The sequence below is a fragment of the Simplicispira hankyongi genome (assembly GCF_003570885.1).
In the GTDB taxonomy this organism is placed as follows: domain Bacteria; phylum Pseudomonadota; class Gammaproteobacteria; order Burkholderiales; family Burkholderiaceae_C; genus Simplicispira; species Simplicispira hankyongi.
The window spans coordinates 908706-965429 of the sequence record NZ_QXJC01000003.1; the positions used below are offsets into that span (position 1 = coordinate 908706).

General features: G+C 66.5%; 52 protein-coding genes (2 of these 52 running past the window's edge). 26 read left to right on the plus strand and 26 right to left on the minus strand.

Annotated features, from left to right (window positions below; genetic code table 11):
- Window positions 1-71, minus strand: the start of a protein-coding gene (locus D3F03_RS10895) for an ABC transporter ATP-binding protein (protein ID WP_119109363.1). The gene continues 1006 nt to the left of window position 1, outside the view; the window shows 71 of its 1077 coding nt (coding positions 1-71); its start codon is at window positions 69-71; its stop codon lies beyond the left edge, outside the window.
- Between the two features lies 1 nt (window position 72).
- On the minus strand, window positions 73-1152 hold the full coding sequence (locus D3F03_RS10900; RefSeq protein ID WP_119109364.1) for an ABC transporter ATP-binding protein: 1080 nt from the start codon (window positions 1150-1152) through the stop codon (window positions 73-75).
- 172 nt (window positions 1153-1324) lie between these two features.
- On the opposite strand from D3F03_RS10900, the gene D3F03_RS10905 reads away from it, so the two are divergent.
- The 3 genes from D3F03_RS10905 to proC all read left to right on the plus strand — a co-directional run bounded on the left by D3F03_RS10905 (window position 1325) and on the right by proC (window position 4582).
- Entirely contained in the window at window positions 1325-2092 is a 768-nt protein-coding gene (locus D3F03_RS10905) for a DeoR/GlpR family DNA-binding transcription regulator (protein ID WP_119109365.1), read from the plus strand.
- 35 nt (window positions 2093-2127) lie between these two features.
- Complete coding sequence (gene glpK, locus D3F03_RS10910; protein ID WP_119109366.1) at window positions 2128-3624, plus strand: glycerol kinase GlpK; 1497 nt, start codon at window positions 2128-2130, stop codon at window positions 3622-3624.
- Window positions 3625-3718: 94 nt separating this feature from the next.
- Complete coding sequence (gene proC, locus D3F03_RS10915; RefSeq protein WP_119109367.1) at window positions 3719-4582, plus strand: pyrroline-5-carboxylate reductase; 864 nt, start codon at window positions 3719-3721, stop codon at window positions 4580-4582.
- A gap of 58 nt (window positions 4583-4640) precedes the next feature.
- Here proC and ubiA read toward each other — a convergent pair whose 3' ends face one another.
- Complete coding sequence (ubiA, locus tag D3F03_RS10920) at window positions 4641-5516, minus strand: 4-hydroxybenzoate octaprenyltransferase (protein ID WP_119109514.1); 876 nt, start codon at window positions 5514-5516, stop codon at window positions 4641-4643.
- Window positions 5517-5673: 157 nt separating this feature from the next.
- Here ubiA and D3F03_RS10925 point away from each other — a divergent pair, with 157 nt between their 5' ends.
- The 4 genes from D3F03_RS10925 to D3F03_RS10940 are packed head-to-tail and all read left to right on the plus strand — an operon-like array spanning window position 5674 to window position 11321.
- Window positions 5674-9102: a response regulator gene (locus D3F03_RS10925; RefSeq protein ID WP_119109368.1), complete on the plus strand. Its 3429-nt coding sequence runs from the start codon at window positions 5674-5676 to the stop codon at window positions 9100-9102.
- Window positions 9103-9115: 13 nt separating this feature from the next.
- Window positions 9116-9955 carry a CheR family methyltransferase gene (locus D3F03_RS10930; protein ID WP_119109369.1) on the plus strand — a complete coding sequence of 280 codons (840 nt, stop codon included), beginning with the start codon at window positions 9116-9118 and terminating at the stop codon, window positions 9953-9955.
- Window positions 9952-10179 (plus strand): hypothetical protein, encoded by a 228-nt coding sequence (locus tag D3F03_RS10935; protein WP_119109370.1) that lies wholly within the window; start codon window positions 9952-9954, stop codon window positions 10177-10179. Before D3F03_RS10930 ends, D3F03_RS10935 begins: the two co-directional genes overlap by 4 nt.
- Window positions 10176-11321, plus strand: a complete 1146-nt coding sequence (locus D3F03_RS10940; protein ID WP_199665443.1) for a hybrid sensor histidine kinase/response regulator — start codon at window positions 10176-10178, stop codon at window positions 11319-11321. The genes D3F03_RS10935 and D3F03_RS10940 overlap by 4 nt, the downstream gene beginning before the upstream one ends.
- A 5-nt stretch (window positions 11322-11326) precedes the next feature.
- Here D3F03_RS10940 and D3F03_RS10945 read toward each other — a convergent pair whose 3' ends face one another.
- The 4 genes from D3F03_RS10945 to recG form a co-directional block, all read right to left on the minus strand.
- Window positions 11327-11689, minus strand: coding sequence for a response regulator (locus D3F03_RS10945; protein ID WP_119109371.1), 363 nt, complete (start codon window positions 11687-11689; stop codon window positions 11327-11329).
- A 98-nt stretch (window positions 11690-11787) separates the two neighbouring features.
- A complete protein-coding gene (locus tag D3F03_RS10950) occupies window positions 11788-12306 on the minus strand; it encodes a Dps family protein (RefSeq protein WP_119109372.1) in 519 nt (172 codons plus the stop codon).
- Window positions 12307-12361: 55 nt separating this feature from the next.
- Window positions 12362-13327 carry a LysR substrate-binding domain-containing protein gene (locus D3F03_RS10955; protein WP_119109373.1) on the minus strand — a complete coding sequence of 322 codons (966 nt, stop codon included), beginning with the start codon at window positions 13325-13327 and terminating at the stop codon, window positions 12362-12364.
- A gap of 98 nt (window positions 13328-13425) precedes the next feature.
- Window positions 13426-15522, minus strand: a complete 2097-nt coding sequence (recG, locus tag D3F03_RS10960; RefSeq protein WP_119109374.1) for an ATP-dependent DNA helicase RecG — start codon at window positions 15520-15522, stop codon at window positions 13426-13428.
- A gap of 134 nt (window positions 15523-15656) precedes the next feature.
- Here recG and D3F03_RS10965 point away from each other — a divergent pair, with 134 nt between their 5' ends.
- Together D3F03_RS10965 and D3F03_RS10970 are read left to right on the plus strand one after the other, a co-directional pair.
- Window positions 15657-16952, plus strand: coding sequence for an HD-GYP domain-containing protein (locus tag D3F03_RS10965; protein ID WP_119109375.1), 1296 nt, complete (start codon window positions 15657-15659; stop codon window positions 16950-16952).
- Window positions 16949-17899, plus strand: a complete 951-nt coding sequence (locus D3F03_RS10970; protein ID WP_119109516.1) for a 1-phosphofructokinase family hexose kinase — start codon at window positions 16949-16951, stop codon at window positions 17897-17899. Before D3F03_RS10965 ends, D3F03_RS10970 begins: the two co-directional genes overlap by 4 nt.
- Before the next feature lie 28 nt (window positions 17900-17927).
- Here the strand turns inward: D3F03_RS10970 and D3F03_RS10975 are convergent, their stop codons facing one another.
- On the minus strand, window positions 17928-19076 hold the full coding sequence (locus tag D3F03_RS10975; RefSeq protein ID WP_119109376.1) for a GGDEF domain-containing protein: 1149 nt from the start codon (window positions 19074-19076) through the stop codon (window positions 17928-17930).
- A gap of 185 nt (window positions 19077-19261) precedes the next feature.
- Here D3F03_RS10975 and queA point away from each other — a divergent pair, with 185 nt between their 5' ends.
- Entirely contained in the window at window positions 19262-20407 is a 1146-nt protein-coding gene (gene queA / locus D3F03_RS10980; RefSeq protein ID WP_119109377.1) for a tRNA preQ1(34) S-adenosylmethionine ribosyltransferase-isomerase QueA, read from the plus strand.
- 52 nt (window positions 20408-20459) lie between these two features.
- Here queA and trpB read toward each other — a convergent pair whose 3' ends face one another.
- From trpB to D3F03_RS11000, 4 genes are all read right to left on the minus strand, one after another.
- On the minus strand, window positions 20460-21659 hold the full coding sequence (gene trpB, locus D3F03_RS10985) for a tryptophan synthase subunit beta (RefSeq protein WP_119109378.1): 1200 nt from the start codon (window positions 21657-21659) through the stop codon (window positions 20460-20462).
- Window positions 21660-21857: 198 nt separating this feature from the next.
- Window positions 21858-22565: a hypothetical protein gene (locus D3F03_RS10990; RefSeq protein WP_158606156.1), complete on the minus strand. Its 708-nt coding sequence runs from the start codon at window positions 22563-22565 to the stop codon at window positions 21858-21860.
- Entirely contained in the window at window positions 22546-22800 is a 255-nt protein-coding gene (locus D3F03_RS10995) for a helix-turn-helix domain-containing protein (protein WP_119109380.1), read from the minus strand. Before D3F03_RS10995 ends, D3F03_RS10990 begins: the two co-directional genes overlap by 20 nt.
- Window positions 22801-22820: 20 nt before the next feature.
- Window positions 22821-23420, minus strand: a complete 600-nt coding sequence (locus tag D3F03_RS11000; protein ID WP_245960574.1) for a DUF2975 domain-containing protein — start codon at window positions 23418-23420, stop codon at window positions 22821-22823.
- 74 nt (window positions 23421-23494) lie between these two features.
- Here D3F03_RS11000 and D3F03_RS11005 point away from each other — a divergent pair, with 74 nt between their 5' ends.
- Window positions 23495-24172 (plus strand): hypothetical protein, encoded by a 678-nt coding sequence (locus tag D3F03_RS11005; protein WP_147414718.1) that lies wholly within the window; start codon window positions 23495-23497, stop codon window positions 24170-24172.
- A 23-nt stretch (window positions 24173-24195) separates the two neighbouring features.
- Here the strand turns inward: D3F03_RS11005 and D3F03_RS11010 are convergent, their stop codons facing one another.
- The 8 genes from D3F03_RS11010 to trpE form a co-directional block, all read right to left on the minus strand.
- Window positions 24196-24909, minus strand: a complete 714-nt coding sequence (locus tag D3F03_RS11010; RefSeq protein WP_119109382.1) for a uracil-DNA glycosylase — start codon at window positions 24907-24909, stop codon at window positions 24196-24198.
- Between the two features lie 87 nt (window positions 24910-24996).
- Window positions 24997-25797 (minus strand): indole-3-glycerol phosphate synthase TrpC, encoded by an 801-nt coding sequence (gene trpC, locus D3F03_RS11015; RefSeq protein WP_119109383.1) that lies wholly within the window; start codon window positions 25795-25797, stop codon window positions 24997-24999.
- 2 nt (window positions 25798-25799) lie between these two features.
- On the minus strand, window positions 25800-26837 hold the full coding sequence (gene trpD, locus D3F03_RS11020) for an anthranilate phosphoribosyltransferase (protein ID WP_119109384.1): 1038 nt from the start codon (window positions 26835-26837) through the stop codon (window positions 25800-25802).
- Window positions 26838-26864: 27 nt separating this feature from the next.
- On the minus strand, window positions 26865-27971 hold the full coding sequence (gene ltaE, locus D3F03_RS11025) for a low-specificity L-threonine aldolase (protein WP_119109385.1): 1107 nt from the start codon (window positions 27969-27971) through the stop codon (window positions 26865-26867).
- A gap of 46 nt (window positions 27972-28017) precedes the next feature.
- Window positions 28018-28671 (minus strand): LysE family translocator, encoded by a 654-nt coding sequence (locus tag D3F03_RS11030; protein WP_119109386.1) that lies wholly within the window; start codon window positions 28669-28671, stop codon window positions 28018-28020.
- A 63-nt stretch (window positions 28672-28734) separates the two neighbouring features.
- Window positions 28735-29337: an anthranilate synthase component II gene (locus tag D3F03_RS11035; RefSeq protein WP_119109387.1), complete on the minus strand. Its 603-nt coding sequence runs from the start codon at window positions 29335-29337 to the stop codon at window positions 28735-28737.
- Window positions 29334-29669, minus strand: coding sequence for a chorismate mutase (locus tag D3F03_RS11040; RefSeq protein ID WP_119109388.1), 336 nt, complete (start codon window positions 29667-29669; stop codon window positions 29334-29336). The genes D3F03_RS11035 and D3F03_RS11040 overlap by 4 nt, the downstream gene beginning before the upstream one ends.
- Window positions 29666-31165 (minus strand): anthranilate synthase component I, encoded by a 1500-nt coding sequence (gene trpE, locus D3F03_RS11045; RefSeq protein ID WP_119109389.1) that lies wholly within the window; start codon window positions 31163-31165, stop codon window positions 29666-29668. Before trpE ends, D3F03_RS11040 begins: the two co-directional genes overlap by 4 nt.
- A gap of 342 nt (window positions 31166-31507) precedes the next feature.
- Here trpE and D3F03_RS11050 point away from each other — a divergent pair, with 342 nt between their 5' ends.
- A complete protein-coding gene (locus D3F03_RS11050) occupies window positions 31508-32095 on the plus strand; it encodes a chalcone isomerase family protein (protein WP_119109390.1) in 588 nt (195 codons plus the stop codon).
- Between the two features lie 47 nt (window positions 32096-32142).
- Here the strand turns inward: D3F03_RS11050 and gph are convergent, their stop codons facing one another.
- The gene (gene gph, locus D3F03_RS11055; protein WP_119109391.1) at window positions 32143-32853 is read right to left on the minus strand and encodes a phosphoglycolate phosphatase; all 711 of its coding nucleotides are present in this window, start codon (window positions 32851-32853) and stop codon (window positions 32143-32145) included.
- A 143-nt stretch (window positions 32854-32996) separates the two neighbouring features.
- On the opposite strand from gph, the gene D3F03_RS11060 reads away from it, so the two are divergent.
- The gene (locus D3F03_RS11060; RefSeq protein WP_119109392.1) at window positions 32997-33395 is read left to right on the plus strand and encodes a hypothetical protein; all 399 of its coding nucleotides are present in this window, start codon (window positions 32997-32999) and stop codon (window positions 33393-33395) included.
- A 334-nt stretch (window positions 33396-33729) separates the two neighbouring features.
- On the opposite strand, the gene D3F03_RS11065 is transcribed toward D3F03_RS11060, so the two are convergent.
- Entirely contained in the window at window positions 33730-42126 is an 8397-nt protein-coding gene (locus D3F03_RS11065) for a glycoside hydrolase family 94 protein (protein WP_119109393.1), read from the minus strand.
- A 414-nt stretch (window positions 42127-42540) separates the two neighbouring features.
- The gene (gene rpe / locus D3F03_RS11070) at window positions 42541-43227 is read right to left on the minus strand and encodes a ribulose-phosphate 3-epimerase (RefSeq protein WP_119109394.1); all 687 of its coding nucleotides are present in this window, start codon (window positions 43225-43227) and stop codon (window positions 42541-42543) included.
- Window positions 43228-43258: 31 nt separating this feature from the next.
- Here rpe and apaG point away from each other — a divergent pair, with 31 nt between their 5' ends.
- The 9 genes from apaG to D3F03_RS11115 all read left to right on the plus strand — a co-directional run bounded on the left by apaG (window position 43259) and on the right by D3F03_RS11115 (window position 51310).
- Window positions 43259-43648: a Co2+/Mg2+ efflux protein ApaG gene (apaG, locus tag D3F03_RS11075; RefSeq protein ID WP_119109518.1), complete on the plus strand. Its 390-nt coding sequence runs from the start codon at window positions 43259-43261 to the stop codon at window positions 43646-43648.
- 3 nt (window positions 43649-43651) lie between these two features.
- A complete protein-coding gene (locus tag D3F03_RS11080; RefSeq protein WP_119109395.1) occupies window positions 43652-44968 on the plus strand; it encodes a cation:proton antiporter in 1317 nt (438 codons plus the stop codon).
- 138 nt (window positions 44969-45106) lie between these two features.
- Entirely contained in the window at window positions 45107-46363 is a 1257-nt protein-coding gene (locus D3F03_RS11085; protein WP_119109396.1) for a cation:proton antiporter domain-containing protein, read from the plus strand.
- A complete protein-coding gene (locus tag D3F03_RS11090) occupies window positions 46353-47477 on the plus strand; it encodes a YbdK family carboxylate-amine ligase (protein ID WP_119109397.1) in 1125 nt (374 codons plus the stop codon). Before D3F03_RS11085 ends, D3F03_RS11090 begins: the two co-directional genes overlap by 11 nt.
- A 91-nt stretch (window positions 47478-47568) precedes the next feature.
- Entirely contained in the window at window positions 47569-48543 is a 975-nt protein-coding gene (gene thiL / locus D3F03_RS11095; protein WP_119109398.1) for a thiamine-phosphate kinase, read from the plus strand.
- 31 nt (window positions 48544-48574) lie between these two features.
- A complete protein-coding gene (locus D3F03_RS11100) occupies window positions 48575-49267 on the plus strand; it encodes a helix-turn-helix transcriptional regulator (protein WP_119109399.1) in 693 nt (230 codons plus the stop codon).
- A 97-nt stretch (window positions 49268-49364) separates the two neighbouring features.
- A complete protein-coding gene (locus tag D3F03_RS11105) occupies window positions 49365-49997 on the plus strand; it encodes a glutathione S-transferase family protein (protein WP_119109400.1) in 633 nt (210 codons plus the stop codon).
- Window positions 49998-50168: 171 nt separating this feature from the next.
- Window positions 50169-50771 carry a phosphatidylglycerophosphatase A family protein gene (locus tag D3F03_RS11110; RefSeq protein WP_119109520.1) on the plus strand — a complete coding sequence of 201 codons (603 nt, stop codon included), beginning with the start codon at window positions 50169-50171 and terminating at the stop codon, window positions 50769-50771.
- A 101-nt stretch (window positions 50772-50872) separates the two neighbouring features.
- Complete coding sequence (locus tag D3F03_RS11115) at window positions 50873-51310, plus strand: CinA family protein (RefSeq protein ID WP_245960592.1); 438 nt, start codon at window positions 50873-50875, stop codon at window positions 51308-51310.
- A 57-nt stretch (window positions 51311-51367) separates the two neighbouring features.
- Here D3F03_RS11115 and D3F03_RS11120 read toward each other — a convergent pair whose 3' ends face one another.
- The gene (locus D3F03_RS11120; RefSeq protein ID WP_119109401.1) at window positions 51368-52207 is read right to left on the minus strand and encodes a UPF0149 family protein; all 840 of its coding nucleotides are present in this window, start codon (window positions 52205-52207) and stop codon (window positions 51368-51370) included.
- Between the two features lie 105 nt (window positions 52208-52312).
- Between D3F03_RS11120 and D3F03_RS11125 the strand changes: the two genes are divergently transcribed.
- From D3F03_RS11125 to D3F03_RS11140, 4 genes are all read left to right on the plus strand, one after another.
- Window positions 52313-53110: a BUD32 family EKC/KEOPS complex subunit gene (locus D3F03_RS11125; protein ID WP_245960575.1), complete on the plus strand. Its 798-nt coding sequence runs from the start codon at window positions 52313-52315 to the stop codon at window positions 53108-53110.
- Between the two features lie 62 nt (window positions 53111-53172).
- Window positions 53173-53436 carry a nitrilase-related carbon-nitrogen hydrolase gene (locus D3F03_RS11130; protein WP_119109403.1) on the plus strand — a complete coding sequence of 88 codons (264 nt, stop codon included), beginning with the start codon at window positions 53173-53175 and terminating at the stop codon, window positions 53434-53436.
- The gene (locus D3F03_RS11135) at window positions 53433-54101 is read left to right on the plus strand and encodes a nitroreductase (protein WP_119109404.1); all 669 of its coding nucleotides are present in this window, start codon (window positions 53433-53435) and stop codon (window positions 54099-54101) included. Before D3F03_RS11130 ends, D3F03_RS11135 begins: the two co-directional genes overlap by 4 nt.
- Before the next feature lie 157 nt (window positions 54102-54258).
- Entirely contained in the window at window positions 54259-56112 is a 1854-nt protein-coding gene (locus D3F03_RS11140; protein ID WP_119109405.1) for an ABC transporter ATP-binding protein/permease, read from the plus strand.
- Window positions 56113-56136: 24 nt separating this feature from the next.
- Here the strand turns inward: D3F03_RS11140 and D3F03_RS11145 are convergent, their stop codons facing one another.
- Window positions 56137-56643: a PIN domain-containing protein gene (locus D3F03_RS11145; RefSeq protein WP_245960576.1), complete on the minus strand. Its 507-nt coding sequence runs from the start codon at window positions 56641-56643 to the stop codon at window positions 56137-56139.
- On the minus strand, window positions 56615-56724 hold the 3' portion of the coding sequence (locus D3F03_RS11150) for a THUMP domain-containing class I SAM-dependent RNA methyltransferase (protein WP_119109407.1). 1210 nt of this gene lie beyond the right edge of the window; the window shows 110 of its 1320 coding nt (coding positions 1211-1320); the start codon falls outside the window, past its right edge; its stop codon occupies window positions 56615-56617. The genes D3F03_RS11145 and D3F03_RS11150 overlap by 29 nt, the downstream gene beginning before the upstream one ends.

Sequence of the window (56724 nt, forward strand, 5' to 3'; positions counted from 1 at the left end):
AGCGCGTAGTCGCCATCCGCCGTCGGGTTGGGCTTGTACGAATGCGCCAGGTCCAGCGTGATACGTGCCATCTCAAACTCCTCTCTGCCGACGCGGCGCGCAGAGCAAGGCTTCGTCCGCACCGAACACGTACAGTTGGTCGGCCTGCACATGCAGCGTGACCGGCGCACCCAAATCAAAGTAGTGCACGCCGGGCACCTGCGCCACCAGATTGCCCATGGGCGAAGAGGCGTGTACATAGGTGTCGGAGCCGGAGATTTCCGCCAGCTCCACCGTCCCGCGCATGGTCAGATCACCCGGACGCTCTTGCAGCCTCAAGGAGCTGGCGCGCACCCCGACCGTGTAGTGCGACTGCGCACCAAGCACCGCTGAGTCCATAGTGGCCAATTCAGGGCCGGACTCAATCGCCAGACCCGATGCAGAACGCCGCGCCGCCAGCAGGTTCATGGGCGGGTCGCTGAAGGCACGGGCCACACTCAGCGACGCCGGTGCATGAAACACCTGTGCGGTGGGGCCGTATTGCAGCAATCGGCCCTCGCCCAGCACGGCCGTATAGCCTCCCAGCAGCAAGGCCTCGGCGGGTTCGGTGGTGGCGTACACCACGGTGGAATCGCCTGCGGCGAACAGCTGCGTCAATTCCTCGCGCAGCTCCTCGCGCAGCTTGTAGTCCAGGTTGACCAGGGGTTCATCAAGCAGCATCAGCGGCGCGCCCTTGGCCAGCGCTCTGGCCAGCGCCACGCGCTGCTGCTGGCCGCCCGAGAGTTCGGCGGGCAGGCGGTCCAGGAACATCTCGATGTGCAGGCGGCTGGCCAGGTCGTGCACGCGCCCCTCGATATGGGGCTCGCGCCGCAGCTTGAGCGGCGAGGCTATGTTCTGTGCCACCGTCATCGAGGGGTAGTTGATGAACTGCTGGTACACCATGGCGACATTGCGCTCGCGCACCGGGGTGCCAGTGACATCGACACCATCCACCAGCACCCGGCCGGCGGTCGGGGTGTCGAGCCCGGCCATGATGCGCATCAGGCTCGTCTTGCCGGCCTGCGTAGCCCCGAGGAGCACGGTCACCGCGCCGCTGTGCAGGGCCAGGTCCATGGGGTACAGCCATGTCTGCGGCCCCACCTTCTTTTCAATGGCTTGCAGCGCCAACTCCATTACAGCTCCCAGAAACGCAAGACACTTGCGCAGCGCCACGGCGTTGCGGCCACAGACAAAGAAAACGCGCTTGTTGAATTTCGCATAGGTTCATTTTTATTCCTTTTGATTCGTTTTCATCTCAAGGTTTACCCTGAAACGTTTCCTTTTTGTTCGCTTTACAGTCACTCTCGTGAACACCAACCCAAGACAACTGCAACTGCTCAAGGAAGTCCGTGCGCGCCAGTCGGCCACGGTGGAGCAACTGGCCGACACCCTCGGCGTCACTTTGCAAACCGTGCGGCGCGACGTGCAGCGCCTCGCGGACGAAGGCTTGCTGACGCGCTTTCACGGCGGCGTGCGCGTGCCCAGCTCCACGGTGGAGAACATTGCGCACCAGCAACGTGAAACCCTGCATGCCGCAGAGAAGTCGCGGATTGCGCGGCACGTCGCGCGCGAAATCCCGAGCAACTGCTCACTGATCCTGAACATCGGCACCACCACGGAAGCGGTAGCCCGCGCCCTGCTGCACCACAAGGGGTTGCGCGTGATCACCAACAATCTCAATGTCGCCGCCACCCTGAGCAGCAACCCCGATTGCGAAGTCATCGTGGCCGGTGGCGTGGTGCGCTCGCGCGACCGCGGCATCGTCGGCGAGACGGCGGTCGATTTCATGCGCCAGTTCAAGGTGGACATTGCCGTGATTGGCATCTCGGGCATCGAAGCCGATGGCTCGCTGCGCGACTTCGACTACCGCGAAGTGAAGGTCGCGCAAACCATCATCGCGCAGTCGCGCCAGGTATGGCTGGCGGCCGACCACAGCAAGTTCAACCGCCCGGCCATGGTGCAGCTCGCCACGCTGGCGCAGATCGACCGCCTGTTCACCGACGCGCCGCCGCCAGAGCCCTTCCCCGCATTGCTGGAAGATGCGAGCGTTGCCTGCGACATTGCGTCCTCCTGAAGGCGCGCCTTCTTCCGACCCGTTTCTGCCTGCCCATGACCTACCTGCTCGCCCTCGACCAAGGCACTTCCAGCTCCCGCAGCATCGTTTTTGACGACCACGGCCACGTGGTGGCACAGGCGCAGCGCGAGCTGGCGCAGATCTACCCGCGCCCCGGCTGGGTGGAGCACGACCCGCGCGAAATCTGGCGCACCCAACTCGAAACGGTGCGCGAAGCGCTGCACACAGCCGGCATCGGCGCCGCCGAAGTGCGCGCCCTCGGCATCACCAACCAGCGCGAGACCACGGTCTTGTGGAACCGCTTGACGGGCGAGCCGGTGCACCACGCCATCGTCTGGCAGGACCGGCGCGCCGAACCCGCCTGCGCCGCCCTGCGCGAGCAAGGCCACGCCCCAGCCATTGCCGCAAAAACCGGGCTGTTGATCGACGCCTATTTCTCCGGCACCAAGCTGCAATGGCTGCTCGACAACGTGCCCGGCGCGCGCGCCCAGGCCGAGCGCGGCGAACTCGCCTTTGGCACCGTCGACAGCTGGCTGATCTGGCAGCTCACCGAGGGCGCGGTGCACGCAACCGACGTAACCAACGCGTCGCGCACCATGCTGTTCAACGTGCACAGCAACCAGTGGGACGAGGAACTGCTGGCGCTGCTGCGCATTCCCGCCTCGCTGATGCCACGCGTGCAGCCTTCTTCCAGCCACTTTGGCGAGGTCGTGCCCAGCCTGCTCGGCCACAGCATGAAGATCGGCGGCGTGGCGGGCGACCAGCAAAGCGCCCTTTTCGGCCAAGCCTGCTTCACGCCCGGCATGGCGAAAAACACCTATGGCACCGGCTGCTTCCTGCTGATGCACACCGGCCAGGCGTTCCGCCAATCGGAAAACGGGCTGCTGACCACGAGTGCGGCACAAACCACCTCAACGGCACAGTTCGCCATGGAGGGCAGCGTTTTCGTCGGCGGCGCCGTGGTGCAGTGGCTGCGCGACGGCCTGCGTGCCATCAAGAGCAGCAGCGAAGTGCAGTCGCTGGCCGAGAGTGTTCCCGACGCTGGCGGCGTGATGATGGTGCCGGCCTTCACCGGCCTGGGCGCGCCTTACTGGCAGCCCGATGCGCGCGGCACCATCACCGGGCTGACGCGCGGCAGCACGCTGGCGCACATCGCCCGCGCGGCGCTGGAGAGCATTGCCTACCAGAGCGCCGCGCTGCTGCACGCCATGTCCCGGGATGCGGTCGCCGCCGGCAGCGCTCCAGTGGCCGAACTGCGCGTGGACGGGGGCGCCTGCGTCAACGATTTGCTGATGCAATTTCAGGCCGACCTGCTGGGCATTCCCGTGGTGCGCCCCGCCGTGGTCGAGACCACGGCCCTGGGCGCGGCGTATCTGGCGGGCCTGTCCTGCGGTGTCTACGCCAGCACCGATGAGCTCTCGCGCCTGTGGCGCGCCGAGCGGCGTTTCGAGCCCACGCTGGCGCCGGTGCGCGCAGCGGAACTGATGGCCCGCTGGGAACACGCGGTGCACCAGGCCACGCTCGCGCCCTGAAAATCCGGGAGCGGCACGAAAAGGCCGTGCACTGGCGCGCACGCTGCGCTGCGGCGACAATGCAGTGGCCTGCTATGTCCCCTCTGGAACCGCCATGCCTGATACCTCTTCCGCACCTGTTCCCGCTGCCCCAAACCCTGCCACCGCGCCCAACGCCATTGCCTTCATTGGCGGAGGCAATATGGCCAGCGCCTTGATAGGTGGCCTGATTGCCCAAGGCTTTGCACCCGAGCGGATCGAAGTGGTCGAGCCCTTCGAGGCCGCGCGAGACGCCTTGCAAGCGCAATTCGGGGTTACCGCGCAGGCGCTGCCCGGCCCGCAACTGCGCAGCGCCGACCTGGTCGTCTGGGCAGTCAAGCCCCAGGTGTTCCGTGAAGCCGCACTCCAGGCCCGGCCACTGACAAGCGCTGCGCTGCACCTGAGCGTGGCGGCCGGCATTCGCAGCAGCAGCATTGCGCAGTGGCTGGGCAGCGAGCGCGTGGTGCGCGCCATGCCGAACACGCCAGCGCTGATTGGCCGGGGCATCAGCGGCCTGTTTGCCCGCCAGGCAGTGGATTCTGCCGAGCGCCAGCGCATCGAGCAGGTCATGGCGCCCACGGGCGAGACGCTGTGGGTGGAACAGGAACACGACCTGGATGCCGTCACCGCGCTCTCTGGTTCCGGCCCCGCCTATGTCTTTTACCTGCTCGAAGCCATGACCCGCGCTGGCGTGGGCATGGGGCTGAGCCAGGCGCAGGCACACCGCCTCGCCGTGGCCACCGTTGGTGGCGCTGCCGAACTGGCACGCCGCTCGGACGACCCACCCGAGGTGCTGCGCCAGCGCGTCACGTCCAAAGGCGGTACCACGCATGCCGCCATCGAGGTGCTGGAACGCGCGGGGGTCGCAGGGCACTTCGTCCATGCCATAGAAGCAGCGCAGCACCGTGCGCGCGAACTGGGCGACGAATTCGGCACCTGAAATTTCAAGTGTTTTAGGCCTCTAGCGCTTATCTGGTATGCGCTAACAGCTATTATTTTTATAGTTTTCCGCGCATCCACACATCGAGCACCACGCCGGCAAACAGCGTCAGCCCGATCCAGTGGTTGAGCCGGAACGCACGGAAACACCCTTCGCGCGTGCGCTGCCAAATCATCTGCGCGTGCCAGGCGACTTGCGCCAGCGCCAGCACCAGGGCAACGCCCCACACGGCGCCAAAGCCTTGCTGGCGCAGCGCCCAGCCCCACACCACGATCAGCGCCAGATAAAACATGAGCACCGCCATCACATCAAAGCGCCCCAGGGTGATGGCCGAGGTCTTCATGCCAATCTTCAGGTCGTCGTCGCGGTCGACCATGGCGTACTCCGTGTCGTAGGCCAGCACCCAGAACAGGTTGCCCACCAGCAGCCACCAGGCCAGCGCCGGCACCTGCCCGAGCACGGCGGCAAAGGCCATGGGAATACCAAAACTGAAGGCCACGCCCAGCACCGCCTGCGGCATGGACACCACGCGCTTGGCGAAGGGGTACGCCACGGTGATGGCCAGCGCCGCGAACGAGAGCGCGACCGTGAGCGCATTGGTCAGCAGCACCAGCCCGAACGCCGCCAGGGCGAGCACGGCGGCCAGGGCCAGCGCTTCGCGCACCGACACCGCGCCTATGGTCACAGGCCGCCCCGCCGTGCGCTTGACGTGGCGGTCGAACTCGCGGTCGGCCACGTCGTTGACGCAGCAGCCCGCGCTGCGCATCAGAATCGTGCCCAGCGTAAAGATGGTGACCAACCGCCAGCCCGGAAAACCGCCAGCAGCGACCCACAGCGCCGAGAGCGTGGGCCAGAGCAGCAGCAGCCAGCCCGCGGGCCGATTCCAGCGGATGAGATCAAGATACAGAGCAAAACGGGTGCGGGCAACGGACATGGCAGCGGGGAGATCAGCAAGCGGCGGCGCGGGCAGCAAGCCCCGCCGCGGATGTTGAATGTAGCAGCCGCACCTTGGTATCGACGCGGACGGCCTTTTGGCGACAATGGCCCACTGCGGGACCACCGGCCCAGGAAAACCAGGACACGCCTTCACGATGCTGCCACCCACCAACGTTTCCCCCGTGCCCCTTGCGCCCTCGCCACCAGGCGATCTGCGCCATGGCGAAGCCGACATCAGGGTTTCGCCCCACGTGATGTTCGGCTTTCTGCTGGCGGCACTGGCCACGGTACTGATCGGCATCGTGACGTACTGGGCGCTGGCGGAGCGCGACAGCGTGCTGGAGCGCCTGGGCCGAGCGCGGCAATCCGTCGTGCTGCTGCAAAACGTGATGCGCACCACGATCGAGGCGGAAAACGGGCAGCGCGGCTTCCTGCTTTCGGGCGAGCCGCGTTACCTGGCCGGATACCAACTGGCCGTTGCAGAGATGCCCGGACAACTCGATGCCTTGTACCGCACGCTCAACGAGCGCGAAGCGCTGGTGCAGCGCCACAAGGAACTGGCGTCGCTGGTGGATGCCAAGTGGAAAGAGCTTGCCCAGACCGTCGACCTCTACCGCAGCGGCAAGCGCGAGGAGGCCCTGGCGCTCCTGCGGACGGGCCATGGCCAAGCCACCATGGAACAGCTCCTGCAAGTCGGCGACATGTTCGCTTCCGACTTGCAGCAACGCGCCGACCAGCTCCGGGACGAGTGGCGCACCTCGGCCAGTTGGTCCACCTGGGTCACCGTGGGAGGCTCGGCATTGTTGCTGGTGCTCATCGGCATGGCAGCCGCCATGTCGGCACGTGAGCAGGCCACCAAAGCGCGCCAATCCTGGGTGGACCGTGGTGTCCTGGGGTTGGGCGCGGAGCTGCAGGGCGATCACCCTCTCGAAAAACTGGGTGAGATGGCCATGCGCCACCTGGCCCATTACATGGGCGCGCAGGTGGGCGCGGCCTACGTGGTGCGGGGTGCGCAGCAGTTGGAGCTTTTCGGCACCTATGCGCTCGACTCACAGCACGCCATCGGGACCTTGGTGCTGGGCGAAGGCCTTCTGGGCGAGGCCCTGAGCTCGCGCGCACTGCACCATGTGCGCGAAGTGCCCGAGGGCTACATGCGCGTCACGTCCGCCACCGGGTCTGCCTCCCCGCGCGAACTGCTGTTGGTGCCTGCGGTCTATGGCGGACGCGTGTCGGCGGTGCTGGAACTGGGGTTTTTCCGCTCCGTGCGGCTGGCGGACAAGGAACTGCTCGAGCGGGCCTCGGAAATGCTCGCGCTGGCCATTCGCGCCGCACTCGACCGCAGCGAGCTCGAACGCCTGTTGGGCGAGACACAGCGCCAGTCGGAACAACTGCAGACACAGCAGGAAGAGCTGCGCATATCCAATGAAGAGCTGGAGCAGCAAAGCCGCATCCTCCAGGCTTCGCAAGCCCATATGGAGCAGCACCAGGCCGAACTGGAGCAGACCAATGCGCAACTGGAGGAGCAAACCAGCCAGTTGGAAGAGCAGCGTGAAAAGCTGCTGATGGCCCAGGAGGTTCTGACCACCAAGGCCAGGGAACTGGAGCTGGCCAGCCAGTACAAGAGCGAATTTTTGGCCAACATGAGCCACGAACTGCGCACTCCGCTCAATTCCGCGCTCATCCTGGCCAAGCTGCTGGGCGACAACAAGACGGGCAACCTGAGCGCCGAGCAGGTGAAATACGCGCAGACGATCCATGCCGCCGGCAACGACTTGCTCGCATTGATCAACGACATTCTCGACCTCGCCAAGATCGAATCGGGCCAGGTCGACGTGGACATCGAAACCGTCCCTATCGCCAAAACACTGGCCGCATTGCTCGACCCGCTGCGCCCGTTGGCCGGGCACAAGGGCCTGACGCTGGCCAGCACCGTCGATTCCGACGTCCCTGCCAACCTTGAAACCGATCCGCGGCGCCTGGGCCAGATACTGAAAAATCTGCTCTCCAACGCCATCAAGTTCACCGAAAGTGGTTCGATCGAGGTGCACGTCGGCATGACCGCCAGCGGCCGCGTGGCATTTGCCGTGCGTGACACAGGCATTGGCATCGCAGCCCACCAGCAGGCGCTGGTGTTCGAGGCCTTTCGACAGGCCGACGGCAGCACGCACCGCAAGTACGGCGGCACCGGGCTTGGTCTGTCGATTTCGCGCAGCCTGGCGCAGCACCTGGGGGGCGACATTCGGTTGCAGAGCACACAGGGTAAAGGCAGTGCCTTCACCCTGGAATTGCCCGTGCACCTGGCGCAGGCCATGCCTCCCGCCCCTGCGCCGGCACCGGCCCCGCCGCCACGGGGGCTGTCACCGCCTCCCGCACCGGTCCCGGCCGCACCGTGGAGCAAAGGCACGCGCAGCCTGCTGGTGGTGGAAGACGACCCGCGCTTTGCCCAGATCCTGCAAGAGTTGGCATCGGAAATGGGCTTCGAATGTGCGGTGGCGGCCACCGCCGCCGATGGCCTGGAGATGGCCACGGTCCGCAAGCCTGCCGCCATCGTGCTGGACGTGAATCTGCCGGACTTTTCCGGACTGGGCGTGCTCGACCAGCTCAAGCGCAACCCGACCACGCGCCACATCCCGGTGCACATCGTCTCGGTGGTCGACTACGCCAAAGAGGCGCTCGAGCGCGGTGCCGTGGGCTATGCACTCAAACCCGTCCCGCGCGAAGAACTGGTGCGTGCGCTGGAACGCCTGGAAGGGAAATTCACCCCCGGGCTGCGGCGCGTTCTGGTGGTCGAAGACGACGCGCGCCAGCGTGAGAGCGTTCGCTCGCTGCTGCAGAGCGAAGGGGTGGAAATCGTGGGCGTCGAGACCGCAGCGCTGGCCCTGGAACACCTGGCGCGCAGCACCTTCGACTGCATGGTGATGGACGTCAACTTGCCGGACCTGAGTGGCTACGCATTGCTGGAAAAAATGGCCGGGCAGGAGGAGGTGTCGTTCCCGCCTGTCATCGTTTACACCGGCCGTGCGCTCACGCGCGACGAAGAGCAGAAATTGCAGCGCTTCTCGCGCTCCATCGTCATCAAGGACGCGCACTCTCCCGAACGCCTGCTCGACGAGGTCACCCTGTTCTTGCACCGGGTGGAATCGGAAATGAGCGAGGAGCACCGGCACATGCTCCAGGTGGCGCGCAACCGAGAGGAAGCGTTCGAAGGCCGCACCGTGCTGGTGGTGGAAGACGACGTGCGCAACGTTTTTGCACTCGCCAGCGTGCTCGAGCCCACCGGCATCCACGTGGAAATTGCACGCAATGGCCGCGAAGCGCTTGAATGGTTGGACGGTCACACCGGCAAGGAGTGCGTCGACCTGATCCTGATGGACATCATGATGCCCGAGATGGACGGCTACACGGCCATGCGCGAGATCCGCAAGCGCCCCGATGGCCGGCGCATTCCCATCATTGCGCTCACGGCCAAGGCCATGCGCGAGGACCAGGAAAAATGCCTGGCCGCTGGCGCCAGCGACTACATCGCCAAGCCGCTGGACGTGGACAAACTGATGTCGCTGGTGCGCGTCTGGATGCCGAAGTAAGGGGGACTCCTCCATGCCCCACCGCGAACGCAGCAAGACGTTGGACATCGAGCAGCGGCTCCTGATCGACGCCATCTACCTGCGCTACCACTACGACTTTCGCTCCTATGCCCAGGCGTCGCTGTGCCGCCGTCTGAATGCGGCGCTGGCGCGGTTCCAGTGCAAAACCCTTTCGCAGCTGCAGGACCGCGTGCTGCACGAGCCCGACGTGTTTGCCGGCATGCTTGACTACCTGACGGTGCAGGTGAGCGACATGTTCCGCGACCCCGACTACTTTCGCGCGCTGCGCGAGCAGGTGCTGCCGCATTTGCACACCTACCCCTTGCTCAAGATCTGGGTGGCGGGCTGCAGCACGGGCGAAGAGGTGTATTCCCTGGCCGTTCTGCTGCAGGAAGCCGGGCTGCTGGAACGCACCTTCATCTACGCCACCGACATCAACGCCAAGGCCCTGCAAGCCGCAAGTGCCGGCGTGTTCGACGTCGAGCGCGTGCCGGCTTTCTCGCAGAACCACGCCGCCTCGGGCGCCGTGACCTCGCTGTCGGACTACTACACCGCCGCCTACGGACGCGTGGTGTTCCACAAATCGCTGCGCGACCACATGGTGTTCTCGGACCACAGCCTGGCGACGGACAGCGTGTTTTCCGAAGTGCACCTGGTGTCGTGCCGCAACGTGCTGATCTATTTCGAGCGCGCGTTGCAGGACCGCGCCCTCGGGCTGTTTCGCGAGGCCCTGTGCCAGCGTGGTTTTCTGGGCCTGGGCAGCAAGGAATCGCTGCGCTTTTCTACCCAGGCCGACGCGTTCGAGGACTGCGTTCCGCTGCAGTGCATCTACCGCAAGAAGGCTTTGGCGTGAACACCTCCACCCGGACTTTCGAGGCCATTGCCATCGTGATAGGCGGCTCTGCCAGCGCCGTTGATCAGGCCAAGGGCCTGTACCTCGTGCAAGCGCCCGACAGCGCCTCCTCGCCCACCATGCCACGGGCTGTGCTGTCACGGATCCCGCAGGTTCCCTATGTCCTGAGCCCTGTGGCGATGGCCGAAACCCTCACCCGACTGCATACCCGAGGATTGCTGTGAAACGATCTGCCAATCTGGATGCGCAAGTCGCGGCACCGATCAAGTGCCTGATCGTCGACGACATTGCCGAGAACCTCGTTGCCCTCGAAGCCTTGCTGCAACGGGACGACCTGCTGGTCCTCAAGGCACAGTCAGGTGCCCAAGCCCTGGAGTTGCTGCTCGAACACGACGACATCGCGCTCGCGCTGCTCGATGTGCAAATGCCCGAGATGACCGGTTTTGAATTGGCCGAGATAATCCGCGGGCGCGAACGCACGCGCCACATTCCTCTGATTTTCGTGACCGCGGGCACACAGAACAGTGACTGGCAGTTCAAGGGTTACGACGCCGGAGCAGTGGATTTTCTCTACAAGCCTATTGATCCCCATATGCTGCTCAGCAAGGTGGAGGTGTTCTTCACGCTGCACCGCCAGAAGCGCACGTTGGCGCGCGAACTGGCCGAGCGCACGGAGGCGCTGCGCATCAACGAAATGTTCATGGCCGTCTTGAGCCACGACCTGCGCACGCCGCTGACCTCGGTCACCCTGGCATCGGGCGCGCTGGTTCGCGCCTGCACGGACAAAAAGAACGCGGCGCTGGCGGGCCGCATCCTGTCCAGCGCGCGGCGCATGGACGGCATGATCGAAAACTTGCTCGACCTCACACGCATTCGCCAGCATGGGGGCCTGAGCCTGCATCCGGGTCCACTCGATCTGGGCGAACTGTGCGCACGCGTTGTCGAGGAACTGCGGGACCACGGCACCCGAGAGGTGGTGCTCAGCAGCGCGGGCGTGCTTTCAGGTTCCTGGGACGGTGACCGCCTGGCCCAGGTGCTGACCAACCTGCTTGGCAATGCGCTGCGGCATGGCGCAGCCGATCAACCCATTGGTCTGCACCTGGACGGCACCCACACGAGCGCCATTCGCATGGAGATCAGCAACGGTGGTTGCATCCCTGCCGACCTGCTGCCGCTGCTGTTCACGCCATTTCGCAGTAGCGCAAGCAAAGGGGGGCGCCGCGATGGACTGGGACTGGGCCTGTACATCGTGCAGCAGATCGTCACGAGCCACGGCGGCGGCATTGCAGTGCACAGCGCGGACGACCACACCCGCTTTACTGTGACGCTTCCGCGAAACACTGGATCGTCGCCGCCCAGCCGATGAATGGACTAATCGGCGCTGAGTGCCTGCTCAATCTCCCGCAGCAGAGCGTCGAGCTGTTCCAATTCAAACGGTTTGAGCAGCGTGCGCACATGCGGCCCCCAGGCCTGCGCATGCTTGCCCAGCTCGTAGCCCGAGCACAGCACCACCCAGCGGTCCGGGTTCCTGGTCAACAACTGGTGCGCAAACTCGATCCCAGAGAGTCCGGGCAAACTCACGTCGGTCACCACCACATCGAAGGGGGTCTGCACGTCCTGCGCCATGCCCTGCTCTGCACTTTCGCACAGCACCACCGAGCGCCCTTCGCCCTCCATCAGCATGCCGATGGTTTCACGCAGATCCTCATGGTCTTCAACGTACAGAATTCGCATGGAGTGCTGGCCCGAACCCGGATGGTGGTCAATCCAACGATCATCTCAAGGGCGACGCGCTCAACTTTGTAGGACAGCGTCTTGAAACCAGGCGACGCCTACTCCTCCAGCAGCGAGCGCAACATCCAGGCAGTCTGCTCGTGCACCGTCAAGCGCTGGGTGAGCAGGTCGGCCGTGGGCTCGTCGCCCACCTTGTCGGCCAGCGGGAACAGCTCGCGTGCCGTGCGCGCCACCGCCTCATGGCCCGTCACCAGCACACGCACCATGTCCAGTGCGCGCGGTGGCGTAGCGGGTGCATCGGGCAGGCTGGCAAGCTTGCCGAACTGGGCGTAGGAACCCGGCGCCACATGGCCGAGCGAGCGGATGCGCTCGGCAATCGGATCCACCGCGTTCCACAACTCGGTGTACTGGCCCATGAACATCAGGTGCAGGGTGTTGAACATCGGCCCTGTGACATTCCAATGGAAGTTGTGCGTGGTCAGGTACAGGGTATAGGTGTCCGCCAGCAGGTGCGAAAGGCCTTTGGCAATGCCGGCGCGGTCTTTCTCGGAAATACCGATGTTGATGCGCGGCACGGCGGCGGTTTTGTCGGTGGATTTGGCGGGTGCTTTGGCCATTGGGTTCTCCTTGATGGTGTTAAGAACAGTCACTTTGGTCCACTATAGGCCGCATTCAGGTGAGGCGTTTGACGCCGGGCAAGCCACAGGCCACCACCGCATTGCGCAGCGCAGCAATCGCCTCGTAGCGCGTGAAGCTGCGCCGCCACACCAGCACCACGCGGCGCGTGGGCGGGGCGCTGCCGTCGGGCTCGACGATGGGCAGGTAGCGGATATGCGGGTCATCAGCGTGGCGCCGCCGGGGGGCGCTGGTCAGCGCCGCATCCGGCACGGCCAGGCGCGGCACCAGCGTCACGCCCATGCCGGCGGCCACCATGTGCTTGATGGTTTCCAGCGATGAGCCTTCAAAGCGCTTGTGGATGCCGTCGCCCTGTGGAGCCACCCGAGCAAATTCCGGGCACACCTCCAGCACATGGTCGCGAAAACAGTGGCCGGCGCCCAGCAGCAGCACATGCTCGTTCTTCAGCTCCTCGGTGCAGACCGATTCCTGCTGCGCCAGCGGGTGCTTGCCGGGGACCGCCGCCAGAAACGGCTCGTCGTACAGCGGCGCACTGGCGAGGCCCGCATCGGGAAACGGCTCCGCCAGGATGGCGCAATCGATCTCGCCGGTGCGCAGCATTTCCAGCAATTTGACGGTGAAGTTCTCTTGCAGGATGAGCGGCATCTGCGGCGTGCGCTCAATGACGCTGCGCACCAGCTCAGGCAGCAAATAGGGACCGATGGTGTAGATCACCCCCAGGGTGAGCGGCCCGCTCAAAGGGTCTTTGCCGCGCAGCGCAATCTCTTTAATAGCCGCCGCCTGCTCCAGCACCGCCTGCGCCTGGCGCACGATCTCTTCACCCAGCGGCGTTACCGAGACGTCCCCCGCGCTGCGCTCGAAGAGCTTGAGATCGAGCTCTTCTTCCAGTTTCTTGACCGCCACCGACAGCGTCGGCTGCGAGACATGGCAGGCTTCTGCCGCGCGCCCGAAATGGCGCTCGCGGGCGACGGCGACGATGTATTTGAGTTCGGTGAGGGTCATGGGGGCAGGCAACTATCGCGGCACAGGCCCCTGCCCGCAGCGCGCAGCGCTGCGGGAGGAGGGGGAAGCGGCGAAGCCGCGCAGGGGGTGGTCACAATTCAAGCCTTGAGGTAGTCGGATTTTCCGCCCAGCCAGCGCTCCAGGTGCTGCGCCGCCAATTCGGGATGGTGCTCCAGCATTTTCGGCGCGGTTGCGCGCGCCCAGTCCAGCAGGTGCGTGTCGGTGGCGAGGTCGGCAAAACGCAGGAGCGCGTCGCCCGACTGGCGTGCCCCCAGGAATTCTCCGGGGCCACGGATTTCAAGGTCCCGCCGTGCGATCTCGAAGCCATCGCTGGTCTCTGCCATGGCGCGCAGGCGCTCTTTCGCCGTCTCGCCGACACGCCCGCTGTCGTTGGTGGCGTACAGCAGCACACAGGCCGAGGCAGTGGCGCCCCGCCCCACCCGGCCGCGCAGCTGGTGCAGCTGCGAGAGACCAAAGCGCTCCGCGTGCTCGATGACCATGAGCGAGGCGTTGGGCACGTCCACGCCGACCTCGATGACGGTGGTGCTGACCAGCACACCCAGATGGCCTTCGGTAAACAGCGCCATCACGGCCTTCTTTTCGGCGCTCGGCATGCGCGAATGCAGCAGGCCGACCGCCACGCCAGGCAGCGCCTCGCTCAGCTCGGCATGCACGGCAGTGGCGTTGGAAAGATCCAGCGCCTCGCTCTCTTCGATCAGCGGGCAGACCCAGTACACCTGGCGCCCCTCGGCGACCTGCGCGGCGATGCGCGCGATGACTTCATCCTTGCGGCTGTCGGCAATGAGCTTGGTGACCACCGGCGTGCGGCCAGGGGGCAGCTCGTCGATGACCGAGACATCCAGGTCGGCGTAGTAGCTCATGGCCAGGGTGCGCGGGATGGGCGTGGCGCTCATCATCAGCATGTGCGGCTCCATGCCGTGCGCGGCGAGCTTTTGGCGCAGCGCCAGGCGCTGGAGCACGCCAAAGCGGTGCTGCTCATCGACGATGGCCAGCGCCAGCCGATCAAACGCGACCTGCTCCTGGATGACGGCGTGCGTGCCGACCACCAGCGCCGCCTCGCCGCTGGCCACCCGCGCCAGGGCCGCCGTACGTTCCTTTTTTCTCTGGCCGCCCACCAGCCAGGCGACGCTGCGGCCCTCTGCCGCCAGCAGGGGCTCCAGCCAGCCGAGCAGCTTGGCGAAATGCTGCGCAGCGAGGATTTCGGTCGGCGCCATCAGCGCGCACTGCCAGCCTGCGTCAATGGCGCGGGTGGCGGCAAGCGCTGCCACCACCGTTTTTCCCGAGCCCACGTCGCCTTGCAGCAAGCGGTGCATGGGCTGCGCGCGCGCCAGGTCGGCGCCGATTTCCCGCACGACGCGCACCTGCGCCGCCGTGAGCGCGAAGGGCAACCCAGCCTGCAATCGGGCGGTGAGCGATGCGCCATCCTGCACGAGCGCCAGCACCGGTGCACGCAGGCGCGAGCGCTCGCGCCGCGCCTGGAACTGCGAGAGCTGCTGCGCCAGCAGCTCCTCGGCCTTGAGCCGTTGCCAGGCCGGGTGGCTGTGGTCTTCCAGCGCCGCCAACGCCACATCAGGCGTTGGGCGGTGCAAAAAAGTGAGCGCATCACGCAGGCACATCAAGCGCTGGAGGCTATTTTGGCTTGAAAAATAAGCGTGCGGAGGGGCGAGTTCCGGCACCAGGGTTTCCGGCAGGTCCACGCGCGTCAGGGCACTGGCAACCAACCGGCGCAGCAAGGGCTGGGGCAAGCCGGCCGCTGTCGGGTAGACAGGCGTCAGGGCCGTGGGCAGTTCGCCGCCTGCCGCACGAAACACCGGGTGCAGCATCTGCCGGCCCCAGAAACCTCCCCGCATTTCGCCCCGGATACGCAGGCGCGCGCCCACCGCCAGCGTCTTTTGTTGCGACGGGTAGAAGCTGAAGAAGCGCAGCGTGCAGTCGCCCGACGCGTCCTGCACCTGCACCACGAGCTGGCGGCGCGGGCGCAACTGCACTTCGCTGGCGGTGACGGTGGCTTCGATTTGCGCCAGCTGACCATCGCGCGCGCTGGCGATCGGCACGATGCGGGTCTCGTCCTCGTAGCGCAGCGGCAGGTGCAGCGCCAGGTCGATGTCGCGCCTGAGGCCCAGTTTGTGCAGGGCCTTTTGAATGGCAGGGGCAAGGGCGCGGGGCGCAGGCATGGTGGAAGCAGCAAGCGTATCGAACGCCAAGCATAGACGGGACGGAGCATCCCCCGCCGCAGTCCGCACGCCAGCCCAGGAACATGCCGGCCATCTAGAATCGGTCCTTCCCTGACCGCACCTCCTGCCCCGCCATGCTCAAGCGCATTCAAACCCGCGACCTCGTGCTCGGCATGTATGTGCAGGAGTTCTGCGGCTCATGGATGGACCACCCGTTCTGGCGGGCGAAGTTTTTGCTCAAAGAGCCGTCCGACCTGGCGCGTATTCGTGCCACCAGCATCACCGAATTGTGGATTGACACCGATCGTGGGCAAGACGTCGCCGCAGGCACGGTGACGCTCACGCAGGAAGAGGTCGAAGCGCGCATCGACACCGATTTCAGCGATCTGGCCGCGATGCACGCCATGGAAAGCACCGCCGCGGCCAAGCCGCGCCCAGCACCGATGGCGCCGCCGTGCCGCAACGCACTGGCCAGCATGCAGGACGAATTGCGCGCCGCGGCTGCCATTTGCAGCCGGGGAAAAGATGCGGTGATCTCGATGTTCAGCGAAGCCCGCATGGGGCGTGCGGTGGACGCCGCTCAGGCACAGCGCCTGGCGCAGGAAATCAACGATTCCGTGACGCGCAACCCAGGCGCGCTCATCAGCCTGGCACGGCTGAAGACGGCCGACGACTACACCTACCTGCATTCGGTGGCGGTCTGCGCGCTGATGGTGGCACTCTCGCGCCAACTGGGCCTTAGCGAGGCGCACACGCGCAGCGCGGGCCTGGCCGGCCTGCTGCACGACCTGGGCAAGGCGGCGGTCCCGATCGAGGTGCTGAACAAGCCCGGCAAGCTCACCGACGAGGAGTTCGACATGGTGCGCCGGCACCCCGTCGCGGGCTACGAAATGCTCAAGGAGGCCGGCCAGGTGGGCGCGCCGGTACTCGATGCCTGCCGACACCACCACGAGAAGATGGATGGCACGGGCTACCCGGACCGGTTGGCGGGAGAAAAAATCAGCCTCATCGCCCGCATGGCGGCGGTGTGCGACGTGTACGACGCGATTACATCCGACCGCGCCTACAAACGCGGCTGGGACCCTTCCGAATCGCTGCGCCGCATGGCCGAATGGACCGGGGGACATTTCGACGCCCGCGTCTTCCAGGCTTTCGTCAAGAGCATCGGCATCTATCCCGTGGGCTCGTTGGTGCGCCTGGTGTCGGGGCGCCTGGCGGTCGTGACCGAACAGGGCAGCCGCTCGCTAGTCACCCCGAAGGTGAAGGTGTTTTACTCGACACGCTCCAACCTGCGCATTGCCCCGGAAATCATCGATCTCGGTGCCGTCGGGTGCAACGACCGCATCGCGGCGCGCGAAGACCCGGCGAAATGGAACTTCCCCGACCTCAACGCAATGTGGTCGGGCCTGCCCAGCCACGCCCCGGCATGAGCGCCATTCGCACGCTCACGCCCAATCCGGCACTGGACCTCTCGGCGCGCACGGCGAAGGTCGAGCCGACCCACAAGCTGCGCTGCAGCGACCTGCAGCGCCACGCCGGCGGCGGCGGCATCAACGTGGCGCGCATGCTCCACCGTCTGGGGGTCGATGTGCGGGCCCACTACCTGGCCGGCGGCGTGGCGGGTGCGCAGCTCACAGCGCTGTTGGCTCAGGAGGGTGTGCCCGCGCAGTGCCAGCCCATTGCCGGAGAAACGCGCGAAAACCTGTCCGTGCTGGACAAGGCCAGCGGCCAGGAGTTTCGCTTCGTCATGCCAGGCCCGCAGCTCGCGCAGCAGGAGTGGCAGACCTGCCTGTCCGCCATGGCAAGCCTCCATCCGGCGCCGCAGTGGCTGGTGGCCAGCGGCAGCCTGCCACCCGGCGCGCCAGACGATTTTTACGCGCGCCTGGCACGTCAAGCGCAGAACGCTGGCGTGGCCCTGGCACTCGACACCTCTGGCGCCGCCCTGGCGCATGCCATGGACGCGGGCGTAGCGCTGGTCAAGCCCAGCCTGGGCGAGCTGCGCAGTCTCACCGGCCTGCCGCTTGCCGAGCAACATGAAGCCATCGCCGCCGCCACCGCGCTGGTGCAGCGCGGTGCAGCGCACATGGTGGCGCTCAGCCTGGGGGCGGAAGGTGCCGTGCTCGCTACAGCGCACGGCGTGTGGCAGGCACCCGCCGTGCCTGTGACCGCGGCGCAAGGCACTACCGGCGCAGGGGACTGTTTTCTGGGGGGGCTGCTGGCAGCGTTGGTACGGGGAAAAACCCCGCCAGAGGCTTTGCGTTGGGCCACCGCCGCCGGTGCTGCCTCGCTGCTGGCCAGCGGCACGGCGCTGGCCAGTGCGGCGGATGTGGGCAAGCTGCTGGTCCAGGTAATGGTCTCGCCGGTCGCTGCGATATAGCCCCGAGCAAGCCCCCCCGCGCAGCGGGTCAGCGCGGCGCCAGCACCCAGCGGTTGCGCCCGCCAGCCTTCGCCTCGTACAGCGCGGCGTCGGCTTCCTCCACCAGGCGGCTGCTGCCATCTTTGTGGGGCGGCACCTGCGCGGCGACGCCCACGCTCACACTCACACAGGGCGACACCTGGGACGCGCCATGCACCAGGCCAAGCGCCGCCACATTCGCCACGACACGCGCGGCCACGGTGGTGGCGCCTTCGGCATCGGTGTCGGGCAGGATGACGGCCAGCTCTTCGCCACCGTAGCGTGCCACCAGGTCGGTACTGCGCGTCAGGGTGTCCTCCACTGCACGCGCCACCGCCTGCAGGCACGCGTCCCCCTTGGGATGGCCATGGCAATCGTTGAACTGCTTGAAATGATCGACATCGATCATCAGCAAGGCCAGCGGCTGCTCGCGCCGAAATGCCGCGGCGCAGGCCTGCGCCAGACGTTCATCAAAATAGCCCCGGTTGGCGATGCCCAGCAGGCCGTCGGTGCGGGAGAACGCCTCCAATTGGAGATTGGCGTTGAGCAACTCTTCGTTGGCGTGCGCGAGCTCCTGGGTGCGCCCGGCCACACGCATCTCCAGTTGTCGGTTGACGTCGATCAGCCCGGCGTTTTGCTGCGCCAGTACATGGTAGAGCCGGGCGATCAGTTTGAGCAGCGCCTGCGTGGTTTTGCTCTCGGGGAAGTCCTTCTCGTTGCGCCATGCCTGCTCGGGCGTGGTGCCCGCGGCAATGGCCACGATCTGCCGCGCCAGCGCCTGGTCGGTTCCCAGGATGTGCAGCCCCAGCCAGGAGGTAAGAAATCCGATGATGGACTCGGCCGTGTCCGGCATGGAATGGCGCGCCGACCAGATGGTGCGGATCTGCTCGACAAAGTGCGCGTGCTCAGCCTCGTGCGACACAATGTGGCGCGGGTCGAGTCCCACGCCCCGCATCAGCGCTTCCTCGTCGGCAAAGTGGTATTCGGTATAGGCCACCAGACGCGCAAACGTGTCGTTCAGCAGGGCCTCGCGATCGTCCAGATCGGTGCTCTGGAAGGTGCTGCTCAGTTCATTGAACAGATCCACCAGCGCGTGGTGCTGGACATCCACGTCCTCGACGCCTGTGATGAAGTTCTGGTCCCAGACAAAGGCATCCATGGGCGCTGTCCTTGAAAAATCGTGTGCCATACAAGCTCAAGAGCCTGTTCAAAGTCTTTTTGGTGTCCAAAAAGACTCTGAACAGACTCTAAGCGCCCCAGGCGGTGCGCGGTTTGACACAATCGCGCCCTTTTCTCCTGATTTTCCCGATCTTTTCTAAGCGGGCCTGTTCAGCCCCTTGCCCTATGACGTCCCATTTACCCGATTCCACCGCGCGCGCCTTCACCCTCAGCGATTTTGATTTCGATCTGCCCCCCGAGCGCATCGCCCAGCACCCTGCGCCCGAGCGCAGCAGCTCGCGCCTGCTCGATGGGCGCGGCAACGCCCCCCGCGACCGCATCTTCCGCGAACTCCCGGCCTTGCTGCGGGACGGTGACTTGCTGGTGTTCAACGACACCCGTGTCGTCAAGGCGCGCATCTTTGGCGAGAAGGACAGCGGCGGCAAGCTCGAACTGTTGATCGAGCGCGTGCTGACGGGCCACGCCGGCTGCGAGGTGGTGGCGCACATGAAGGTCAGCAAGAAGCCGCCCGTGGGCGCGCGCATCCACTTGGCGGGGGGCATGGCAGCCGGCGGTTTTGACGCCACGCTGCTGTCCCGCTGGCCCGATGCCGAAGGCCCGCTGTTTCGCTTTGCCTTGCACGGACCCGCTGGCGAGAGCGCCTGGGAGCTGATGGAGCGCTGCGGCCACCTGCCACTGCCGCCCTACATAGCCCGCGACCAGGCCAGCGGCCACGACGCCGACGAAGCGCAAGACTCCGAACGCTACCAGACGGTGTTTGCCCGTGCCCCCGGTGCGGTGGCGGCGCCCACCGCCGCCCTGCACTTTGACAACGCGGTACTCGCCGACCTGGCCGAGCGCGGCGTCGAGCGCGCCAGCGTCACGCTGCATGTGGGTGCGGGCACCTTCCAGCCGGTGAAAACGGAGAACCTGGCCGAGCACCGCATGCACGCCGAGTGGTATTCCATCCCGAGCGCCACGCTGGCGGCGCTGGAGCGCTGCCGCCAGCGCGGCGGCCGCGTGGTGGCCGTGGGCACGACGACGGTGCGCACGCTCGAATCCTGGGCGCAGAGCGGGCTGGCCGAGGGCGAGACGCGTATCTTCATCACGCCGGGCTTTGCCTTCCAGGTGGTGGACCTGCTGCTGACCAACTTCCACCTGCCCAAAAGCACATTGATGATGCTGGTCAGCGCCTTTGCCGGCTACGAGCGGGTGATGGCGCTGTACCGGCACGCGGTGGCGGGGCAGTACCGGTTCTTCAGCTATGGCGATGCGATGCTGCTGGCGCGCAGCGCGGCGCCCGCCTCACACCCCGAATCAACTACTGAATAGATAGCTGCCAGCGCTTATGGAATAAGCGCTGGAGGCCGATTTCACCTTAAATTTATAGCCCCAGGTGCTGGGCGACGAAATCGGCGTCCTTGTCGCCCCGGCCCGAGAGGTTGACCAGAATGTTCTGCTCGGGCGACAGGGTTTTCGCCAGCTTCATCGCATAGGCCAGCGCGTGGGCGCTTTCAAGCGCGGGGATGATGCCCTCGGTGCGCGAGAGCGCCATGAAGGCGTCCAGGCACTCGTCGTCCGTCACCGCCTCATACTGCACACGGCCCACGTCCTTGAGGTAGCAGTGCTGCGGGCCGACGCCAGGGTAGTCCAGGCCCGAGGCAATCGAATACACCGGCAGCGGCTCGCCGCGCTCGTCCTGCAGGTTGTAGCAAATGAAACCGTGGATGGCGCCTTTGGTGCCCAGCGTCATGGTGGCGGCGTGGTCGGGGGTATCCAGGCCACGTCCGGCGGGTTCCACGCCGACAAGCTGCACATCGGCATCGGGCAGGAATTCCGTGAAGATGCCCATCGCGTTCGAGCCGCCGCCCACGCAAGCCGTCACCACGTCGGGCAGGCGCTGGTGCTCTGCCAGGAACTGCGCGCGCGCCTCGCGCCCGACGATGCTCTGGAAGTCGCGCACCATCTTCGGGAACGGGTGTGGCCCCACCACCGAACCGATGGCGTAAAAGAAATGCACCGGGTCCAACATGTACTCTTCAAACGCACTGTCCACCGCGTCCTTGAGCGTGCGCGTACCGCGCGTGACGGGCACCAGCTTGGCGCCCAGAATTTTCATCTTGGTGACGTTGGGGTGCTCCTTGGCAATGTCGATCGCGCCCATGTGGATTTCGCAATCGATGCCCACCAGCGCGCAGGCCGACGCCAGCGCCACGCCGTGCTGGCCCGCGCCCGTTTCGGCCAGCACCTTGGTCTTGCCCATGTACTTGGCCAGCAGCGCTTCGCCCAGGCAATGGTTGATCTTGTGCGCGCCAGTGTGGTTCAGGTCTTCGCGCTTCAAGTGGATGTGCGCGCCACCCTGGCGATCGGACAGGCGCCTGGCATAAAAAATCGGACTCGGGCGGCCGACGTAGTGCGCGTACAGGTCGGTCAGCTCGTCCTGGAACGCCGCCGTCTTGCGGACCTCTTCGTAGGCGACGTTGATGCCGTCCATCACGGCCTTGAGCTCGGGCGGGAGGATCTGCCCCCCATATTCGCCAAAGTAGCCCTGGCTGTCGGGCATTTCCAGAAACTGCTGTGCCATGCGGTGTCCCTCTGTGTGGTGAAAAAACTGTGAAATCTTAGAGCGTGTTGGCGGGCGCAGCTCTGCCGGCTCGGCGTTATTTATTGATTCCACCTCACGAAATTGAAGCCCTTTGGCAACGGCCAGCCGCGCACGGCCATGGCATGCTGGGATCGCGTTCCACGCGATCGCTTGTGCCTTCCCGGCGGGCTGGTGGCATCAACGACAGGTGCGCGCAGGAACCATGCGGGGCGCCGCGCCCATGGTCGGCGGCTGGTCGGCGGAGGGCAGCTCCACGCAATAGTCGCCCCACGGCCCCGACACCTTCGCGGTGCGCGAGCCCCCAGGGCCACGCAGGTCGCGCACCACGGCCTCCGCGCCCATGGTGGCGGGCACTTCCCCTGCCCAGGTCTGTGGCGCATGGCCCAGCCCTTGCCGGCGCTGCCAGGCCCTCTCCCGCGCCAGCGCGTGCGCCACTACGTCTGGCCGAAGAACGGCCTGCGGTTGCGCAGCAGAAGCGGGCAGGCTTGGCGCTGGCGCTGACGCAGCGGCGGCGGCGACCACTGGCGTCTCCCTCTCAGGGCTTGCGGTGGACTGGCGCACGCGCCCCCTTGGCAGCGGCCGGACGATGGCCACCGTGGCACGCCTCATGGCCCTCGGCGCTGCGGAGCGCGCCCCGGCCGCTTCGCCAGTTTCGCCCGGCACAACCCCGGCAGCCGGTGCGGGCACAGGCGTGGGTACCAGCGCCACCCACTGCATGGCCGGGGGCTGCATCTGCGATTCAGTCGGCAGGACGGACTGGGGCACCAGCGTCCGCCACAGCACCGCCAGCCCGACGCCATGCAGCATCAGTGACCCAGCCACCGCCCAGACCAGGCGCTGGCGTGCCGGGGCAGCGCACGCCTGTTTACTGCTGCGGGGAACCACTCGCCAGACCAGCCGGTGGCGCCGCCCCTTCATCGGGAATCCAGGTCAGCAGATCCCCTGGCTGGCACTGCAAATAGCTGCAGATGGCGGACAGGGTCTCAAATCGCACGCCCTTGACCTTGCCGCTCTTGAGCAGGGACAAATTGGCCTCGGTGATGCCCACATGGGCCGCGAGATCTCGCGACTTGACCTTGCGGCGCACAAGCATCTCATCCAGCGTGACAACTATCGCCATGGGTGGGTGTCCTGGATGAATTACACGAACGCGTTGGCTTCGGCCTGCAGGCGGCAGCCCTCGGCCAGCACATGGGCCAGCAGCAGCATCATGAGCCCCACCACCAGCATGCTCATTTCAAACGAACCCAGGCCCAGCACAATCAGCCCGCCGTTCTGCCCGGACGCGAGCCACGACAGCAGCGCCGTCACCCCCATCTGGTAGAGCAGCGAGGTCACAAACATCGCCAGAAAACCCCAGCCGACACCACGAAATCCGCGCACCACCACGGGCCCGAACACCTCTCCCGCCAGAAAGGCACGGCAAATGCGGTGCACGCACCACACGGCATAGAACATGGCCAGTGCGGGGATGCACTCGAGCCCCACCCCCACCCAGCGCCACGGCAGGTCCATGGACTGTGGCGGCGTCAGGCCGGCCAGCAAGGCCTGTGCAGGCACCACGGTCAGAGGCATCCAGCCAGCCCAGCCGCCCTCCTGCCCAATCGCCGCCCAGCGCGCCAGCGAAATCCCGAACGACACCAGCGCACACACCCAACTGGCAACCAGCAAACCCCAGGCGAGGCGCCGAAACGAGGGCTCCTGCACCGGCGAACCTTGAGAGGCCATGGAAGGAAACATGGTGTGCACCTGATGAAATTTCTGTAAAACAATAATAATATTCTGTTTTACAGAAATACCATCGAACAATGGCCTTGGACCTGCCCACCCCACCCGATCGCGTCGAGCGTCCGCCCGCGCGGCAGACGGCCTCTGCGCTGCGCGCCCTCTGGCGTGTCTTGCCAGCGCTTGCCATGGCGTCGGCCATGCTGGCCGCCTGTGGCAGCGTACCCGTAACCTCGCTGTGGAAACTGCGCAAGCTCAACCTGGAGACGCTGGACCCCGCAGCGCTGCGCGCCGCGGTGGTGCACCGGCCCGGCTTGCAACTCCATGGCCAGGGCCTGGTGCTGACCGTGAGCGTGTCGCGCAAGCTGCGCCAGCCCAACGGCAGCACCGTGACCGAGCAACTGGAGGAAAAACTCCCCCTGCAGGAGCTGCGCAGCACGGCCGAACGCAGCCTGCTGGCAGAGTACGACAGCCCCCAGACCTCAACGCAGATCTGGCGCGTCGACCCCGCCGCCCTGCCCCGGCTGCAGGCCCTGCGTGCGAGGGCACTGGGCTGGAAAGGAACGGATGGCGGGCAACGCGCGCTGGGCCTGGGGCTGGAACTGGCTGGCTGCCAACAAAAGGGCGCTCACAACCGGACCGTGACCACCCTGATCCGCTTTACCGAGCCGGGCGAGTACATCCCTATCGTGCGCAACATGGATCTGGCCGAAACCATGTCCGCAGCCGATCTGAAACAACGGTTTCCAGACTGCCCCGCGGGCTGAGATCCTACGGACTCGCGGTGCCTTCAGCCCCCATGCGCCAGGCGAAACGCCCGCGCCTTGCCGAAGTGCCCGCAGCCGATGAAGGGCACGGGCGGGCGCAGGGCCGACAGGGGCGACGGATGGTTGGCACACAGCACCAGGTGCTGCGGGGCGGTGATGAGTGCGCGCTTGGATTGCGCGTGCGCGCCCCAGAGCATGAAGACCACCGGCTGCGCCTGCGCGGCAACGCGGGCGATCAGCGCATCGGTCAGCAGCTCCCAGCCGCGCCGGGCGTGGCTGCCGGGTCGGCCTTCTTCGACGGTGAGGGTGGTGTTGAGCAGCAGGGCGCCGCGCTCGGCCCAGGCCACCAGGCTGCCGCCGGGCACCGGAAACGCGGGCGGCGGCTGGCCCAGATCGCGCTCGATTTCCTTGAAGATGTTGCGCAGCGAGGGCGGCAGCGCCACGCCCGGCGCGACGGAAAACGCCAGGCCATGCGCCTGCCCCCGGCCATGGTAGGGGTCCTGGCCCAGGATGACGACGCGCACTTTCTCAGGCGGCGTGAGCTCGAGCGCGCGCAGCGGCTGCGGCGGGAAGATGCTGGCGCCAGCCGCCAGGCGCTCGCGCAGAAAGGCCAGCAACTGCACGCCAGCGGGCGAGGCAAAGAAGCCATCGACCAGCGGTTGCCAGCCTGGCGCCACCGGCCAGTCGCGCGGGTCGGCCGTCTGGAGCTGATCGGGAGGGGGGGCGTTGGATTTCATATCAAAAAGGCCTCCAGCGCTTATCCCATCTGCGCAAGCAGCTATTGGTTCAATAGTAAAGACGGCTCATACCCGTTGAAGGATGCATCACGCAAACAGCTCTGCCAGCGCCAGCCCTGGCTCCTCGGCCCGCATGAAAGCTTCGCCCACCAAAAACGCCTGCACGCCAGCGGCGCGCAGCTTCTGCACATCGGCGCGCGTGGCCACGCCCGATTCGGTCACCAGCAAGCGCCCGGCCGGCACCTGCTTTTGCAGATCCAGCGTGGTCTGCAGATTGACTTCGAAGGTCTTCAAGTTGCGGTTGTTCACGCCAATGAGCGGGGTTTGCAGGCGCAGCGCTCGCTCCATCTCGGCAGCGTCGTGCACCTCGACCAGCACCGCCATGTCAAGCGCGCGGGCAATGGCTTCAAAGTCGCGCATCTGCACATCGTCAAGGCAGGCGGCGATCAGCAGCACCGCATCGGCGCCGATGGCGCGCGACTCGTAGATTTGCCATTCGTCGACCATGAAGTCCTTGCGCAGCACCGGCAGCATGCAGCTCGCGCGCGCCTGCTTCAGGTAGTCGATGCGGCCCTGGAAATACTGCCGGTCGGTCAGCACCGAGAGGCAGGCGGCGCTGACCTGTCCATCACCCTCTGAATAGCTCTGGGCAATATCGGCGGGCTCGAAATCGGCGCGCAGCACGCCCTTGCTGGGGCTGGCCTTTTTCACCTCGGCAATCACCGCCGCCTGCCCGCGCGTGATTTTGGCGCGCAGCGCGGCCTCGAAATCGCGCGTCAGCACGCGGCTCTCGGCGTCCTGGCGGATGGTGGCCAGGGGCGTGCGCTGCTTGGCTTGTGCGACTTCTTCGTGCTTGGTGGCGACGATTTTTTGCAGGATATCGGACATGTTCAAAGTGTGGGGGCTTGGGCGTGGGTGAAGGTGACGAGCTGGTCCAGGCGCTGCTTCGCCGCACCGCTCGCCAGCGCCTCGCGCGCACGCGCCAGTCCGTCGGCAATGGATTCGGCAACACCGGCCGCATACAGCGCAGCGCCGGCGTTCAGACAGACGATGTCGGCCGCCGGGCCTTCTGCGCCGCCCAGCACGGCGAGCAGCATGTCGCGCGATTGCTCGGGCGTCTCCACGCGGAATGCCCGGTTGCTGGCCATCGCCAGGCCAAAGTCCTCCGGGTGGATTTCGTATTCCCGCACCTGGCCGTCTTTCAGCTCACCGACCAGCGTGGCCGCGCCCAGGCTGATTTCGTCCATGCCGTCGCGACCATAGACCACTAGCGCGTGCTCGGCGCCCAGGCGCTGCAGCGCGCGCACCTGGATACCGACCAAATCCGGGTGAAACACACCCATCAGGATGTTGGGCGCGCCCGCCGGGTTGGTCAGCGGCCCGAGGATGTTGAAGATGGTGCGCACGCCCAGCTCACGCCGCACCGGGGCGACGTTTTTCATGGCCGGGTGGTGGTTGGGCGCGAACATGAAGCCGATGCCGACCTCGGCAATGCTGCGCGCGATGGCCGCGGGCGGCAGGTCGATGCGCACGCCGAGCTGCTCCATCACGTCGGCGCTGCCGGACTTGCTCGACACGCTGCGCCCGCCGTGCTTGGCGGTGCGCGCACCGGCGGCGGCGGCGACAAACATGGCGCAGGTGGAAATATTGAAGCTGGCCGCGCCGTCGCCGCCCGTGCCCACGATGTCCACCAGGTGCGTGGTGTCCGCCACCGGCACCTTGGTTGAGAACTCGCGCATCACCTGCGCGGCGGCGGTGATCTCGCCAATGGTTTCCTTCTTGACGCGCAGGCCGGTGATGATGGCCGCCGTCATGACGGGCGAGAGCTCGCCCCGCATGACCATGCGCATCAGGTGCAGCATTTCGTCGTGGAAGATTTCGCGGTGTTCAACGGTGCGCTGCAGCGCTTCCTGCGGGGTGATGGACATGGGGGCGTTCCTTTCTGTAGGAAGGGGTCAGTACACCGCCGTGCCGCTGGCGGCGGGCACGGCAGCACGGTCGGGCGAATGGGCGAAGAACTGCCGCATGCAATCGAGCGCGTATTCCACGCCGGCGGCATCGACATCGAGGTGCGTGACAAAGCGCAGGCCGATCAGGCCGGTGGCGAGCACGCCGCGCTGCTGCAGCCAGTCGAGCAAGGCCGGGCCACGGCCGTCCGCCACATCGACAAACACGATGTTGGTGCTGGCCGAGCGCACCTTGAGGCCGGCTATGCCCTGCAGGCCGCCCGCCAGTTGCTGCGCCAGGGCGTGGTCTTGCGCCAGCCGGTCCACATGGTGCTCCAGCGCATGCTGCGCCGCAGCGGCCAAGAAGCCGGCCTGGCGCATGCCGCCACCGGCCATTTTCCGAATCCGCCGCGCCCGCGCGATGAGCTCGCGCGAGCCGCACAGCGCCGACCCGACGGGGGCGCCCAGGCCCTTGCTGAAGCAGACCGAAAGGCTGTCGAAATGGCCCGCGATCTCGCCGACCCGCGCAAGGGCGCTCTGGCCGGGCGCGGCGGTTGCCACGGCGGCGTTGAATACGCGTGCACCATCCAGATGGGTGGCAAGGCCGTGCGCGCGGGCAAGCTCGGTGGCGCCGCGCAGGTAGTCATCGGGCAGGGCGTGGCCGTTCCAGGTGTTCTCCAGGCACAGCAAGCGGGTGCGTGCGAAATGCGGGTCGTCGGGCTTGATGGCGGCGGCAATGTCGGCCAGCAGCATGCGGCCCTGCGCGTCCTGCACCAGGGGCTGCGGCTGCACACTGCCCAACACGGCCGCACCCCCGCCTTCATAGCGGTAGGTGTGCGCGTTCTGGCCCACGATGTACTCGTCGCCGCGCTGGCAATGCGCCAGGATGCCGCAAAGGTTGCTCTGCGTGCCGCTGGGCATGAACAGCGCGGCCTCTTTGCCGGTAATGGCGGCGATGCGCTCCTGCAAGGCATTGAGGGAAGGGTCGTCACCAAACACGTCGTCCCCGACCGGCGCGGCCACCATGGCGGCGCGCATGGCGGCCGTGGGCTGCGTGACGGTGTCGCTGCGCAGGTCGACCTGTTGCGTGGAATGGGTGGTGGTCGTGCTGCTCATGTCGGCTCCAGAAAATGCTTCCACAACGCGTGGCCGTGCCCGCGCATCATGCGGCGGCGGGCATGTCGCTCAGCGCCAGCCGCACCCCGAAACCGATGAACAGCGTGCCGGCCACGCCGTCCAGCCAGCGCATACCGCGCTGCAAGGCACCCGCGCGCCGCGCGGCCCACGCGGTGGCCAGGGCCCAGCCGCTGTTGACGAGCGTGCTGTTAAAGGTAAACAAAAGGCCCAGCGCCAGGAACATGGCGCTGGCGTGTGCGCTGCCCGGGGCAATGAACTGCGGCACGAAGGCCAGGAAGAAGAGCGCCACCTTGGGGTTGAGCACATTGGTGAGAAAGCCGCGGCGAAACACCGTGGACAGGTCCACATCCGGCGCGGCGGCGGCGCTCGCCCCCGGAGCGGTGCGCTCGCCGCGCAGGGCGGCGCGCAGCATGCGCGCACCGATCACCACCAGGTACAGCGCCCCGACCAGCTTGAGCACGCCAAACGCCGTGGCCGACGCGGCGACCAGCGCGCTGACCCCGACGGCCGCCGCCGCCACATGCACGCAGCAGCCTGCCGAAATACCGAGCGCCGCCACCACGCCGGCGCGGGCGCCACGGCGCGCGGCGTGGGCGATGATGAAGAACACGTCAGGCCCCGGCGTGAGGTTGAGCAGCAGGCCTGCGGCGACAAACAGCAACCATTGGTGAGCAGCCATAAGGGTCGATCCAAAAGTTTTGGTGTTTTTGGCCTCTAGCGCTTATGCAGAAAGCGCTTCCAGCTATGATTTCGGGAGTTCATCAGCCCCTTGGAGCAGGAAGTTGCGCAGCAGCGCATGCCCGTGCTCGGAGAGGATGCTCTCGGGGTGGAACTGCACACCCTCGATGGGGAGCTGCTTGTGGCGCACGCCCATGATTTCGCCATCCTCCGTCCAGGCGGTGATCTCCAGCACCTCGGGGCAGCTCGCGCGCTCGATGGACAGCGAGTGGTAGCGGTTGACCGTGAACTGGCGCGGCAGCCCGGCAAACACCCCCGTCTGCGTGGTGGTGATGACGCTGGTCTTGCCGTGCATGAGCTGCTGCGCGCGCACGATGCGGCCCCCGAACGCCGCGCCGATGGCCTGGTGGCCCAGGCACACGCCGAGGATCGGCAGCCGACCGGCAAAGTGCGCAATGGCCGGCACCGAGATACCGGCCTCCTGCGGCGAGCAGGGGCCGGGCGAGACCACCAGCCGGTCCATGGCGCCGGACGCAAGGCGCGCATCCAGATCGGCCAACGTGACTTCGTCGTTGCGCACCACTTCCACGTCGGCGCCCAGTTCGCCGAAGTACTGGACGATGTTCCAGGTGAAGCTGTCGTAGTTGTCGATCATCAAGAGCTTCATGCGCTTTCTCCCTGGGCAGCGTGGCTGCGCAGCCGCGCGAATTCGCGTTCCTCGAAGGCGATGCAGGCCTCCATCAGGCTGCGGTAGATCTGCTCGATGACGTCGCTGTCGCCGCCTTCCTTCGAGGCCCCGCGGCGCACGCGCTGCACGATGTCTTCGATGCGCGCCTCGTCCCGCACCTGGCTGGCGCGCTGCTTGATGCGCGCGGCCTGCGTCATGTAGCCGACGCGCTCGACCAGCAGCGGCACCAGCACGTCGTCGAGCGCATTGATGGCGCGGCGCACGTCCTGCATGTCCTGGCAGGGCTTCACTTTTTCGATCGCGCGTGTCATTCCAGGCCCTCCTCGACCAGTTCTGCGGCGCGCAGGATGGCGCGCGCCTTGTGTTCGGTCTCGCGCCATTCGAGCTCGGGCACCGAATCGGCCACCACGCCGGCCGCGGCCTGCACGTACAGCTCGCCGTCCTTGACGATGGCGGTGCGAATCGCGATCGCCACGTCCATATCGCCCGCGTAGCTCAGATACCCGCAGGCGCCGCCATACAGGCCGCGTTTGGTGGGTTCCAACTGGTCGATGAGCTCCATGGCGTGCACCTTGGGCGCGCCGGTCAGCGTGCCGGCCGGGAAGGTGGCGCGCAGCACGTCCATGTTGCTCATGCCGGGCTTCAGAATGCCTTCGACGTTGCTCACGATGTGCATGACGTGGCTGTAGCGCTCCACCGCAAAGGCCTCAGTCACTTTCACGGTGCCGGTCTGGGCGATGCGGCCGATGTCGTTGCGCGCCAGGTCGATCAGCATGACGTGCTCGGCGCGCTCCTTGGGGTCGTTGATCAGCTCCTGCTCGGTGCGCTTGTCCAGTTCGGGCGTGGCGGCGCGCGGGCGCGTACCGGCCAGCGGGCGGATCGTCACCTTCTCGCCGAGATCGGTTTTCTCCTGGCGCACCAGAATCTCCGGGCTGGCCCCCACCACGTGGCTGTCGCCAAAGTGGTAGTAGTACATGTAGGGGCTGGGGTTGAGCGAGCGCAGCGCCCGGTAGAGCGACAGCGGACTGGCATCGAAGCGCTTGTGGATGCGCTGGCCCACCTGCACCTGCATGAAGTCGCCGCCGGCAATCAGCTCTTTGGCGCGCTCCACAGCCGCCAGGTAGTCCGCCTTGGCGAAATCGCGCTGCGCCGGGTGGCCCTGGCTGGCCTGCACCTGCGGCGCGCTGACCGAATAGCGCAATTGCTCGCGCAAACTGCGCAAACGCTTCTTGGCGCCGCTGTAGGCCTCAGGGCGCGCCGGATCGGCGTAAACGATGAGGTAGAGCTTGCCCGACAGGTTGTCGATAACCGCCAGCTCTTCACACTGCAGCAGCAGGATGTCGGGCATGCCCAGGGTGTCGGGCGGGCAGCTGTGCTCCAGCTTTTTCTCGATGTGGCGCACCACGTCGTAGCCAAAGTAGCCCGCGAGGCCCCCGCAGAACCGGGGCAGGCCCGGCCGCAGCGCCACCTTGAAGCGCTTCTGGTAGGCCTCGACGAAATCGAGCGGGTTGCCGGGCGCGCTTTCGACCACCTGGCCGTCGGTCACCACTTCGGTCACCGCGTCGGCACCGAAGCCGCGCGAGCGCAAGAGCGTGCGCGCCGGCAGGCCAATGAAGCTGTAGCGGCCAAAGCGCTCGCCGCCGACCACCGATTCGAGCAGGAAGCTGTACGCGCCATTGCCTTGGGCATGCGCCAGCTTGAGGTAAAGGGAGAGCGGGGTTTCGAGATCCGCAAACGCCTCGATCATGAGGGGAATGCGGTTGTAGCCTTCGCGAGCGAGGCTGTGGAATTCAAGTTCAGTGATCACGGAGGTGTCCTGCCAAGGCGGCAGGCGGGCCAGCAGGCTGGCGCGCCGGGGTTCATCGTAGGGGGCCTGGAGGCCCCCGGGGCGGGCGCCAGGCAGCAGGCCGGACGCTCTAACAACGCGGTGCAGTGCGAGCCCGCCAGGGCCAGGCTCCCCGGTCGCTGCGACCTGCGATGAATGCGCGGTGAATGAACATCCGGCAAAGTGTAGCAAACCGCGCGTGCACGGTGCGTTGGATGGCCTCAAAACGGAACCCGGCTGTTAAGCGAAAACCCTGTTGCGCAAGCCAGAACAATTTGCAACACTCAATAAAATAGTACGAACGTTCTTTTTTTAGGAGTCGCTATGCCACGGTTTTCCCGTACCGCCCTCACCTGTCTTCTCAGCGCCCTGCTGGCTGCAGGCACTTATGCGGCTCCCGTCACTCTGGCGGATGTGAAATACGCGGACAGCATGAAGCTGCAGGATTCCGCGCTGCAACTCAATGGTGCAGGCATTCGCTACAAAGCCATTTTCAAGGTCTATACCGCAGGCTTGTACCTGGAAAAGAAGGCCTCGACACCGGCGGAAGTGTTTGCCTTGGCAGGGCCCAAGCGCCTGTCCATCACCATGCTGCGCGAAATCGATTCGACGGAACTAGGCAAGCTGTTCTCCCGCGGCATGGAAGACAACATGGACCGCGCCTCATTCTCCAAGCTCATCCCTGGCGTGCTGCGCATGAGCCAGATTTTCTCTGACCACAAAAAGCTTGAGGCAGGCGACAGCTTCATGATCGATTGGGTGCCAGGCAAGGGCACCATCATCACGGTCAAGGGCGTGGTCCAGGGCGAACCGTTCAAGGAACCCGCCTTCTTCAACGCCTTGCTCGGTATCTGGCTGGGCAACAAGCCGGCCGACTGGAAGCTCAAGGACGCCCTGCTCGGCAAGGACTGAGCCGCCTGTTTCGCCGCACCGAGCCAGCAAACTTGAGGCCTGTCGCTTCAAGCGCCATGGGCGAGCGCTGCAAGCGAATCCACCCAGGCGTCGGCGTCCACCTCGCGCGCTGGACGGCCATGGTTGTAGCCGTAGGTCACCAGCAGTACCGGACAGCCTGCAGCGCGTGCCGCTTGGGCGTCGTTGGCCGAGTCGCCAATCATCAAGGTGCGCGCCGGCTGCACGCCCAGGGCGTCGCAGGTGCGCAGCAGCGGCAGGGGATCGGGCTTCTTCGCCTCGAAGGCATCGCCACCCGATACCTGAATAAACAAGGCACGCAGGCCCATGCCGACGAGCAGCGCCTCGGCGAACGCCGTGGGCTTGTTGGTGACGCAGGCCAGGCGCAGGCCGGCACCGGCGAGCGACTCCAGGCCCTCGCGCACCCCTGGATAGACCTGTGCGTACTGGCCGTTGATGGCATGGTAGTGCCGCTGGTAAGCGGGCCAGGCGCGGGTGTAGAGCGCTTCTATTTCAGTAGCATCAATCGCTTGGCCATTCTGCCGGAGCACGTGATTTAGCACGGATTTGAGCAAATGCTCGGAGCCCTTGCCGACCATTTTTCCGATCAACCCGGCGCCAATCGCTGGCAAATCGAGCTCTGCGAGCATGCGGCCCAGTGCCTCGGCGAAATCGCCCAGCGTGTCCACCATCGTGCCATCCAGATCGACCATCGCGGCGTCCACATCGAACCTGTACCCCGACACCCCCAATATGGCCATGCTGCCCCTCCAAGCGAGAAAGTGTGCGAGTTTAGGGGACGTGCGCTGTCATCAACGTCTGACAGACAGCCCCCCCATGGGCAGGCCATGCTGCTGGCCATGCCCTGCCTTCCGGCAGAGCACTGCACCACAAAGGAATTGCCATGCACCCCATTCGATACACCTTGTCGCTTGCGCCCCTGACGCTACTGCTGCTGGTCGGCACAGCGCAGGCCGCCGCACCCAGCGACGCGGCACACCAACGCTACGAGCAGGACCGCCAGGCCTGCCTGAGCGGCAACACCTGGGAGGCACGCGATACCTGCCTCCGGGAAGCCGGCGCTGCCTTGCAGGCTTCGCGCCGCGGCAATCTGACCAGCGACGATGCCACGCGCCTGGCCGACAACGCCTTGCAACGCTGCGACGTGTTCAAGAACCACGAGGACCAAGCCGCTTGCGTGGCCCGTGTGCAGGATGCAAGCAAGGTCAGCGGCTCGGTGAAGGAGGGCGGTTTGCTGCGCGAGAGCGTGACCACCACCACGACGGTCGTGGAACCCAAGTAGCCCTAGGCAAGCAGATCGGGCCCTGCGAAAACGGGCTCCGCTTTCAAACCGCAAGGTAGGCGTGCACAGCGACCTACCTTTTTGTATGTCTCTGTCCGGCCTAAGGCGATGCTGAATAAGTCAGCGCGATGACGCGCGCCGTGCATTGGGATGGGATGCAAGGCGCAAACCGCAGCCATAGCCGCAGCTATGGCGAGGATTTGCAACGCCGCAGACCGCCCGAAGCACGGATGCGCGGCGCGTGAGGGACTTGTTCAGCATGGCCCTAACGCCGGCATTGCCCTGCGCGCAAGACCACGGGCAGATGCCGATACCACCTGCCCCGGTACATGCCCTACACCGTAGGCACCGAGGCAACCTGTTTCGGTGCCGCATTGCGCGAGACGACCACCAAGTAGCGGCCACCTTCGTCACCAGTCGGCAACACAGCCCACTCCCCTACCCCCAGCATCTGCACGCCCTTCTGTCGGGCTTCAGAGAGCGCACCGTGCACATCTTCGAAGCACACCGTGAAGTGGTGCGTGGCGCCGCCGCGGACCAATTGGAGGTGAATCTGCGGCCAATGGCCAGGAAGGCAGGGCCGCAGGCGCACGCGCTCTGCCTGCACTTCAAGGCCCAGAATGGATTCGACCGCCGCACGGTGCATCCAGGCCGCTGACCCGGTGTACCAGCTCCACCCGCCGCGCCCCACATACGGCGCCTCGGTGTAGACATCGCCCGCCATGGCATAGGGTTCGAGCGCGTAGGCCGCCTTTTGCTCTGGATCGGCGTTGCGGTGCGCCGGGCTCAGCTGGGTGAAGGTGCGGTAAGCGCCATCGCCATCGCCCAGCCGCGCCTGGGCCATCAGCTTCCAGACGCCGGCGTGCGAATACTGGCCGCCGTTCTCCCGCACACCGGGCGGATAGGCCTGGATGTAGCCGGCGCTTGGCTCCATGTGCTGCAGCGGCGGCGTGAGCAGGCGGTTGAGGCCAGCGTTCTCGTCTACCAACAGCTCAGCGACCGCAGCCATGGCCAGGTGTTGGCGCTCGGGCGTTGCCGCCCCGGACAGCACGCTCCAGACCTGTGCAATCAGGTCGATGCGGCACTCGGCCGCGTCGCGCGTGCCCAGCGGCGTGCCGTCGTCGAAGAAGGCGCGTTTGAACCACGCGCCGTCCCAGGCCGGTCCGGCCAACGCCGTGCGCCAGCCTTGCGCGGCCTGGCGCCAGCGGTCAACGCGTTCATGGTCGGCGCGTGCCTCGGCCAGGGGCAGGAACGCATCGGTCACGGCGCACAGGAACCAGGCCAGCCAGACCGATTCGCCGCGCCCCTTGTCGCCGACAAGGTTCATGCCGTCGTTCCAGTCGCCGGAGCCGATCAGGGGAAGGCCGTGCACGCCGACCTTGAGGCTGCTGTCCAAGGCCCGGGCGCAGTGCTCATAGAGGCTGGCCGACGCGCTGCTCACGGTCGGCACGAAGTAGGCGTCGTGCCCGCCTTCGGGTATGGCCGGCCCGTCCAGAAATGCCACCGCTTCGTCAAGCACGGCCACATCGCCCGTCACTTGAACGTAGCGCGCCACGGCTTCGGGCAGCCACAGCAGATCGTCGGAGCAGTGGGTGCGCACCCCGGCGCCCGTGGGCGGGTGCCACCAGTGCTGCACGTCGCCTTCCTCGAACTGGCGCGAGGCCGACAGCAGGAGCTGCTGGCGCAGCAAGTCCGGCGCGACGATGGCCAGGGCCATGGCGTCCTGAAGTTGGTCGCGAAAACCGAAAGCGCCGCCCGCCTGGTAAAACCCCGCACGCCCCCACATGCGGCAACCCACCGCCTGGTACAGCAGCCAGTGGTTGACCAGCGCATCGAACAAGGGGTCGGGCGTTTGCACCTGCACGGGCGCCAGCAGTTGCGCCCACTGCGCATGCGCCGCCGTTTCCCGGCGCGAGGCGTCTTGCGCCGCGCTTTCATCCAGACACACCCGAGCGAGCGCAAGCGCCTCCTCGTGGCTTGCACCATGGCCCAGCAGAAAGACGCAATCCCGGCCAGATCCGGCCGGCACCTCCAGCGGGCACGACAGCGCAGCACAAGGGTCCAGCCCCAGACCTGCCTGCTCGGCCAGGTGATCGGGCACGACACGGTGGCCGCGCGCGTCAAAAAACTCGCGCCGGTCGCAGGTCCAGTCGATAGGCGCAGGCTGCGCCTGCGGCGTGCAAACGGCAAAGAACGCCGTGCTGCCACCGTAGCCCGATTGGGCGTCGCGCTGGATGGCAAGCAGCACCGGCACCGGTGCGCTGGGCGCAGCAGCCATCTCGCCGCCATCGCACGCGGTGGCAACGCTCTGGCGGTCCAGGCGCTGGCTGCCCATCACCCACTCGATCAGACCGACAGCACGCAGGCGCAGCGTCTCACTCCCGAGGTTGGTGATGGCCAGGCGCACTTGTTTGAACGGGCGCTGCGGGTCCACGCACCAGCTCGTGCGCACCGCCAGATCGCCATGGCGCTGCTCAATCACGGTGAGCCCCTGGCCGTGCTCGATCTTGCGCACGCCTTCGAACCCTTTGCCCACGCCAAACAGCGCCTTGGTGCGCACGTTCTGCAGCCAGAAGGTCTCGCCGCCGGGGTCGGAGACGGGATCGTTGGACCAGACCGTGAGCTTGTGCTGCTGGCTGTTGCCGGCCCAGCTGTAGCCGGCGCCGGCTTCCGACACCTGCGTGCCGAAATCCGGGTTGGCCAGCACATTGATCCACGGGCGCGAGAGCTGCTGTTGCGCTGTGATGTCAAAGCGGAACGCTCCGCTCTGCGCGTCGAATTCGCCTGTCGGCGCACCGCCTGGGTTGCCGGCGAGTGGCGGATTCGGCGACGCAGGGTTCTGGTCGATGCGTGCATCCAGCGCAGCGTCGTGCCACTGCGCCAGGTCGTGCACTTGCTGCGGCAGCGGCCGCCCGTCGGCCGACAAGCGTACCCGCGCCAGCATGCGCAGCGTCGTGAGTTCTTGGTCGGAGAGTTCGGGCAGGCGCAACAGGTGCATCCCGCAGGCCCGCGCCGGGTCCACATCCGTGCTCTGCGCCTTGTGGACTTCCTGCAGTTCCTGAAGGGCGAGCTGCAGCGGCATCTGGTAGGACGGTGGTTCAGCGTTGACCACCACCAGGTCACATGGCAGCCCCCCCCAGGACCACAGCCGCAGCGCCTGCACCATCGAGCGCACCAGCCGCACCCCGTGCCCTGCGCTGATTTCCACCAACAGCATGGGGCGATCGCCCGAGATGCCGAAGCGCCACAGCGTGCGCCGGTCGCCCAGATACTTTCCACCGGTGGGCAGGGCCCGCGGGCCGGGCCGGGCGTGCAGCATGGCGATCAGGGTGGAAAGCGTCTGAATAGCCGCGCGGTCTTCGCGCACGATGCCCATATCGCGCATGCGCACTGCGGCCAAAGTGGCAGACATCAGCACAGCGCGCTCCACCACGGCTGGCTGGCGGTACCGGTCGACGAGCGTCTCAAGCGCATCGCGGTGGTTGGCTGCGGCCGTAGCCAGCGTGAACTGTCTGTGCGACTGCGCTGGCACCACGAGGCGCAGCGACAGAACCGCCACGGGATCCAGGCCCGTTGGCAAGGTGGTCTTCCCGGCAGGAGGCGCATCGCACTGTGCCAGTGGAGCGGCAGCGTCACGGTTGCGACCGAGCCACGCTGCGCGGTCGGTCTGCACCCGAAGCGCCAGCGGCTCGCCCTCGCTGTGCGCGAGAAAATGCACCGCATACAAGGGCTGCTCGTCGCTGGTATGGGGGTGCCGGTCAAAGTACAGCGCCTGATCGGCGTTCACCCACTCGGCTTTCACGAACAGGTTGGCGAACGCCGGATGCGCCTCGTCGGCGCGGGCTTCCATCAGCGACACCTCGAACGCCGAGAACAGCTCCAGCTCGATGGGCGCCGACGTCAAATTCCACAGCTCGATGCGCCGCAGCTCCACATCGTCTTCCGGGCTGACCCGGACGGTGCAGCAGCTGCGCAGATCCGCCCATTCGGCATGCAGACTGGCATGGTCGCCATGCAGGGTGGCACGGTAGGCCGCTCGCAGATCCGCCGCCGGATGCTGCGTGATCGACACCAGGGGCGATTCACCCTGCTGAGTGCCCCCCACGCGGCGCAGGTAGACAAAGTGGCCATAGGCATCGCGCAAGGCATCTTCTCGCCAGCGTGAGATATCGGCGCTGCCATAGCGGCTCCACCCGGCGCCATTGGCGCGCAGGGACACGCTGTACTTGCCGTTGGACAGCAACAAGGTGGGTTCGATGGCCGTGGCTCCAGGCACCACGGCCCGCGATGGCGAGACCCGCGCCGTGGCGCGCAGCGCACGGCGCGGCTGCATCAGCGGCTCGACGAGGCGCGGAATCTCGCGCGGGATGGCTTCCTGCAACAGGCCCGAGACGGCGCGCAGACGCGGGTCTGCCATGGTCCAGCGGCGCGGGGCCGAATCGAGCAACACATTGGCCAAACCCACCAGCGTCATGCCCTGGTGGTGCGCCATGAAAGTGGACACGGGCTGGAAACGGCTGGTAGCGCTCTGGCGCTCCGGGCTGTAGTCGAGCGCCTCAATAAAGCCCACGTCAGCGCGGGCGTACAAGGCTTCGAGCCGGTGAAAATTGGCCACGGCGGCGGGCGCGTCAAACATCACCGCCAAACCGGTTGCATACGGGGCCACCACGAGATCGTCGGCAGGCGTGCGACGCAGCGCCAGTCGCGGCACCCCCTGAGGGGCGTATTGGTAGGCCAACGTGTGGTCGCCTGCGGCATACGCGCATTCCGAAATGCCCCACGGCACGTCACATCGCTGCGCATAACGCTGTTGTTCGTAAATCGCCGACCATGCCGCGGTATTGAGCGCACTGCCCACCGGCTCATCGAGCAACAGGGCCGGCATCAGGTACTCGAACATGGAGCCCGACCAGGAGCGCAAGGCCGCATGCTTGCCCACGCCATAGTACGGCCGCCCCAGCGCCCCCCAGTGCTCCGCCGGCACATCGCCCTTGGCGATGGCCCACAGACTGGCGAGCCGTGCTTCCGACGCCAGCAGGTCGTAAAAGCTGTTGTCGAGCGCTGCGTCCGCCACCCGGTAGCCAATGTGGAACAAGCGCTTGCCCGGGTGGTACAGAAACCCAAACTGCGCCTGCACCGCCATTTGGCGGCAACGCGCAGACACGGCTTGCAGCCGGTCGGCGAGCGGCGCGGGGACGTCTTCCTCCGAATGCACCCACAGTGCCTCGCAAGCACCGGAAAGCGCCAGCAGATGGCCACACAGGTTGCCGCTGTCGACTGTCGACACGTAGCTCGGTGTGAGCACGTCCAGCGTGCGGGTGTCGTACCAATTGAAGAAATGCCCCTGGTAGCGCGGGAGCGTGTCGAGCGTGGCCAGCGTGGCCTCACAGCGTGCCAGCATCTGCGCGGTATCAATCCAGCCAAAGGAGCGCGCGCAGGCCACCGCCACCAGATACAGACCAATGTTGGTGGGTGAGGTTCTCTCGGCCACCATGGTGCTGGGCACGGTCTGCACATTATCGGGCGGCAGGTGGTGCGTTGGCTCTCCGACATGGCGAACAAAGAACCCCCAGGTGTCGCGGGCGATCCCCGTCAGATAGGCATTTTCCCGCGGGGTAGCCTGCGGCCTGAACTGGACGCCCCAGGCGCGGCTGGCCAGCCAGATCCAGACAGGCGTTGCCGCCCAGGTGGCACAGAGCAGCGCACTGAACACCGGCCATGCGGTGTTCTGCCGCCACAGCAGCAGCCATATCAGCGCCGACGCCAGGGTAACGGGGGCGTGCGCGACGACGAGACCTGTCAAGCGGGTCTGGGCAGCTGCCTGCGCGCTCGCCGCCGTGGTCCATTGCAGCAGGCCTCGGTGGCTGACAAAACTGCGCCACAGCGCGCTCGCTGCCGCGTGGAGCAACAGCATGGCCTGCTGCAGCAACGTGACAAGATTCCACAGCGTGCTGCCAAAGGCGCGCAACACCTCTTTTGCGGCTTGCCGGTAGAAATATTCAATGGCCACATTGTCGCGAGCAGGGGCCAAGCCAGCCAGCGCACCGATCAGCGGACCAGCGCCGAAAGCCAGCAGCACCCACGCCAGCGTGGCCCAGGGAGAGAGGGGCGCACCCGCCAGCGCCAGCACCAGCAAGGCCACCGACGCCGGCGCCACCAGCGAGCGGCGCAGGTTGTCGATGAGTTTCCAGCGGGCAATTCCGAGCAGGGCATAGCGGCGCCACTGAAGCATGAGCGGCAGCAACTGCCAGTCCCCGCGCGTCCAACGGTGAATACGGGCGGCCGCCACGTCGGCGTGCAGCGGCGCGTCTTCCATCAGCGTGATGTCGCTCACCGTGGCGCAGCGCGCGATTGAGCCTTCAAGCAGGTCGTGGCTGAGAATCTGGCCCTCTGGCAGCCTCTGGCCCAACACCGCATGCATGGCACGCACGTTCAGCAGGCCTTTGCCAACAAAGCTTCCTTCGGAAAACAGGTCCTGGTAGATCTCGGACGTGGCGGCGCTGTAGGGGTCGATACCACAGCGGCCCGAAAACAGCCAATGGAACGGCGTCGCAGTGGCAGGTTCAGGCAAGGGGGTGGTCAGGCGGGGCTGCAAAATGCCAAACCCCGAAACGACCCGCCGCAGTTGGCCATCCACCTGTGGGTGGTTGAGCGGGTGCGCAGCCACGCCCACCAAGGCCCGCAGGGTTCCAGGTGGCAGGCCGGTGTCGCTATCGAGCGTCACGATATACGGCGTGGCAGCCACTGGTTGCGACAACGGCCCCAGGTCCACGAAAGGCGATTCGCCACCTTCTGCAAGCAGCTGAACCAGGCGTTCAAGCTTGCCACGTTTGCGCTCCCAGCCAATCCAGCGGCGTTCGGTCGGCGCCCAGCTGCGCTCACGGTGCAGCAACAGAAAACGGCGCGGCGCGCCCTTCAGGTCCATTTGGCGGTACCGCGCCTCCAGCGCCTCAAGCTCCGATTGCGCCTGCGCCAACAGCGCGGCATCCCCTGGCTGCATGGCGGCATCGGCATCGGCGTAGTCGCTCAATAGGGCAAACTGGGCGCAGGCCTCGCTGTTGGCAAGGTAATGCTGTTCCAGTTGCAGCGCCAGCTCGTGCACGGTCTTGAACGATGTCAGCATCGCCGGCACCACCACGAGCACGCGGTGCTCGGGCGGAATGCCCGACAACAATGCGTACCGCGCAAGACGCCTGGGCGGCAGGGACTCGCTGAGCAGGCGATGCACCACGGCAAGGACGGCCTCCCCCGCAGGAAAAATGGCCAGCAGGCCCAGGCCCCACAGTACAGCGCCAGGAGTGGAGCGCCACGAAAAATCCTGCCCCAACAACAACCACGCCGCCGCGGCCACACTTCCCACCAAGAGCACGGCCACATAGGCGGGCAGGATGCTGCGTCGCAACAATTGCCGAGCGGCCCAGAGACGCTGCGTGCGCATGCCCAAGACCGTGTACAGCGCCTTGCGGCCCGGTCCGCGCAACCAGTACCCAGGCGCTGCCAACGCGTCGCCAGGGTCTTCGTCCCTCTCGCCTGGCGCCTGGCTGGCACTTGCCGCCCCCTTTGCGCCAGCACCCGCCACGCCTTCCGGGGGCATCAGCGCCAGCAACTGGCTGGCAATGAAGGATTCGCTGTGCGGGCTGCGCCGGGCGAGACGCTGGATGGCAAACAAGCTGACGTCTTGCGTGTCTTCGCGCTCCGCCAGGAACGTGGACGATGCCTGCAGGGTACGCACCAGCACGCTGGTGTGGTTCACCACTTCTCGCCAGTCGGCATCCTCCAGGGTATGCAGCGCCAGAATGGCGTTGCGCATGCTCAGATTGTCGGCGGCCTTTTCCACATGCTGTTCGACCTGGGCAGAGGAAGGATCGGGCAACAGCCTGGACAGGCTTGCGCGCACCGGATCGAGTGCAGCGCCTGGCAGGGTCAACCGTGGCGTGGCGAAATCAAGGCTGTCGGTGTTCAGCCTTTCATGTACCTGCAGTGCAAAGGGTCGGCCCACACCACGTCGCGCCATGGCATCGAACCGCTGCTCCAGCGCTTCAGGACGGGGCGCGCCGGATTCCAGCAGCGCATCGCACCACCGATCCGCGGCCTGCCGCGCCGCCATGGCCGTCGCCACCCGTTCCGCCAGGCGGCGCAGGTTTTCCACCAGCAGCACGCGCAGCGTAGGCGCAAGCGCCCAGATTTCACCAAACGTCAGTTCGCTCACCGTCTGGTAGGCGTTCAGAAAGCTGACCAGCAGATCGCTGTCGATGGCGCTGTCTGTGTGCGCCACAAATGCCCACGCTACGCCATAGATGCGGGGCATGCCGGCCAGGTGCTCACCCCTGAGAACGGGCAGGCTCGCGTAGTAGCGTCTGGGCAAGTGCAAGCCGATCTCATCGGTCTGCGCCATGAGCATCTGAAAATTGTCGAGCAGCCATTCGCCCGCAGGGCTCACATGGTGGCCCGTGCGCTCCTGCTCGGCGATGTAGGCGTGCGACTGGCGCAATACCCGCAGGTTCTGCTGAAGTCGCGGATAAAAGGGGCGCGCCGGTGACAGCGCACTGCCGCTGTCGAAATGCGCTTGCGCCAAACTTATCCCATGCTGCTCCAGGCGGGCAACACCGAAAATTTCCGAACGAATGGGCGGCTCCAACTCGCCCATTTGTGGATTCAGAAAACCTTGGAAGCCGCCGCTGCTGTTCGCGCGCCTGGCTGTGAAGTTGCGCAGCGCCACGGGAAAGGTCAAAGTTGCTGTTTACCAGTACACGCTAAGAGCGAGCAGGCCGCTTGCCACGGCGACCATGCTGACGGAGCGGCCACTGAGAAAAGCATCCAGTGCTTCCGCCGTGCAACACACTCTGTGCCAGGCGCCATTGGCCCGATCACACGCACAGACATAGCGTCGGAGGCTGTCATGCTCCACCACAACGGAGCTTCCAGGCGTACGGGGCGGAGAAAAGGAAGGATGGGAGCGGTTTGTCATGGAACTTCGCCTTTTGCGGCTCGGCGTAAACACACCCCACATGCCAAGCCCTTTGATGCAAAGTCCATGCTAGGTCTGCCCAAACAGCACGTCTGTCAGAGAAGATGCCGACAATACCTGCCCCGGCCAGGCCCTGGCAGCCCCTGCACAGGGCTGACCACCCCCACAGCTGACTGGTCAGCCCTGTGCCAGTCGTGCGCGCATCGCGTCGATCACGCCTTTGTAGTCGCTTTTGCCGAAAATGGCGCTGCCTGCGACGAAGGTATCGGCGCCGGCGTCGGCCACGCGGCGAATGTTGTTTTCCTTGATGCCGCCGTCCACTTCCAGCCGGATGTCCTTGCCGCATGCATCGATGCGGCGGCGCACGTCTTCGATCTTGCGCAGCGCCGAATCGATGAAGCTCTGGCCGCCAAAGCCGGGGTTGACGCTCATGATGAGAATCACGTCGATGTCGTCGATCACCCAGTCAAGCACATCGAGCGGCTCTGCCGGGTTGAAAACCAGGCCCGGCTTGGCCCCGCTGGCGCGAATCGCCTGGATGCTGCGGTGCACATGGTGCACCGCGTCGGGATGAAAGCTGATGCTGTCGGCTCCCGCCTCGGCAAAGGCTGCCGCCAGCGCATCGACCGGCTGGACCATCAGGTGCACATCAACCGGCACGGGCGTTCCGTCGGCGGTCTTGGCGTGGGGCTTGAGCGCCTGGCAGACCATCGGGCCAAACGTGAGATTGGGGACGTAGTGGTTGTCCATCACGTCGAAATGAATCCAGTCGGCGCCGGCAGCGATGACGCTCTTGACTTCTTCGCCCAAGCGGGCAAAGTCGGCTGAAAGAATCGAAGGGGCAATGCGGAAGGTGCGGCTCATGCGAGCGATTGTCGCAGTTACCATGCGCCCCATGCAGCAGCTTCCTTTTGACATCGACGTGCAAACGGCCTTCCTGGCCGAGCAGTCCGCGCCCGAGCGCCATGTGTTTGCCTTCAGCTACACCATCACCATCACCAACACGGGCACTGCCCCAGCGCAGCTCATCGCGCGCCACTGGGTCATCCAGGACGCCGAGGGTCCGCAGGACGACGTGCGCGGCCTCGGCGTGGTCGGCCAGCAGCCGCTGCTGCGGCCGGGGGAGCATTTCCAGTACACCAGCGGATGCCATTTGCGCAGCGAGACTGGCAGCATGGAGGGCAGCTACCGCTTCGTGACCGAGGAAGGCGACCCATTCGACATTCCCATCCCGCGCTTCGTGCTGGATGTAGCCCAGGGCGGCGCATTGCGCGTGCTGCACTGACGCATGGAGTTCCTGCCCCACTGGCCGCTCTCGGCCAATACGCTTTTTTTCTTTGGTTTTCTGCTGTTTTGTGGCGCATTGGGCGGCTATGTCGCGCACCGCTGGCGCTGGTTGCCGAGCATCACCGGCTTCATGGTGGTGGGTTTTGTCGCCGGCCCGAATGTGCTGGGCGTGATCAGCGAGGCAGGTCTGGAGCAATCGCGCATCGTGGTGGACGTCGCACTGGCGCTGATCCTTTACCGCCTGGGATTGTCGATCGATACAAAGCGCTTCGCCCAGGATCGCCAGGTGGTGCTGGTATCGCTGGCCGAGAGCGCACTGACTTTTGCGGCCGTGTTCTACGGGTTGGCGCAGGTCGGCGTCACGGGGCTGGCGGCGGCCGTGATCGCAACCATCGCGATTTCCTCATCGCCCGCGGTGCTCATTCACGTCGCCCATGAGATGCGGGCCTCAGGCCCGGTAACCGAGCGTGCCATGCTGTTGGTGGCACTGAACAACGTGATTGCTTTTATCGCCTTTGCGGCAGTCTTGCCGGCGCTCTACGGCGAAGCCAATGCACCCTTTGCCGTGATGGTCGGCGCCCCGCTGTACCAGGTGCTGGGCTCGGGCGCGCTGGGGCTTGCCATGGGGGGCCTGCTGCATCTGGCGGCGCGCAAGACCAAGGTGGCCGAGCAGTACCAGCTGGCGCTGGTCATCGGCGCCGTGATGATGACCGTGGGCGCCGCGCTGGTGCTCAAGCTCTCTGCGCTGTTCGCGCCGCTGGTGCTGGGCATGGTGGTGCGCAGCATGGAGCGCGCCAAGCTGATCGCCAATATCGAGTTCGGGTCATCGTTCGAACTGTTCTTCATCGTGCTGTTCGTCTACGCCGGCGCCAACCTGCATGTCGCCGCCATCGTCGACCATTGGCCGGCCGTGCTGGTATTTGTCGGCGCACGCGCCGCCGCCAAATGGCTGGGCGTGGGCGGCTCGGCGCTGCTGCTGGGCGCAAGCGCGCGCCAGGCAGGCAGCACCGGCCTCTTGCTGCTGCCCATGGCGGGGCTCGCGATTGGCCTGGTGAACACCACGCTCACCCTGTTCCCGGAAAAGGGCGCGCTGGTAGGCTCGGTGGTCCTCGCCGCCGTGGCATTGCTGGAAACCTTAGGGCCACCCATTGCGGCGCGTGCGCTGCGCTGGTCGGGCGACAAGGTCGATGAGAATGGGGCTTCACCCAGCCAGGGCGGGCACCCCCGCGCTGCGGCGGCCCAAACGTCCCGCCACACTGGCGACCAGGCCGGCACCGCCGACGCCGCTGCAGAACTGCCGATCGGGCGCAGCACGTAAGAACGTGTTTGCGATCTAAGGGCGCGGCACGCGCCGACACAGCGGCCCGCCAAGCGCCTTGTATATTCAACTGGCGCCCAGGCCGGCTCCTGGGAAACAAGTCTGCAGGCCATGCCGGCAGATCGAAGGAACCTATTGATGAATGAAATCCTGAGCTTCTGGGCCCAGTGGCTGCGCCCCTCAGCGGGAATTCCGACCGTGCAGTGGTCTCTGCTGCTGGCCGTGGCAGCCATCGCGGGCCACTTGCTGCAGCGCCACATCGGCTTGCCCAAGGTGGTCGGCTACACCGTCGTTGGCACCGTCGCCGGTCTTGCCGGGTTCAGTGGCGCTCCCTGGCCGCTGCAGGGCAGCAGCCTGTTCCTGCTGGAACTGGGCCTAGCCGTGGTGCTGTTCGAGGCCGGCGGGCGCATTCCGCTGCGCTGGTTTCGCCACAACCCCATGGTGCTGGTGCAGAGCTTTGCCGAATCGGCACTGACTTATTTCGCCGTGCATTGGCTGCTCGTGTGGCTGGGGCTGGAAGAGCGCGTGGCCAGCCCCCTGGCGCTCGTCGCCCTGGCCGCATCGCCCTCGGTGCTGACGCGCGTGGTGGCCGACACCCGCGCCGCCGGCCCGGTGACCGAACGCGCCATCGTGCTGGCCACCCTCTCCACCTTGTACGCGCTCACGCTGGGCAGCGCCGGCGCGGAGCTGATCAATCGGCCGGCCGTTGTGCTCACCGACACGATCTATCCGGTGATGGTCGTGCTGGGTGTCTCGATTGTGGTGGCGGCGGTGCTGGCGCTGACCTTGCGCACGGCCTTGCGCTTCATGAGCCCGACGAGCGAAAACACCTCGCTGCTGCTGTTGACGCTGGTGGCGGCAGCCACCGCCGTGGCGGCTCACCTGGGCGGCTCGGCGCCGCTGGCCGCACTGCTCGGGGCCATGCTGCTCAAGCAGCTCAACCCACGCCCGTGGGCCTGGCCGCGCCATCTGGGCAACGCCTCGGCGCTGCTGACCATGCTGATGTTCGTGCTTGTCTCCACCGTCGCGGCGCAGGCCGACTGGAGCGGGCGCGTCGCCGGACTGGTGCTGGCGCTGATTGCCGCCCGGCTCGTGGCCAAGGTGGTGGGCGTGGCCCTGGGCAACGTGGGCAGTGGGGCGAGCTGGCAGCAAGCCCTGTGGGTGGCGAGCGCGATGACGCCGATGTCCTCCATCGCCCTGCTCATCGCCTCGCAGTTCGTGCTGAAGTCGCCCGAAACCGGGCCGATGATTGCCCAGATCGCCCTGCCGGCGATCTTGCTGATGGAAGTGGTGGGCGCCGTGATCTGCACGCTCGCGATTTACCAGGCCGGCGAGAGTTCCAAACCCTGGGCGCTGACCACGCGTGTGAGCACCGGAGACCCGCATGAGTCTTGAAGCCTTCACCCATTCCGAACCGCTCACCCTGGGCGTCGAGCTGGAACTGCAGCTCGTCAACACGCACGATTACGATCTGGCGCCCTACGCCGACGACATGCTGCGCCTGATGCAGCGCCACCCGCTACCGGGCACGGTGGTGCCCGAGATGACGAACAGCATGATCGAGATCTCGACCGGCATCTGCCATTCGAGCAGCGAGGTGCTGGGGCAGCTCTCGCAGATCCGCGATGCATTGGTCAAATGCGCCGACAAACTCAACATCGCCGTGGTCGGCGGCGGCACGCACCCTTTTCAGCTCTGGCACGAGCGGCGCATTTACGACAAGCCGCGCTTTCAGGAACTCTCGCAGCTCTACGGCTACCTGTCCAAGCAGTTCACCATTTTTGGCCAGCATGTGCACATTGGCTGCCCAGACGCCGATTCGGCCCTGCTGATGCTGCACCGCATGTCGCGTTTCATTCCGCACTTCATTGCGCTCTCGGCGTCCAGCCCCTACGTACAAGGGCAAGACACGGCGTTCGACTCGGCGCGGCTCAACTCGGTGTTTGCCTTCCCACTCTCCGGCCGCGCGCCCATGGCGCTGACCTGGGCCGACTTCGAGGCCTATTTCAACAAGATGACGCGCACCGGCGTCGTCAAGAGCATGAAGGATTTCTACTGGGACATCCGTCCCAAGCCCGAATTCGGCACGATTGAAATCCGCGTCTTCGACACGCCGCTGACGATTGAGCGCGCCGCCGCGCTGGCCGGCTTCGTGCAGTCGCTTGGCGCCTGGTTCCTGGCCGACCAGCCCTTCATGCCCACGGAGGACGACTACCTGGTCTATACCTACAACCGCTTCCAGGCCTGCCGCTTCGGCATGGACGCGGTTTATGTGGACCCGGCGACCGGCGACCACATGCCGCTGCGCGAGCACATCATGCGCACCATCGACCAGATTGCCGGGCACGCTGCCGCGCATGGCGCCTCGGGTGCCCTGCACCTGCTGCGCAGCGAGGCGGCGGCCGGCCAGAACGACGCCCGCTGGCTGCGCGAGCGCCAGCGCGAAGAGCAATTGCTGGCCGAAGTGAGCCGCCAGGCGGCGCAGCGGTTCAGGGGGGCGCCCCCCTGAGTCGCCTTCTCCCCAGGAGGGCGCCCCCAGCACCCGGAGTGCACACGGCATTTGCATGTCGGGGCGGCCCTTGCCCCCACAATGCACGCCCATGGGTGAATTCGAGCTGATTGCAAGGTATTTCAAACGCCCGGTGCGCCGCGCGTCCCTGGGCGTGGGCGACGACTGCGCCCTGCTGGCGCCGCGCCCGGGCATGCAACTGGCGGTCTCGTCGGACATGCTGGTCGAGGGGCGGCATTTCTTTGCCGATGTAGACCCGCAAGCGCTGGGCCACAAGGCGCTGGCCGTCAACCTGTCCGACCTGGCGGCCTGCGGCGCCGAGCCGCTGGCCTTCACGCTGGCCCTCGCCCTGCCGCAGGCCCACGACGCCTGGCTGGCCGCATTTGCGCGCGGCCTCTTGGCCTTGGCCGATGCGCACGGCTGCGAACTGGTCGGTGGTGACACCACGCGCGGCCCGCTCAACATCTGCATCACCGTGTTCGGCGAAGTGCCCACGGGCCAGGCCCTGCTGCGCAGTGGCGCGCAGGTGGGCGACGACCTGTACGTGAGCGGCACGCTCGGCGACGCCCGCCTGGCGCTCGAAGCCTTGCAGGGCCGCATCGCGCTGCCCGCAGACGTTCTCGCCACTGCGCGCCAGCGGCTGGAGCGCCCCACGCCGCGCGTGGCGCTGGGCCTGGCGCTGCGCGGCCTGGCCACCAGCGCCATCGACCTGAGCGACGGCCTGCTGGGCGATGTGGGCCATGTGTTGCAGGCCTCGGGCGTGGGGGCGAGTATCCAGGTGGAGAAAGCTATGGAATTGCTAGCTTCTAGCGCTTATCAATCAAGCGCTGGAGGCCAATTTGAACAAGATTTCTGGCGGCGATGCGTGCTCGCGGGCGGCGACGACTACGAACTCGCCTTCACCGCCCCGCCGTCCGCGCGCGCGGCAGTGGCCGCGGCGGCGCTGCAGGCCGACACGGCCGTGCGGCGCATCGGCCAGATCGAGGCGGCAGCGGGCCTGCGCGTGGTGGATGCAGCGGGCCATGGTCTCCGCTTGGCTTTCCCATCCTTCGACCACTTCGCCTGAAGCCGGCACAGACTGCCACCATGCCATCGCCATGAGCCGCGCCGCCCGCCTGCTGCAACTGCTCGAAGCCCTGCGCGGGCACCGGCGCCCGGTGAGCGCGACCACCCTGGCCGCCGAGTTGCACGTGAGCCCACGCACCCTGTACCGCGACGTGGCGACGCTGCGCGAACAGGGCGCCCAGATCGACGGCGCGGCCGGAATGGGCTATGTGCTGCAGCCCGGCTTCACGCTGCCGCCGCTGATGTTTGGCGAGGACGAGATCGAGGCCCTGGTGCTGGGTGTGCGCTGGGTGGCGCTGCAAGCCGACCCCACGCTGGCCCAGGCCGCGCGCCAGGCGCTGGAGCGCATCCGCGCCACCTTGCCGGGGCCTTTGCGCCTGGCCGTGGACACCAGCGGGCTGCTGGTTCCGCCGGGGCGCCCGGTTACGCCTGAACCCTGGCTGCCCACGCTGCGCCGGGCCATCCGGACCGAGCAGTCGGTGCACATCGCCTACCGCGATGCGCACGAAACCGTCAGCCAGCGCACCGTGTGGCCCTTTGCCATGGCCTTCTTCCAGGAGTCACGCATGCTCGCAGCGTGGTGCGAACTGCGCCAGGACTTCCGCCACTTTCGTGCCGACCGCGTGGTGGCGCTGACCGAAACCGGCCTGCGCTACCCGGCGCGCCGCCACACGCTCATGCGGCGCTGGCGCGACCAGATGGGCTACCCGCTCGCGCTGGACTGACACGGCGGGGCAAGCCGCGACCCCACACCACTGCTGACAGTTTCTGACACGGCGGCAGCCTACGCTGGCGCCTTCGTTCAACTCCCAAGGAAGCACCATGGCCCATCCCTTCACCCTCTACACCCACCCCATGTCGCGCGGCCGCGTGGCACGCTGGATGCTCGAAGAATGCGGCGCCGCCTACGAGACGGTGCTGCTCGACTACGGCACGACAATGAAGGCGCCGGCCTACCTGGAGATCAACCCCATGGGCAAGGTGCCCGCACTGCGGCACGGCGACACCGTGGTGACCGAAGTCGCGGCCATCTGCGCCTATCTGGCCGACCAGTTTCCGCAGAAGCAACTGGCGCCGGCCCCGGCAAGCCCTGCGCGCGGCGCCTACTACCGCTGGCTGTTCTTTGCCAGCGGTCCGATGGAAGCGGCGACCACGGCCAAGTCCCTGGGCCTGCTGGCCCCGCCGGACAAGGCAATTCAGGCAGGTTACGGCCGCTACGAGGATGTGATGGACACGCTGGAAGCGGCTGTCTCACAAGGTCCTTACCTGTGCGCGGACCACTTCACCGCGGCCGATCTGTTCATGGCGGCGTTCCTGGGCTGGGGCATGCAGTTCGGCAGCATCGAAAAGCGCCCGGCGTTCGCCCGCTACGCCGAGCCCCATCTGCAGCGCCCCGCCTATCGGCGTGCGACAGAGATCGACGACGCGCTGATGGCGCAGGCGCAGAAGCCCTGAGCCCCACAACACACCTCCCGGGCAACGCCCCCCCGGTGCCACCGCTGCCAGCAGCGGTGGCACACTCTGGCGTCATCCCAAGGAGCTTTGCGTGACCCCTTCTTTTCCTCTTCCGTCCCCGGGCCTTTGCGCCCTGCGTGGCGGCGCACGGGCGCTGCAGCGGGTGCACCCATGAGCGGCTCCGGCGATGTCGATGCAGGCAGCCGCAGCGGTGTGAGCGACGTGAGCGACGTGAGCGACGCCATCCTGGTGCGCGATGCCGGCGACGCCGCGCCCCGCCCGAAGCGCCCCAGTGCACGCTTCCTGCTGGCGCATCCGGCGCATTTCATCGCCCTGGGTTTTGGCTCCGGCCTCTCGCCCTGGGCGCCGGGCACGGTGGGAACGCTCTGGGCCTGGCTGGCCTGGCTGGTGCTGCAGCGCTGGCTGACGACAGCCGAGCTGGGTCTCTTGATTGCCGGTGGCACGCTGGTGGGCTGGTGGGCCTGCACCGTTGCCGCGCGCAACCTGCGCATTGCCGACCCCGGCTGCATCGTCTGGGACGAGGTGCTGGCCTTCTGGCTGATTCTCTGGCTGGCCATGCCCATGGGGCTCACGGGCCAGACCGTGGCCTTTGCCCTGTTTCGCTATTTCGACGCCGCCAAGCCCGGCCCCGTGGGCTGGGCCGATGCGCAGTTCAAGGGTTTTGGCGCACGCGGCGCTTTTGGCATCCTGTTTGACGACTTTGTCGCCGCCTTCTGCACGCTGCTGGTGATTGCGCTTTGGAGGTTCTGGTGAACCCGGAATCGCTCCCGAATCAGGAGCTTCAGGCGCAATCTCCATCGGCGCTAGAGGCCGATTTGACCTATATTTCTGCCGCCTTGCTGGCGCGCGGCGAGATGCTGGCCACCGCCGAGAGCTGCACCGGCGGGCTGATTGCCGCCGCCTGCACCGACTTGGCGGGCTCCAGCCAATGGTTCGAGCGCGGCTTTGTCAGCTATTCGAACGCGGCCAAAACCGAGTTGCTGGGCGTGCCTGCCGCGCTCATAGACACCCACGGCGCTGTGAGCGAGCCGGTCGTGCGTGCCATGGCCGAGGGCGCCATCACGCATTCGCAGGCGCAGGTCAGCGTGGCCGTCACCGGCGTCGCCGGACCCAGCGGCGGCACGCCTGACAAGCCCGTGGGCACCGTGTGGTTCGCGTGGAGCGTTGCCGGGCGCACCGTCAGCGAGGTGCAGTGCTTTGGCGGCGGCCGGGCGGCGGTGCGCGCCGCCACGGTGCAGCACGCGCTGGCACAGTTGCGCGCATGGCTCGACAGCACCAAAAAATCTGGATGAAATAGGCTGCTAGCGCTTATTCCATAAGCGTTAACAGCTATTAATATAGTAGCGCCCTCACGCGCCGTGGCACTTCTTGAACTTCTTGCCGCTGCCGCACCAGCAGGGGTCGTTGCGGCCCGGCTCGGGCGCCTTGCGCACCGTCTCGACGCGCGGGCCCAGGCTTTTCCAGAGCTGGCGCAGGTCGTAGACCGCCCAGATGGCCTCACCGAACAGCTCCACGCGGGTTTCGCTGAGCGAGGGCAGGCCGTCTTCCGCGTACATGTTGACGGTCGGCTTGCCCGTGTCGTCTTCGGTCAGCGCGACGATGGAGTCGAGCGCGTCGTCCAGCCACTGGGCATGCTCGCGCTCACGGGGTGGCGCCCAATCTTCCGGCCAGTTTTCGACGGCGAACATGAAGCCCAGCGCCCAGACCTGGGCAAACGAAGGCACTTCGCCGTCTTCAATGCTTGGGCGTTCGGCCTCGGGCAGGGCCAGCAGCGCGCCGCGCACGTCCATCACCTCGGGCTCCAGCGTGCGCGGGTCGTCCAGTGCCTCCACGGGGGTGTCGAGCGCCAGCGTCACCTCGTCCCAGCGGCGCTGCCAGAGCGCCAGAAAGCGCGCCTGCTGGTCCAGATCGGCAAACATGGGCAGCAGCGGCAGCGCCTCGCCTTCGGGCAGATCGAGGCTCTCGCCATCGCCCAGCAGCATGGGCAGGTATTCCCCCGGCGGGATGGCGCGGCGGCTGCAGACCAGCGCAGTCAGAAAACCGTCGCAGAACTCCCACTGCGGGGTTTCGTCGAGGCGCACGCGCAGCTCGTCGAGAATGTCGTCCAGCGCCTCCAGGTCGTCGGGCGAGAGCGCGGGAGCGGGCTCGGCCCCCGGTTGGAGGGGGGATGCTGGTGTGGATTCGGTCATGTCGGTCGGTCCTATGATGGGCGGCGGCCGCTCCTAAAGGGCCGCGCCAGACGTGCCGCCCAGTGTAGCGCCGGCCCTCTTTCTTTCACCCGACGAATCCGCTTTGTGACCGCCCCGATGGATTACCCCGCTTTCCTGCGCGCCCATGCCGCCACCCAGACGCGCAGCATTGCCAGCTACCAACAAGGCGGCGAGCAGCTCTGGCTCAAAAAGGCCGGCCCGCGCAACGCTGGCAGCCGCTACCAGCTCATGGGCGCACTCGCCAGTGTGCTGCGACTGCCAATCTTCACCCCCGTACCCAATCTGGGCGGCCAGGAGGCCATCGCCACCGAAGCACGGCGCCTGCGTGAATTTGCGGTCCTCGGCATCCACGTGCCGGCACTGCTCGCCGTGCAGAGCGACGCCCTGCTGCTGCGCCACCTGGGCGTGCCCGGCCAGCCCACGCCCTCGCTGGCCAACGAAATGCGCGACGCCGTACCGGCCGGCGCCGCTGCGGTGCTGGCGCTGTGGCGACAAGGCCTTGCCGCCATTGGCGAAGTGCACGCCAAGGGCAGTTGCCTGAGCCAGGCCTTCGCCCGCAACCTGGTGCGCTGCGCGGACGGGCAGGTCGGTTTCATCGATTTCGAAGACGACCCGGCCGGCACGCTGCCGCTGGCGCTGTGCCAGGCGCGCGACGCGCTGTGCTTTGCGCATTCCAGCGCGCTGGCGCTGCACGAGGCGGATGCCCTGGCCACCGCCCGGCCGCTATGGCGCGCATGGCTCGCACAAGGCCAGCCGCACATGCAGACCGCGGTGGCCGCTAGCGTCGCGCGCCTCGCCTGGCTGCGCCACCTGCCGACCAGTCGCCGCCTGGGCCGCGACCTGCAGCGCGCACGCGCGGCGCACGACCTGCTGGCACCGTGATGACAGACACACTGCCGTGCCCTGCGGCACACTGCTTTGCCCCACCCCTCCCAGGAGACCCCATGAAACTCAGCGCCGCCGTCGCCCAGTGCGCCACCGTGATGTTCGACAGCGCTGCCACCGTCTCCAAGGCCCAGGCGCTGATGGCGAAGGCCGCCGGGCAAGGCGTGCAGGCGCCGGTGTTTCCCGAAGCCTTCTTGGGCGGCTACCCCAAAGGCGCGGATTTCCACATCTACATCGGTGGCCCCACGCCGGAAGGGCGGGAAGATTGGCACCTGGCGCCCGGCGCCAGCACGCAAACAGCCAGCGGGCAGGCCCGCCCATGAAGGTATCGGACGCCATTGCCCAGCGCATGTCGGTGCGCGCGTTCCAAGCCAGGGTGCCGCCCGCCGCCACGGTGCGCGCCATCCTCGAAGCTGCAGCACGTGCGCCTTCGGGCGGCAACCTGCAACCCTGGCGGGTGCATGCGCTCACGGGCGCGCCGTTGGCCGAGCTCCTGGCCCATGTTGCGGCCAGCCCGCCCCAGCCCGAACCCGAGTACGCCGTCTACCCACCGAGCCTGTGGGAACCCTACCGCACGCGCCGCTTTCAAAACGGCGAGCAGCTCTACAGCACGCTTGCGATGGCGCGCGAAGACAAGGCTGCGCGCCTGCGCCAGATGGCAAAGAACGCACAGTTCTTTGGCGCGCCCGTCGGCATTTTTTTGAGTATCGACCGGCGCATGGGGCCGCCGCAATGGTCCGATCTGGGCTGCTACCTGCAGAACGTGCTGCTGCTGGCGGTGGAGGCCGGCCTTGCCACCTGCCCACAGGAATACTGGGCGTTCTGCTCCGAGCCGGTCAAAACATTTCTCGGGCTGGACTCTGCGCAGACGCTGTTTGCCGGCATCGCCCTGGGCTATGCGGACGAACAGGCCCCCATCAACCAGATGCGCACGCCGCGCGCGCCGTTTGAGGAATTTGCGCTCATGTGGGGATTTTCAGACGGCTGAAGCGCTCAGCCGTCAATCGCTGGCTCGGACTTGTGCGTCTCGCGGCGGCTCCCTACACGGCTGCGCGCTGCGGCTGACTGCGCGGCGTTGGCATTGGCCCTGGCCCTATGCTTGCGGCCGGATGCCCTCTTCGCTTCGCGTACACGCGCACACCTTTATGTCCACACCCGCAGCCACTGCTGAACTTCCTGACGGCTCTCTCGATGGCCAAGGTCCCGGCACGCCCTTGACGCCCAAAAAGACCCGGCGCAGGCACGCCCCGACCTTGTCGCTTGCCGCCTGGAAGCAGTTCATGAGCGTCGCCAAGCCGTATTGGCAGGGCGACCAGAAACGCATGGCGTGGGGGCTGTTGGCGCTGCTGATTGGGCTGATGGTCGTCGATACCCAGTTGGCGGTCATGCTGGTGGACAAGAGCGGTGAAATCACCTCGGCGTTGGCGGGACGGGATGCGTCGCGCTTCTGGGCGGCCGTGCGCACCACGCTCTACGTGCTGGCCTTCGCGGTCCCGGTGTACGCGTTCTACTACTACATGCGGGACGCGTTCTCCAACTATTGGCGGCGCTGGCTGACGTCCCGCTTTCTGGATGGTTACCTCAGCGAACGCCATTACTATGAAATCGGCGCGCGCGGCGCCATCGACAACCCGGACCAGCGCATCAGCGAGGACATCGACACTTTTACCGGGCGTTCCACCAACTTTCTGCTGATTTTCATCGGCTCGCTGATGCAACTCATCGCCTTCAGCGCAGTGCTCTGGTCCATTTCCCACACCCTGGTGGCCATCTTGGCCGTCTACGCCTTTCTCGGAACATTCGGCGCCCTGTACCTGTTCGGGACACCCCTGATCCGCCTGAATTTCTGGCAACTGCGCCGTGAGGCCGATTTTCGTTTTGGCCTGATGCGGCTGCGCGAGAACGCCGAATCGATTGCGTTCTACCGCGGCGAAGCACAAGAGCGCGTGCAGCTCAATCAGCGCTTTGAGGCCGCGTTCAACAACTTCGCCCGAATGATCAAGATGCAGCGCTCGCTCAACCTGTTCCAGCGCTCGTTCAGCCAGCTCACCTTGGTGGTGCCCAGCGTCGTGCTGGCAGGAGCCGTTCTGGCGGGCGAGATGGAAGTCGGGCGCGCGGTACAGGCCGCGGGTGCCTTCACCGCCGTGCTGGCGGCCGTCTCGCTCATCGTGGACAACTTCGAGAGCCTGAGCCGCTTCGTGGCAGGTATCGACCGATTGCACGCGCTCTCGCAGGTGGTTCTGAAAACCCCGGCGGCGCCCGCGCCCTGGGCCGAGCCGCCTGCGATCGGTGAGATTGCCGCCATCGCAAAGCCCGATCTGTCGCCGAAGATCGAGATGCGCGCCGGCGACACCTTGGCCATTGAGGGACTCACCCTGTACACACCCGACTACCGCCGCATGCTGGTGCAGGACTTGTCGCTGCAGCTCGCACCGGGCGAGGCGCTGCTCATCACGGGCCCGAGCGGCTGCGGCAAGAGTTCGCTGCTGCGGGCCATTGCCGGCTTGTGGAACAGTGGCAGCGGGGTGGTGCAGCACCCGCCGATCGAAGACATGTTCTTCCTGCCACAACGCCCCTACATGCAAAGCGGCACGCTGCGCAGCCAGATCATCTACCCATCCACCACCACCGATCTCGCAGATGAGCGGCTGCTGGAGCTACTCCAGCAGGTGCACCTCGAAACGCTGGCCGAGCGGGTCGGCGGATTGGAAGCGACGCACGATTGGGAAAAGCTCCTCTCCACCGGTGAGCAGCAGCGCCTGGCGTTTGCGCGGGTGCTGGCGCGCCATCCTGGCATGGTGATTCTGGACGAAGCCACCAGCGCACTCGATGATGCCAACGAGGCCTCGCTGTACCAGCAGCTGCGCGAAAGTGGGGCCACGTTGGTCAGCATTGCGCACCGGTATTCGGTGCTGCGGCACCACAGCCAGGTGCTGGAGTTCAAAAGCGACGGTGCCTGGGCGCTGCACGACGCCGCCACGTTCAACTTCGCTGGCTGACGCGCGACTCTGCGGCCCAGGGCCTCATTCGGCGCCAACGCGCACAGGCTGAGAATGGCCAATGGACGAGAGGGACGTCGCAGCTTCGGCACCACAAGCGAGCAGGCGCTTGCGCAGACGCAGCACCGCCTTGTCCTTGGACAGCAGGATGGCGCCGTGCGCTGCGGCCAGGTCGATGAAGGGCTGGTCGTCGGCGTCCTTGCAAATGGCGCTGGCACGCGGTGCAGGCGCCACGGTCTGCACGGCGGCATCAAAGCGCGCCAGCACGGCCTCAGGCGTGAGGCCGTAGAACGCGACGCGCGGCGCGATCTGCGGGTAGCTGAGCACGCGGGCCAGCTCGCCGCGCATGCCGGCTGTCGCGATCCAGTGCAGCGCCCCCGAAACCAGCAGGCCGGGCAGCAGCGCGGTGGCCGGGTCGGCAAACACCAGCAAGTCGAGCACGATGTTGGTGTCCAGCACCAGCGCGCGGCGGCTGCCGGCGGCTGGCAGCGCCGCCGTCAGCTCACGCACCATCGGCGGAAGCGGGAGCATCGCCCGGCCGGCTGCGCAGGCTGCCGCGAATCAGGTCGAAGCGGAACAAGCGGCATTCGATGGGGCCGTTCCACATCGGCA

What these genes read in the sequence shown, in the direction of transcription:
- D3F03_RS10900 (WP_119109364.1), bottom strand. Translation starts at nt 1,152, where the DNA reads ATGGAGTTGGCGCTGCAAGCCATTGAAAAGAAGGTGGGGCCGCAGACA.
- glpK (WP_119109366.1), top strand. Translation starts at nt 2,128, where the DNA reads ATGACCTACCTGCTCGCCCTCGACCAAGGCACTTCCAGCTCCCGCAGC.
- proC (WP_119109367.1), top strand. Translation starts at nt 3,719, where the DNA reads ATGCCTGATACCTCTTCCGCACCTGTTCCCGCTGCCCCAAACCCTGCC.
- ubiA (WP_119109514.1), bottom strand. Translation starts at nt 5,516, where the DNA reads ATGTCCGTTGCCCGCACCCGTTTTGCTCTGTATCTTGATCTCATCCGC.
- D3F03_RS10925 (WP_119109368.1), top strand. Translation starts at nt 5,674, where the DNA reads ATGCTGCCACCCACCAACGTTTCCCCCGTGCCCCTTGCGCCCTCGCCA.
- D3F03_RS10930 (WP_119109369.1), top strand. Translation starts at nt 9,116, where the DNA reads ATGCCCCACCGCGAACGCAGCAAGACGTTGGACATCGAGCAGCGGCTC.
- D3F03_RS10945 (WP_119109371.1), bottom strand. Translation starts at nt 11,689, where the DNA reads ATGCGAATTCTGTACGTTGAAGACCATGAGGATCTGCGTGAAACCATC.
- D3F03_RS10950 (WP_119109372.1), bottom strand. Translation starts at nt 12,306, where the DNA reads ATGGCCAAAGCACCCGCCAAATCCACCGACAAAACCGCCGCCGTGCCG.
- D3F03_RS10955 (WP_119109373.1), bottom strand. Translation starts at nt 13,327, where the DNA reads ATGACCCTCACCGAACTCAAATACATCGTCGCCGTCGCCCGCGAGCGC.
- recG (WP_119109374.1), bottom strand. Translation starts at nt 15,522, where the DNA reads ATGCCTGCGCCCCGCGCCCTTGCCCCTGCCATTCAAAAGGCCCTGCAC.
- D3F03_RS10965 (WP_119109375.1), top strand. Translation starts at nt 15,657, where the DNA reads ATGCTCAAGCGCATTCAAACCCGCGACCTCGTGCTCGGCATGTATGTG.
- D3F03_RS10970 (WP_119109516.1), top strand. Translation starts at nt 16,949, where the DNA reads ATGAGCGCCATTCGCACGCTCACGCCCAATCCGGCACTGGACCTCTCG.
- D3F03_RS10975 (WP_119109376.1), bottom strand. Translation starts at nt 19,076, where the DNA reads ATGGATGCCTTTGTCTGGGACCAGAACTTCATCACAGGCGTCGAGGAC.
- queA (WP_119109377.1), top strand. Translation starts at nt 19,262, where the DNA reads ATGACGTCCCATTTACCCGATTCCACCGCGCGCGCCTTCACCCTCAGC.
- trpB (WP_119109378.1), bottom strand. Translation starts at nt 21,659, where the DNA reads ATGGCACAGCAGTTTCTGGAAATGCCCGACAGCCAGGGCTACTTTGGC.
- D3F03_RS10995 (WP_119109380.1), bottom strand. Translation starts at nt 22,800, where the DNA reads ATGGCGATAGTTGTCACGCTGGATGAGATGCTTGTGCGCCGCAAGGTC.
- D3F03_RS11000 (WP_245960574.1), bottom strand. Translation starts at nt 23,420, where the DNA reads ATGTTTCCTTCCATGGCCTCTCAAGGTTCGCCGGTGCAGGAGCCCTCG.
- D3F03_RS11010 (WP_119109382.1), bottom strand. Translation starts at nt 24,909, where the DNA reads ATGAAATCCAACGCCCCCCCTCCCGATCAGCTCCAGACGGCCGACCCG.
- trpC (WP_119109383.1), bottom strand. Translation starts at nt 25,797, where the DNA reads ATGTCCGATATCCTGCAAAAAATCGTCGCCACCAAGCACGAAGAAGTC.
- trpD (WP_119109384.1), bottom strand. Translation starts at nt 26,837, where the DNA reads ATGTCCATCACCCCGCAGGAAGCGCTGCAGCGCACCGTTGAACACCGC.
- ltaE (WP_119109385.1), bottom strand. Translation starts at nt 27,971, where the DNA reads ATGAGCAGCACGACCACCACCCATTCCACGCAACAGGTCGACCTGCGC.
- D3F03_RS11030 (WP_119109386.1), bottom strand. Translation starts at nt 28,671, where the DNA reads ATGGCTGCTCACCAATGGTTGCTGTTTGTCGCCGCAGGCCTGCTGCTC.
- D3F03_RS11035 (WP_119109387.1), bottom strand. Translation starts at nt 29,337, where the DNA reads ATGAAGCTCTTGATGATCGACAACTACGACAGCTTCACCTGGAACATC.
- D3F03_RS11040 (WP_119109388.1), bottom strand. Translation starts at nt 29,669, where the DNA reads ATGACACGCGCGATCGAAAAAGTGAAGCCCTGCCAGGACATGCAGGAC.
- D3F03_RS11050 (WP_119109390.1), top strand. Translation starts at nt 31,508, where the DNA reads ATGCCACGGTTTTCCCGTACCGCCCTCACCTGTCTTCTCAGCGCCCTG.
- gph (WP_119109391.1), bottom strand. Translation starts at nt 32,853, where the DNA reads ATGGCCATATTGGGGGTGTCGGGGTACAGGTTCGATGTGGACGCCGCG.
- D3F03_RS11060 (WP_119109392.1), top strand. Translation starts at nt 32,997, where the DNA reads ATGCACCCCATTCGATACACCTTGTCGCTTGCGCCCCTGACGCTACTG.
- rpe (WP_119109394.1), bottom strand. Translation starts at nt 43,227, where the DNA reads ATGAGCCGCACCTTCCGCATTGCCCCTTCGATTCTTTCAGCCGACTTT.
- apaG (WP_119109518.1), top strand. Translation starts at nt 43,259, where the DNA reads ATGCAGCAGCTTCCTTTTGACATCGACGTGCAAACGGCCTTCCTGGCC.
- D3F03_RS11080 (WP_119109395.1), top strand. Translation starts at nt 43,652, where the DNA reads ATGGAGTTCCTGCCCCACTGGCCGCTCTCGGCCAATACGCTTTTTTTC.
- D3F03_RS11085 (WP_119109396.1), top strand. Translation starts at nt 45,107, where the DNA reads ATGAATGAAATCCTGAGCTTCTGGGCCCAGTGGCTGCGCCCCTCAGCG.
- D3F03_RS11090 (WP_119109397.1), top strand. Translation starts at nt 46,353, where the DNA reads ATGAGTCTTGAAGCCTTCACCCATTCCGAACCGCTCACCCTGGGCGTC.
- thiL (WP_119109398.1), top strand. Translation starts at nt 47,569, where the DNA reads ATGGGTGAATTCGAGCTGATTGCAAGGTATTTCAAACGCCCGGTGCGC.
- D3F03_RS11100 (WP_119109399.1), top strand. Translation starts at nt 48,575, where the DNA reads ATGAGCCGCGCCGCCCGCCTGCTGCAACTGCTCGAAGCCCTGCGCGGG.
- D3F03_RS11105 (WP_119109400.1), top strand. Translation starts at nt 49,365, where the DNA reads ATGGCCCATCCCTTCACCCTCTACACCCACCCCATGTCGCGCGGCCGC.
- D3F03_RS11110 (WP_119109520.1), top strand. Translation starts at nt 50,169, where the DNA reads ATGAGCGGCTCCGGCGATGTCGATGCAGGCAGCCGCAGCGGTGTGAGC.
- D3F03_RS11115 (WP_245960592.1), top strand. Translation starts at nt 50,873, where the DNA reads ATGCTGGCCACCGCCGAGAGCTGCACCGGCGGGCTGATTGCCGCCGCC.
- D3F03_RS11120 (WP_119109401.1), bottom strand. Translation starts at nt 52,207, where the DNA reads ATGACCGAATCCACACCAGCATCCCCCCTCCAACCGGGGGCCGAGCCC.
- D3F03_RS11130 (WP_119109403.1), top strand. Translation starts at nt 53,173, where the DNA reads ATGAAACTCAGCGCCGCCGTCGCCCAGTGCGCCACCGTGATGTTCGAC.
- D3F03_RS11135 (WP_119109404.1), top strand. Translation starts at nt 53,433, where the DNA reads ATGAAGGTATCGGACGCCATTGCCCAGCGCATGTCGGTGCGCGCGTTC.
- D3F03_RS11140 (WP_119109405.1), top strand. Translation starts at nt 54,259, where the DNA reads ATGTCCACACCCGCAGCCACTGCTGAACTTCCTGACGGCTCTCTCGAT.
- D3F03_RS11145 (WP_245960576.1), bottom strand. Translation starts at nt 56,643, where the DNA reads ATGCTCCCGCTTCCGCCGATGGTGCGTGAGCTGACGGCGGCGCTGCCA.